This window comes from Rhodoferax aquaticus, from assembly GCF_006974105.1.
Lineage (GTDB): Bacteria > Pseudomonadota > Gammaproteobacteria > Burkholderiales > Burkholderiaceae_C > Allorhodoferax > Allorhodoferax aquaticus_A.
The window spans coordinates 905,661-962,146 of sequence record NZ_CP036282.1 but is presented as its reverse complement, the minus strand read 5'-3'; the positions used below and the strand labels follow the sequence as shown (position 1 = coordinate 962,146).

Annotated in this window: 52 protein-coding genes, 1 other RNA gene and 1 riboswitch (2 of these 54 cut by a window edge); of the genes, 28 read left to right on the top strand and 25 right to left on the bottom strand. The window is 59.7% G+C overall.

Going from position 1 to position 56,486, the window contains the following annotated elements:
• Positions 1–102 carry the final stretch of an outer membrane beta-barrel protein gene (locus tag EXZ61_RS04555; protein WP_168224700.1) on the top strand. The gene continues 486 nt to the left of window position 1, outside the view, so 102 of the gene's 588 nt are visible here — the last part of the coding sequence; the start codon falls outside the window, past its left edge; it ends in the stop codon at positions 100–102.
• A gap of 38 nt (positions 103–140) precedes the next feature.
• Here the strand turns inward: EXZ61_RS04555 and EXZ61_RS04550 are convergent, their stop codons facing one another.
• Both EXZ61_RS04550 and rnpB read right to left on the bottom strand, forming a co-directional pair.
• Positions 141–569, bottom strand: a complete 429-nt coding sequence (locus tag EXZ61_RS04550) for a CBS domain-containing protein (protein WP_142809449.1) — start codon at positions 567–569, stop codon at positions 141–143.
• Between the two features lie 49 nt (positions 570–618).
• An RNA gene (rnpB, locus tag EXZ61_RS04545) (RNase P RNA component class A) lies at positions 619–1,056 on the bottom strand.
• 96 nt (positions 1,057–1,152) lie between these two features.
• On the opposite strand from rnpB, the gene cysK reads away from it, so the two are divergent.
• From cysK to EXZ61_RS04530, 3 genes are all read left to right on the top strand, one after another.
• Positions 1,153–2,070 (top strand): cysteine synthase A, encoded by a 918-nt coding sequence (gene cysK / locus EXZ61_RS04540; RefSeq protein ID WP_142809447.1) that lies wholly within the window; start codon positions 1,153–1,155, stop codon positions 2,068–2,070.
• A gap of 127 nt (positions 2,071–2,197) precedes the next feature.
• The gene (locus tag EXZ61_RS04535) at positions 2,198–2,542 is read left to right on the top strand and encodes a hypothetical protein (protein WP_142809445.1); all 345 of its coding nucleotides are present in this window, start codon (positions 2,198–2,200) and stop codon (positions 2,540–2,542) included.
• An 11-nt stretch (positions 2,543–2,553) separates the two neighbouring features.
• A complete protein-coding gene (locus EXZ61_RS04530; RefSeq protein WP_142809443.1) occupies positions 2,554–4,485 on the top strand; it encodes a S8 family serine peptidase in 1,932 nt (643 codons plus the stop codon).
• Here EXZ61_RS04530 and EXZ61_RS04525 read toward each other — a convergent pair.
• The gene (locus EXZ61_RS04525; RefSeq protein ID WP_168224699.1) at positions 4,414–5,136 is read right to left on the bottom strand and encodes a rhomboid family intramembrane serine protease; all 723 of its coding nucleotides are present in this window, start codon (positions 5,134–5,136) and stop codon (positions 4,414–4,416) included. The two genes, EXZ61_RS04530 and EXZ61_RS04525, sit on opposite strands and share 72 nt — an antisense overlap.
• Positions 5,137–5,190: 54 nt before the next feature.
• Between EXZ61_RS04525 and EXZ61_RS04520 the strand changes: the two genes are divergently transcribed.
• Positions 5,191–6,987 (top strand): NAD(P)/FAD-dependent oxidoreductase, encoded by a 1,797-nt coding sequence (locus tag EXZ61_RS04520; RefSeq protein WP_142809439.1) that lies wholly within the window; start codon positions 5,191–5,193, stop codon positions 6,985–6,987.
• A gap of 14 nt (positions 6,988–7,001) precedes the next feature.
• On the opposite strand, the gene EXZ61_RS04515 is transcribed toward EXZ61_RS04520, so the two are convergent.
• Positions 7,002–7,778 (bottom strand): acetyltransferase domain-containing protein, encoded by a 777-nt coding sequence (locus tag EXZ61_RS04515; protein ID WP_142809437.1) that lies wholly within the window; start codon positions 7,776–7,778, stop codon positions 7,002–7,004.
• Between the two features lie 299 nt (positions 7,779–8,077).
• Between EXZ61_RS04515 and EXZ61_RS04510 the strand changes: the two genes are divergently transcribed.
• From EXZ61_RS04510 to EXZ61_RS04500, 3 genes are read left to right on the top strand one after another with little or no spacing between them, the layout of a single operon-like run.
• Entirely contained in the window at positions 8,078–8,737 is a 660-nt protein-coding gene (locus EXZ61_RS04510) for an ABC transporter ATP-binding protein (RefSeq protein WP_237219156.1), read from the top strand.
• A 10-nt stretch (positions 8,738–8,747) separates the two neighbouring features.
• A complete protein-coding gene (locus EXZ61_RS04505) occupies positions 8,748–11,111 on the top strand; it encodes an ABC transporter permease (protein WP_142809433.1) in 2,364 nt (787 codons plus the stop codon).
• Between the two features lie 42 nt (positions 11,112–11,153).
• Positions 11,154–12,353, top strand: coding sequence for an efflux RND transporter periplasmic adaptor subunit (locus EXZ61_RS04500; RefSeq protein ID WP_142809431.1), 1,200 nt, complete (start codon positions 11,154–11,156; stop codon positions 12,351–12,353).
• Between the two features lie 61 nt (positions 12,354–12,414).
• Here EXZ61_RS04500 and EXZ61_RS22345 read toward each other — a convergent pair whose 3' ends face one another.
• Positions 12,415–12,543 (bottom strand): hypothetical protein, encoded by a 129-nt coding sequence (locus EXZ61_RS22345; protein WP_281063820.1) that lies wholly within the window; start codon positions 12,541–12,543, stop codon positions 12,415–12,417.
• Between the two features lie 901 nt (positions 12,544–13,444).
• Between EXZ61_RS22345 and gspG the strand changes: the two genes are divergently transcribed.
• The 12 genes from gspG to gspF all read left to right on the top strand — a co-directional run bounded on the left by gspG (position 13,445) and on the right by gspF (position 24,630).
• Positions 13,445–13,885, top strand: coding sequence for a type II secretion system major pseudopilin GspG (gene gspG / locus EXZ61_RS04495; protein WP_142809429.1), 441 nt, complete (start codon positions 13,445–13,447; stop codon positions 13,883–13,885).
• Positions 13,860–14,372 (top strand): type II secretion system protein, encoded by a 513-nt coding sequence (locus EXZ61_RS04490; protein ID WP_142814102.1) that lies wholly within the window; start codon positions 13,860–13,862, stop codon positions 14,370–14,372. The genes gspG and EXZ61_RS04490 overlap by 26 nt, the downstream gene beginning before the upstream one ends.
• Entirely contained in the window at positions 14,369–14,731 is a 363-nt protein-coding gene (gene gspI / locus EXZ61_RS04485; protein WP_142809427.1) for a type II secretion system minor pseudopilin GspI, read from the top strand. The genes EXZ61_RS04490 and gspI overlap by 4 nt, the downstream gene beginning before the upstream one ends.
• Entirely contained in the window at positions 14,731–15,456 is a 726-nt protein-coding gene (locus EXZ61_RS04480; RefSeq protein WP_142809425.1) for a PulJ/GspJ family protein, read from the top strand. Before gspI ends, EXZ61_RS04480 begins: the two co-directional genes overlap by 1 nt.
• A complete protein-coding gene (gene gspK, locus EXZ61_RS04475; RefSeq protein ID WP_142809423.1) occupies positions 15,453–16,499 on the top strand; it encodes a type II secretion system minor pseudopilin GspK in 1,047 nt (348 codons plus the stop codon). Before EXZ61_RS04480 ends, gspK begins: the two co-directional genes overlap by 4 nt.
• Complete coding sequence (gene gspN / locus EXZ61_RS04470; RefSeq protein WP_237219088.1) at positions 16,496–17,371, top strand: type II secretion system protein N; 876 nt, start codon at positions 16,496–16,498, stop codon at positions 17,369–17,371. Before gspK ends, gspN begins: the two co-directional genes overlap by 4 nt.
• 17 nt (positions 17,372–17,388) lie before the next feature.
• Entirely contained in the window at positions 17,389–17,865 is a 477-nt protein-coding gene (locus EXZ61_RS04465; RefSeq protein ID WP_142809421.1) for a type II secretion system protein N, read from the top strand.
• 127 nt (positions 17,866–17,992) lie between these two features.
• Positions 17,993–19,339 (top strand): type II secretion system protein GspL, encoded by a 1,347-nt coding sequence (gene gspL, locus EXZ61_RS04460; protein WP_142809419.1) that lies wholly within the window; start codon positions 17,993–17,995, stop codon positions 19,337–19,339.
• Positions 19,336–19,809: a type II secretion system protein GspM gene (gene gspM / locus EXZ61_RS04455; RefSeq protein ID WP_142809417.1), complete on the top strand. Its 474-nt coding sequence runs from the start codon at positions 19,336–19,338 to the stop codon at positions 19,807–19,809. Before gspL ends, gspM begins: the two co-directional genes overlap by 4 nt.
• 43 nt (positions 19,810–19,852) lie before the next feature.
• The gene (gene gspD / locus EXZ61_RS04450; protein WP_142814100.1) at positions 19,853–21,979 is read left to right on the top strand and encodes a type II secretion system secretin GspD; all 2,127 of its coding nucleotides are present in this window, start codon (positions 19,853–19,855) and stop codon (positions 21,977–21,979) included.
• A gap of 3 nt (positions 21,980–21,982) precedes the next feature.
• A complete protein-coding gene (locus EXZ61_RS04445) occupies positions 21,983–23,371 on the top strand; it encodes a GspE/PulE family protein (RefSeq protein ID WP_142809415.1) in 1,389 nt (462 codons plus the stop codon).
• A gap of 26 nt (positions 23,372–23,397) precedes the next feature.
• A complete protein-coding gene (gspF, locus tag EXZ61_RS04440) occupies positions 23,398–24,630 on the top strand; it encodes a type II secretion system inner membrane protein GspF (protein WP_142809413.1) in 1,233 nt (410 codons plus the stop codon).
• A gap of 3 nt (positions 24,631–24,633) precedes the next feature.
• On the opposite strand, the gene EXZ61_RS04435 is transcribed toward gspF, so the two are convergent.
• The 9 genes from EXZ61_RS04435 to EXZ61_RS04395 form a co-directional block, all read right to left on the bottom strand.
• Entirely contained in the window at positions 24,634–25,515 is an 882-nt protein-coding gene (locus tag EXZ61_RS04435; protein WP_142809411.1) for a DMT family transporter, read from the bottom strand.
• Positions 25,516–25,534: 19 nt separating this feature from the next.
• The gene (locus EXZ61_RS04430) at positions 25,535–26,164 is read right to left on the bottom strand and encodes a LysE family transporter (RefSeq protein WP_142809409.1); all 630 of its coding nucleotides are present in this window, start codon (positions 26,162–26,164) and stop codon (positions 25,535–25,537) included.
• A 94-nt stretch (positions 26,165–26,258) separates the two neighbouring features.
• On the bottom strand, positions 26,259–27,569 hold the full coding sequence (locus EXZ61_RS04425) for an ABC transporter ATP-binding protein (protein ID WP_142809407.1): 1,311 nt from the start codon (positions 27,567–27,569) through the stop codon (positions 26,259–26,261).
• Between the two features lie 10 nt (positions 27,570–27,579).
• Positions 27,580–29,310, bottom strand: coding sequence for an ABC transporter permease (locus tag EXZ61_RS04420; RefSeq protein WP_142809405.1), 1,731 nt, complete (start codon positions 29,308–29,310; stop codon positions 27,580–27,582).
• Positions 29,311–29,494: 184 nt separating this feature from the next.
• Positions 29,495–30,370, bottom strand: a complete 876-nt coding sequence (gene htpX, locus EXZ61_RS04415) for a protease HtpX (protein ID WP_142809403.1) — start codon at positions 30,368–30,370, stop codon at positions 29,495–29,497.
• Between the two features lie 123 nt (positions 30,371–30,493).
• Positions 30,494–31,240 (bottom strand): DUF3025 domain-containing protein, encoded by a 747-nt coding sequence (locus EXZ61_RS04410; protein ID WP_237219087.1) that lies wholly within the window; start codon positions 31,238–31,240, stop codon positions 30,494–30,496.
• On the bottom strand, positions 31,225–32,265 hold the full coding sequence (gene pyrC, locus EXZ61_RS04405; RefSeq protein ID WP_142809401.1) for a dihydroorotase: 1,041 nt from the start codon (positions 32,263–32,265) through the stop codon (positions 31,225–31,227). Before pyrC ends, EXZ61_RS04410 begins: the two co-directional genes overlap by 16 nt.
• 77 nt (positions 32,266–32,342) lie before the next feature.
• The gene (locus tag EXZ61_RS04400) at positions 32,343–33,203 is read right to left on the bottom strand and encodes an amino acid ABC transporter substrate-binding protein (RefSeq protein ID WP_237219154.1); all 861 of its coding nucleotides are present in this window, start codon (positions 33,201–33,203) and stop codon (positions 32,343–32,345) included.
• A gap of 167 nt (positions 33,204–33,370) precedes the next feature.
• Positions 33,371–34,363, bottom strand: coding sequence for a LysR substrate-binding domain-containing protein (locus EXZ61_RS04395; protein ID WP_142809396.1), 993 nt, complete (start codon positions 34,361–34,363; stop codon positions 33,371–33,373).
• A gap of 168 nt (positions 34,364–34,531) precedes the next feature.
• On the opposite strand from EXZ61_RS04395, the gene EXZ61_RS04390 reads away from it, so the two are divergent.
• The gene (locus EXZ61_RS04390; protein ID WP_168224698.1) at positions 34,532–36,646 is read left to right on the top strand and encodes a putative bifunctional diguanylate cyclase/phosphodiesterase; all 2,115 of its coding nucleotides are present in this window, start codon (positions 34,532–34,534) and stop codon (positions 36,644–36,646) included.
• On the opposite strand, the gene EXZ61_RS04385 is transcribed toward EXZ61_RS04390, so the two are convergent.
• From EXZ61_RS04385 to exaC, 4 genes are all read right to left on the bottom strand, one after another.
• Complete coding sequence (locus EXZ61_RS04385) at positions 36,643–37,068, bottom strand: carboxymuconolactone decarboxylase family protein (RefSeq protein ID WP_142809392.1); 426 nt, start codon at positions 37,066–37,068, stop codon at positions 36,643–36,645. The genes EXZ61_RS04390 and EXZ61_RS04385 overlap by 4 nt on opposite strands.
• 91 nt (positions 37,069–37,159) lie before the next feature.
• Positions 37,160–37,636, bottom strand: coding sequence for a MerR family transcriptional regulator (locus tag EXZ61_RS04380; RefSeq protein WP_237219086.1), 477 nt, complete (start codon positions 37,634–37,636; stop codon positions 37,160–37,162).
• A 222-nt stretch (positions 37,637–37,858) separates the two neighbouring features.
• The gene (locus EXZ61_RS04375) at positions 37,859–38,242 is read right to left on the bottom strand and encodes a DUF779 domain-containing protein (RefSeq protein ID WP_142809390.1); all 384 of its coding nucleotides are present in this window, start codon (positions 38,240–38,242) and stop codon (positions 37,859–37,861) included.
• Positions 38,243–38,510: 268 nt separating this feature from the next.
• Entirely contained in the window at positions 38,511–40,034 is a 1,524-nt protein-coding gene (gene exaC, locus EXZ61_RS04370; RefSeq protein WP_142809389.1) for an acetaldehyde dehydrogenase ExaC, read from the bottom strand.
• Between the two features lie 292 nt (positions 40,035–40,326).
• Between exaC and EXZ61_RS04365 the strand changes: the two genes are divergently transcribed.
• Both EXZ61_RS04365 and EXZ61_RS04360 read left to right on the top strand, forming a co-directional pair.
• Positions 40,327–42,270: a sigma-54-dependent Fis family transcriptional regulator gene (locus tag EXZ61_RS04365; RefSeq protein WP_142809387.1), complete on the top strand. Its 1,944-nt coding sequence runs from the start codon at positions 40,327–40,329 to the stop codon at positions 42,268–42,270.
• A gap of 157 nt (positions 42,271–42,427) precedes the next feature.
• The gene (locus EXZ61_RS04360; protein WP_142809386.1) at positions 42,428–43,267 is read left to right on the top strand and encodes a serine hydrolase; all 840 of its coding nucleotides are present in this window, start codon (positions 42,428–42,430) and stop codon (positions 43,265–43,267) included.
• Positions 43,268–43,275: 8 nt separating this feature from the next.
• On the opposite strand, the gene EXZ61_RS04355 is transcribed toward EXZ61_RS04360, so the two are convergent.
• Positions 43,276–43,788, bottom strand: coding sequence for a 6,7-dimethyl-8-ribityllumazine synthase (locus EXZ61_RS04355; protein WP_142809385.1), 513 nt, complete (start codon positions 43,786–43,788; stop codon positions 43,276–43,278).
• Positions 43,789–43,876: 88 nt separating this feature from the next.
• Positions 43,877–44,039: riboswitch (FMN riboswitch) on the bottom strand.
• 373 nt (positions 44,040–44,412) lie between these two features.
• On the opposite strand from EXZ61_RS04355, the gene EXZ61_RS04350 reads away from it, so the two are divergent.
• Genes EXZ61_RS04350 through EXZ61_RS04340 form a run of 3 tightly spaced genes read left to right on the top strand, consistent with a single transcriptional unit; the run spans position 44,413 to position 49,214 of the window.
• Positions 44,413–45,501, top strand: a complete 1,089-nt coding sequence (locus EXZ61_RS04350; RefSeq protein WP_168224697.1) for an efflux RND transporter periplasmic adaptor subunit — start codon at positions 44,413–44,415, stop codon at positions 45,499–45,501.
• 29 nt (positions 45,502–45,530) lie between these two features.
• Positions 45,531–48,602 (top strand): efflux RND transporter permease subunit, encoded by a 3,072-nt coding sequence (locus EXZ61_RS04345; RefSeq protein WP_142809380.1) that lies wholly within the window; start codon positions 45,531–45,533, stop codon positions 48,600–48,602.
• Positions 48,603–48,653: 51 nt separating this feature from the next.
• Positions 48,654–49,214, top strand: coding sequence for a cytochrome b (locus EXZ61_RS04340; RefSeq protein ID WP_142809378.1), 561 nt, complete (start codon positions 48,654–48,656; stop codon positions 49,212–49,214).
• Positions 49,215–49,226: 12 nt separating this feature from the next.
• Here the strand turns inward: EXZ61_RS04340 and EXZ61_RS04335 are convergent, their stop codons facing one another.
• From EXZ61_RS04335 to EXZ61_RS04315, 5 genes are all read right to left on the bottom strand, one after another.
• Positions 49,227–49,481, bottom strand: coding sequence for a hypothetical protein (locus EXZ61_RS04335; RefSeq protein WP_237219085.1), 255 nt, complete (start codon positions 49,479–49,481; stop codon positions 49,227–49,229).
• Entirely contained in the window at positions 49,478–50,089 is a 612-nt protein-coding gene (locus EXZ61_RS04330) for a hypothetical protein (protein WP_142809375.1), read from the bottom strand. Before EXZ61_RS04330 ends, EXZ61_RS04335 begins: the two co-directional genes overlap by 4 nt.
• 195 nt (positions 50,090–50,284) lie before the next feature.
• Complete coding sequence (locus tag EXZ61_RS04325; protein WP_201799111.1) at positions 50,285–51,253, bottom strand: AraC family transcriptional regulator; 969 nt, start codon at positions 51,251–51,253, stop codon at positions 50,285–50,287.
• Positions 51,254–51,313: 60 nt separating this feature from the next.
• Entirely contained in the window at positions 51,314–52,558 is a 1,245-nt protein-coding gene (locus EXZ61_RS04320; RefSeq protein WP_142809374.1) for a D-arabinono-1,4-lactone oxidase, read from the bottom strand.
• Between the two features lie 13 nt (positions 52,559–52,571).
• Positions 52,572–53,339 carry an SDR family NAD(P)-dependent oxidoreductase gene (locus EXZ61_RS04315; protein ID WP_142809372.1) on the bottom strand — a complete coding sequence of 256 codons (768 nt, stop codon included), beginning with the start codon at positions 53,337–53,339 and terminating at the stop codon, positions 52,572–52,574.
• A 221-nt stretch (positions 53,340–53,560) separates the two neighbouring features.
• On the opposite strand from EXZ61_RS04315, the gene EXZ61_RS04310 reads away from it, so the two are divergent.
• Both EXZ61_RS04310 and EXZ61_RS04305 read left to right on the top strand, forming a co-directional pair.
• Complete coding sequence (locus EXZ61_RS04310) at positions 53,561–54,397, top strand: alpha/beta fold hydrolase (protein ID WP_142809369.1); 837 nt, start codon at positions 53,561–53,563, stop codon at positions 54,395–54,397.
• 9 nt (positions 54,398–54,406) lie between these two features.
• Positions 54,407–56,059, top strand: a complete 1,653-nt coding sequence (locus EXZ61_RS04305; protein ID WP_142809366.1) for a sensor domain-containing protein — start codon at positions 54,407–54,409, stop codon at positions 56,057–56,059.
• A gap of 16 nt (positions 56,060–56,075) precedes the next feature.
• Here EXZ61_RS04305 and EXZ61_RS04300 read toward each other — a convergent pair whose 3' ends face one another.
• Positions 56,076–56,486, bottom strand: partial view of an ABCB family ABC transporter ATP-binding protein/permease gene (locus EXZ61_RS04300; RefSeq protein ID WP_142809364.1) — the 3' end only. 1,473 nt of this gene lie beyond the right edge of the window; only the last 411 of its 1,884 coding nucleotides appear in the window; its start codon lies off the right edge, out of view — the gene reads right to left on this strand; the stop codon is at positions 56,076–56,078.

Genomic DNA, 56,486 nt, shown 5'->3' with positions numbered 1-56,486 from the left:
GGCGTCTACAACATCACGCCAACCTTGGGCGTACGGGCCGAGTGGGAAAAGCCGTATGACGACGTTAACCTGATATCCGTAGGACTCCAAGCCAAGTTCTAGGCGCCCCCGCGGCGGTGACGCACTGCTCCACAAGACCCTTAGCTCGCAATGTAGCTCTGTAGATGGCTGATCGTGAGTTCATGGTCGGCAATGATGTCGTCCATGATGTCGCGAATGGAGATCATGCCCAAGACCTTGTCTCCTTCCGCAATAGGCAAATGGCGAATTTTTTTCTGGCTCATCAGTGCCATGCAATCGCGGGTCCGAGTTTGTGGCGTTACGGTGATCACATTGGCCGTCATGATGTCTCTGACCTCCGTGTCGCGCGATGACTTGCCTGCCAAGGCAATTTTGCGGGTGTAGTCGCGCTCCGAAAAAACCCCCACCAGACGCCCTTGGTCCATCACCATCATGGCCCCCACGTTGTGATTGGCCAGCTGCTGCAAGGCGTCAAACACGCTGTCGCTGGGGCTCAGGCTCCACACGTTCGCATCGCGTTTTTTCAACAAGTCCAGTATGGGTCGCATAGTGCCTCCTCAAAAAGAGCATCGAAAAACTAACCATAACTCAAAATAAGTGTGAAGCCCACCGATAAGCCGGATTCTGTGCATGAGGGTTTCCCCTCATGTGACCACCATTACTCTTGGCTGCTGGTCACCCAACAGCTCGGTGCTACCTACCCGCACACTCCGGGGGCCCCGTCAACGTGTGCCTACTTGGTATTGCTGCGCGTAGAGATTGCCCGTTTCACCCGACATGGGCAGAGCCCCTGTCGTGCGGCTATGCGCACCCGGTTACCCGGGGCACGGCTTGCGCCGCGCTACACGCATAGAACACCCATGGGTTATCTATGTCGACTCGTCTCTGTTGCTCTAATCCTCACCTTAGGGCCTCCCACTTGCGTGGGAAGTTTGTCAGTGGACAGCCGTTAGCTGCTACGCTGCCCTATGCAGTCCGGACGTTCCTCCAGTGCTTGGTTTCCCAAATTGCACCAGCGGTGGTCTGGCGAGCTTCACGCAGCGATTATCGTGGATAGGGATATCCATATACCAGTTTCTATCCATTAATTCATACAAAATAGGTCGATACCACACCCACTAGGAGCAATCGATGAAAGCTGACAACATTCTGCAAACCATTGGCAACACGCCCCATGTCCGTATCAACCGCTTGTTTGGCAGCACCCACCACGTCTGGGTCAAGTCGGAACGCAGCAACCCCGGTGGTTCGATCAAAGACCGTATTGCACTGGCCATGATTGAAGCGGCCGAAGCCAGCGGGGCACTCAAGCCCGGCGCGACCATCATCGAGCCCACGTCTGGCAATACCGGCGTAGGCTTGGCCATGGTGGCTGCGGTAAAGGGCTACAAACTCATACTCGTGATGCCCGACAGCATGTCCGTGGAACGCCGCCGCCTGATGCTTGCTTACGGAGCTACCTTCGATTTAACACCCCGCGAAAAAGGCATGAAAGGAGCCATTGCCCGCGCCCAAGAACTGGCAGCCAGCACCCCTGGCGCATGGATTCCCCAGCAGTTTGAGAACCCTGCCAACATTGATGTGCATGTGCGCACCACCGCGCAAGAAATCTTGGCCGACTTCCCCAATGGCATCGACGTGCTCATCACCGGCGTAGGCACCGGCGGTCACATCAGTGGCGTGGCGCAAGTGCTCAAAGCCAAGTTCCCCAACCTCAAGGTCTATGCGGTAGAGCCATCCGCATCTCCCGTCATTTCTGGCGGCGCGCCTTCGCCTCACCCCATCCAAGGCATTGGCGCGGGTTTTATTCCCACCAACTTGAAAACCGAGTTGCTCGATGGCGTGATCCAAGTGGATGCAGAACCGGCCCGCGAATTCGCCCGCCGCAGTGCTGCCGAAGAAGGCATCTTGGTCGGCATCTCCAGCGGTGCCACGCTGGCTGCCATTGCGCAAAAACTGCCTGAGATTCCGGCAGGTTCCACGATTTTGGGCTTCAACTACGACACGGGCGAACGCTACCTGTCTATTGAAGGATTCTTGCCAGCCTGAAGGGGCCGCAGCGCCGGGCTGATTTGCTAATAAGCGCGTCACTACGCGCCTAGAGCAGGCAATCCTCGAGGGGCCTCCACAGCTTACAAAAGTTACAATAGGGCCCAACAACGTTGGAGTTTGCCCCGTGCCCCACACCCCAAACCGCCGCAGGCTACTGGGCCTCCTCTTGGGCTTGGCAAGCCTTGTAGCATGTGCACAAAACACCCCCGCGCCCAGTCAACTGCCGGCGCTGCGGGTCATTGTGCAATTCCAACGGGGCGCTGATTTCGACGCCACCACCTTTTTGCGTGCTGTGCGCACAAAAACCAAGGCCACTGCGGATTACATTGACGCAGTCTCGGCCGATACCCATGTCTTTGCTTTTGCCCCACCGCTGGGTAGCACTTATGGGCAACTGCTGCTGCAAATTGGTGAGATACCCAATGTCCTGCGCGTGGAAGCTGATCAAAAGGCGAAGTCGAGCAACTGAACGCCTCCACCGTGCGCGCACCCCTGACCTGGCCGCAATGGAACCCGCTGCTCGCGGCGCTAGGCTTGGCCGTGCTGGCATTGACCCCATGCAATTTGCTGGCAGACCCACAGCAAGACCAGGTAACCGCGCCTCTTGCCCAAGTGCCACAACGCGAAGAGCGATTGCGCAGACTCATCGTCAAATACAAAGATGAGAGTGATGGCAGGCTTCGCCGCAGGGCTTTACCCGATGAGGCCGAACGCGCGACGCGCCTTAGCGCACTGGCCCAAGAACCCGGCAATGGGCACCGAAACGTCCAACTAAGCCACCTCAAAGCCATCAACCGCAACAGCCATGTGCTGGTCAGCAGTACTGCGCTCAGCCGCCATGAGTTGCGTGCACTGGCACACACCCTTGCGCAAGATGCCGCCGTGGAGTACGCCGAAATCGACGAACCGGTGTACCCCACGTTCTTGCCCAACGACAGCAGCTACGTCAGCCGACAATGGAACCTCAAGTCTCCCGCCGCAGAGCTCGCGGGAACCAATATGCCCAATGCTTGGGGCCGCTCGCACAACGGCACAGGCGTCACGGTGGCCGTGCTGGACACGGGCTACCGCCCCCATGCGGAGCTAAACACCAACTTGGTTCCTGGCTATGACTTTGTGTCGGGCGACCTTAGTGGCTCCCCCTTCTTCACGGCCAATGATGGTGATGGCCGAGATACCGATCCGGCTGACCCTGGCGACTGGAACACCAACCCCACCCAATGCACCACGGGCAACTCCAGTTGGCATGGCACGCGCGTGGCTGGCATCATTGGCGCGCAGGGGAATAACAACGCGGGCATTATTGGGGTATCTCACGCAGCCAGGCTCTTGGCGGTTCGGGTGATGGGAGTGTGCGGGGGCTATACCTCCGACATCGCAGCTGGAATCTTATGGGCCATAGGGGTCAACGATGGCAGCTTGCCCGTCAACTCACATCCGGCCAAAGTACTTAACTTGAGCCTAGGCAATCGTGAATCGAATTGCTCTGTCACGTTTCAAAATGCCATTACCGCTGCTTTCAACGCCAACGTTACCGTGGTCGTCGCGGCTGGGAACGAGGCGAGTTATATGGGGGCTCCCGCTAACTGCACAGGAGTCATTGCGGTCAGTGCGCACACGCGGACTGGCGATCTTGCCGATTACTCAAACCTAGGACCCATATCAGGCGCTGGGCCTAACCCCACACTCAGCGCGCCCGGTGGCGGCCTAGGGCTGACCATTGCCGGGGACAACAGCACCATCTATTCAACTTCAAACACCGGCACGACCGTTCCCGGTTCAGAGACCTACATCGGCGGCAAAGGCACCAGCTTCGCTGCCCCCCAAGTGGCAGGGGTGGCCGCCATGATGTACCAGATCAAGCCCTCTATCACGCCCACCGAGGTCAAAACCTACCTCACCAACACGGCGCGCGCCTACCCCAGCGGCACTTACTGCTTTGGTCGCACCACTTGCGGAGCCGGCATGTTGGATGGATTCAAAGCCTTGCAAGCCCTCATGTTGGCGCAAGGCACGCCCAACAACGCCCCGTCCATCAGCCCCATTGGGCCCAAAACCGTGGCGGCGACCGGCAGTTTGAATTTCACCGCCACGGCTACCGACATAGATGGCGACGAAGTGAGCTTTACAGCCACCGGCGTGCCCTCAGGGGCCTCATTCAATGCCGTCACCGGGGTGTTCAGCTGGGGCTATGCATTGCCTGGCAACTACACCGTCAGCATCGCCCCCACAGACGGCGCTACAGCGGGTAGCGCCAGTGTGGTCAATATCAGCGTTACGGGTTCGCTGCCGGTTGCAGCTGCCGCAAGCGGCGGCGGCGGGGCGAGCAATGGGGCCGAGCTAGCCTTGCTGTTCGTATTCAGCCTCTGCGCTGTGGGTTTGCGCAGGCACAGCGCCGCCGCGCTGCACTAGCGCGCGCAGTAAGACCACGCCCAAGGCTGCAGCCGCACCTCCAATCGCGCCGAAGTAATGCGCTGACGCGTACACCGCAACCCCATCTGGCAAACCTAAGGCTGCCACGGCACCACGGTCGCCGCCCACGTGTTGCCACACCAGCTTAAGTGCCAGCGCGGCAAGCATCAGCAGTCCCAGCAAGCCAGGCAGGTATGGGGTTACAGACTGATTGCGCTGCCTCACGCTGTGGAGGCACAGGGCCAGCGCCCCACCCGCCCAATAGCCATGCAAAGCGCCTGACGCGCCAGCGTATACCGCGCACTGCGGGTCCAGCACCACCGCAAAGGCAACCCCCACAAGCCCACCCAGCAGCGCAATCCATTGCATGGGCACCGCGACCCATCCATAGAAAACCACGATCAGCAGCGCAAACCCTAGGCCATTGAACAGCGCATGCATCCAACCAAAATGCACACCCTGCGCAGTCAAGACTTGCCACCAGGCACCGCTGGCAAACGCGGCTCGGTCAAACCGCAACGCAAGCCACAACGCGGGGCTCAGGTCAACAAGACATTGCAGTAACACCAAGGCGACAAGCACCAGAAAGGCTACTGCCCACGGTGGCTCAAGCCAAAGCTTGCCCTTGATGTTCCCCTCCCATTTGCGCATGATGCTGCCCACGCCCCTTAAAATTGCCGCCTGCTTGATAACTACGAGCCTTCTATGCTGCGAATATCTGAACTCAAACTCCCGCTTTCCGCCCTGCCTGTAGACACCCGCCGCGCGGCGGACGCCCCCAGTGAAACGGACGAAGACCGCATCCCTCTGCCCCATCCGGTCGCAGCCATCACGGGCTTGATCACCCAACTGCTAGGTATTGCGGCCTCCGACATTGCAGAGCTGCAGGTATTTAAGCGCAGTTTTGACGCCCGCAAGGCTGAAATCTTGGCCGTCTACATCGTAGACATTGCCGTTCCCCCTGCCGTCGAGGCACGCGTGCTGGAGCAGTTTGCCAAGCACCCCCATGTGCAGGCCACGCCCGACATGGCCTACCGCCATCCCGTGCAGGCGCCTGCCGACGTGGCCCTGCGCCCCGTGGTCGTGGGCTTTGGGCCCTGCGGCATTTTTGCGGCCCTGATGCTGGCGCAAATGGGATTCAAGCCCATCGTGATTGAGCGCGGCACCACAGTGCGCCAGCGCACCAAAGACACCTGGGGTCTGTGGCGCAAAAAAGTGCTCAAACCCGAGAGCAATGTGCAGTTTGGCGAGGGCGGTGCGGGCACCTTCTCAGACGGCAAGCTCTACAGCCAAATCAAAGACCCCCGCTATTTGGGCCGCAAGGTCATGCAAGAGTTTGTCAAAGCAGGGGCACCGGCTGAAATTTTGGTCGAGGCCCACCCGCACATCGGCACCTTCAAGCTCGTCAAAGTGGTGGAGAGCATTCGCGAGCAAATCATTGCGCTGGGCGGTGAAGTGCGCTTTGAACACAAAGTCACCGATGTGTTGATCAACGAGCAAGGTGGCCACAAGCAAGTGCGTGGCCTCCAAGTACTCAACTTGGCCACCGGAGAAAGCACCGAGCTGGCGGCTGACCATGTGGTCATGGCCTTGGGCCACAGCGCACGAGACACCTTTGCCATGCTGTTTGACCGTGGCGTGGCCATGCAGGCCAAGCCATTCTCTGTGGGCTTTCGCATTGAACACCCGCAAAGCGTGATTGACCGCGCCCGCTGGGGCCGCCATGCAGGCCACCCGTCCTTGGGTGCTGCAGACTACAAGCTGGTGCACCACGCAGCCAATGGGCGCAGCGTCTACAGCTTTTGCATGTGCCCCGGCGGCACAGTGGTCGCTGCCACCTCCGAGCCCGAGCGTGTGGTGACCAATGGCATGAGCCAGTACTCGCGCAACGAGCGCAATGCCAACGCAGGCATTGTGGTGGGCATAGACCCACCCGATTACCCCAGCGACCACGACGCCTTCGTCCATGCTTTTGGTGGGGAGGCCGGTGGCCGCTATGCCGCACAAGCCCAGCAACTGCTGGCCCAAGGCAGCGTCCACCCCTTGGCCGGCATTGCCCTGCAGCGCAAGCTCGAATCAGGCGCCTACACCTTGGGTGGAAAAACCTACGAAGCCCCGGGCCAACTGGTGGGCGACTTCTTGGCACAGCGTCCATCCACGGCGTTTGGCGAAGTCTTGCCCTCGTACAAGCCCGGCGTCAAGCTAGGCAGCTTGGCTCCCAGCCTGCCCGAGTACGCCATCACTGCCATACGCGAGGCATTGCCAGCCTTTGGCCGCAAGATCAAAGGTTTTGACATGGCCGACGCCGTGCTCACCGGCGTGGAAACCCGCACCTCGTCACCGCTGAAGATTCCGCGCGGCGAGAACCTGCAGTGCACCAACGTGGCGGGCCTGTACCCCGCTGGCGAAGGTGCCAGCTACGCCGGTGGCATCTTGTCTGCGGGAGTAGACGGCATCAAGGTGGCAGAAGCCATGGCGATCAGCATGGCAACCAACGTGTGAAAACACTGACTTAGCTAGCGCACCACCCACACCCAGCCCATGAGCAAGCCCATGAGTATGGGCTGGTGCACCATGTACCAAGTCAAACTCCATCGGCCCACAAAGCCCAGCAGTTTGGGAGGTTCTAGGGTCTGCAACCGGTCAAACAGCTTGTGCTTGAGGCCCCACTGCGCAGCGGCCACGCCCCACAGCATCACACCCAGCCAAGGGAAAATCGGCACATAGTCTTCGGTCATCGGCTTGTGGCTCACCCAGCCTAGCCAGTACCACCAGCGGCTGTCTAGCCACGCCAAGTCTGGCACCGTGCCATGCAGCCACGGCCCCACCAAACCAGCCGCCATGGCCACAGCGCCCAGTGCCCACAGGGCGCGCCCGGTCGGCGCGAGCAGCCGCGCCAGCACCAGCATCACACACATGGCGTGCAATACGCCAAAGCTGATCCAGCTGTTGGGAAACATCAGCACAGAACCCGCACTCACCAAGGCCGCGCACAGCGCAATCTGCCCCCAGCGCTTGGCAAAGCGCGCCCAGCTTTGCCCCTGTGCCACCGCAATGCCTTGGCCCGCACCCGCGCAAAACAAGAACAGGCTCAAGATGCAGGTGCGCTGCACCGTCCACACCGGGTCTTCGTAAAAGTTCTGCGCCGTGAACCCAAAGTGGTTGAGGTCAAACGAGAAATGAAACACCGTCATCCACAGCACGGCCAGCCCACGCAAGGCGTCCAGCGCCTCAAATCGCGCGGTGTAGGCTGCTGGAGCAGAGTCAGGAAGAACGGAGACTTGAGGCGGCATGGGGGTAGAGGAAATAGCTGTTAATCAATGCGGCAATGGTGGCGACGGCTACGCGCCATTGTGCCTTTGTACCGACAGTGCGCCATCGAACGGACCTAATGCACACCCGTGCGCACACTTCAAGTATCCAGTCACCTTTCTACGGGGGTTCCATGCCGAATGCATTGGCTACGACTCCTGTCGCAGTTACGCCGGTCGCCAGCGCACAGTCAGATAGGCAATCCGAGGCAACAACTGGCACCGACACGTCGGACAGAGCGGTGGTGTTCCAGGCCAAGGGGCTCGCCAAGACGTACGACATGGGCGAGGTCAAGGTCAACGCCTTGATGGACGTAGACCTCACCATCTACAAGGGCGAGTTCATTGTCTTGCTGGGAGCATCAGGCAGTGGCAAATCTACCTTGCTCAACATCTTGGGGGGATTGGACTGCCCCAGCAGCGGCACAGCCCAGTTTGCCGAGCACGACCTGACCCATGCCAGCGACGACGAGCTCACGCTCTACCGGCGCGACCATGTGGGCTTTGTGTTTCAGTTTTACAACCTCATCCCTAGCCTGACCGTGCGTGAAAACGTGGAGCTGGTCACCGACATTGCCAAAGACCCCATGCCTGCCGTAGAGGCACTTGGGCTGGTGGGCTTGGCGGAGCGGGTGGACCACTTTCCTTCGCAGCTCTCGGGTGGCGAGCAACAGCGCGTGGCCATTGCCCGCGCCATTGTGAAAAAGCCTGAGGTGCTGCTGTGCGACGAGCCCACCGGCGCGCTGGACTACCAAACGGGCAAGCTGGTGCTGGAGGTCATTGCCCGCATCAACCGCGAAATGGGCACCACGGCCATCGTGATCACGCACAACGCTGCCATTGCGGGCATGGCAGACCGGGTGCTGTACCTCAGTGGCGGCCGTATTGAAAAAATGGTGCAAAACGACCACAAGGTGGCGCCCTCCGAATTGACATGGTGAGCCCCACGCCATGAAAACTCTGGACCGCAAACTGCTACGCGACCTGCGCCTGATGTGGAGCCAAGCACTCACCATCGCCTTGGTCGTGGCCAGTGGGGTGGGAGGCTTCATCACCAGCTTCAGTGCGTATGACTCACTGTCTTGGTCGCGCGATGTGTACTACGCCGAGTCCCGCTTTGCCGATGTGTTTAGCAGTCTCAAGAGTGCGCCATGGGCGCTTCAAGGTCAGCTTGAAACCATCAACGGCGCTGCCCATGTGCAGGCTGGGTTGGCGCAGGTGGTGCCTATTGCCATCCCCGGCGTGTCGGACCCGATTGCCGGGCAACTCATCGGCTTGGACCCCGGCGCTACGCAGCAGCTCAATGTGGTCTCTTTGCGCAAAGGTCGCATGGTGGCCGCGCACGGCAGCGGGGCCATGGAAGCCCTGGTGTCCGAGGCCTTTGCCGAGGCGCACCAACTCAAGATGGGCGATGAAGTCACCGCGCTCATCAACGGAAAACGAGAGCGCCTGCGCCTGGTGGGCATAGGCTTGTCGCCGGAGTTCATCTTTGCGGGACTGGGTGGTTCGCCTGACCAGCGGGGCTTTGGCATTTTTTGGATTGACCGCCAGGCGTTGGCCACGGCCTACAACATGGAGGGCGCTTTCAACCAAGTCACGGTGCGCTTGAGCCCCGGTGCCAGTGAGGGCGCTGTCATTGACCAGTTGGACCGTCTGCTTGGACCCTACGGCGGCATCAGTGCCCACGGGCGCGACCAGCAGTTGTCGGATGTGATTTTGAACTCGGAGATCAAACAGCAGCGGATGATGGGCACGGTGCTGCCCAGCATTTTCTTGGCAGTGGCGGCGTTTTTACTCAACGTGGTGCTGGGTCGCCAAATCGCCAGCCAGCGCGAGCAAGTGGCTGCCCTCAAGGCGCTGGGGTACAGCAACCGTGCTATTGGCTTGCACTACCTCAAGTTTGTGTTGCTGATCGTGGTGCTGGGCTTGGTCGTCGGTGTGGCGCTGGGGGCCGCGCTGGGGCAAGGCTTTGTGGGTTTGTATGCCAAGACCTTTCGCTTTCCCACCTTGCATTACCGGCTCGCACCAGCGTTGATGCTGATCGCTGCTGGGGTGGCCCTTGCGGCGGCCGTGCTGGCCACGCTCAGTGCCATTCGCGCCACGGTGCTGCTTGCGCCCGCCGAGGCCATGCGCCCGCCGTCGCCCGGCGCCTACAGACCCATGCTGCTAGAGCGCTGGGGCATGAAGGACTGGTTCTCGCCACCGCTGCGCATGATTCTGCGCACCATGGAGCGACACCGCCTGCGCACCTTGCCCACTACGCTCGGGGTCGCCATGGCCATGGCCACGGTCATCACAGGTGCTTTCATGCGTGATGCAGTGGCGGTGCTGATGGACACCCAGTTCCGCCAAGTGCTGCGGGGCGATGTATCCATCAACCTGCGGGAGGCAACAGCCGCCCGCGTTCTGCAATCGGCTGCCCAGTTGCCCTATGTCACAGCCGTGGAGGGTGCCCGCAATGTATCGGTACGTTTGGTCAACGCCAACCACCACCATCGTGGTGCTATCCAAGGCAAGCCAGAAGTCCCGGACTTGTTTCGCATCGTCAACCTGGATAGGCGAGCCTTGGATGCGCCACGCCATGGATTGCTGCTGACCGACCGCCTAGCGGCCAAGTTGCGCGTGAAACCAGGCGACATGGTGCGGGTGGAGGTGCAAGAAGGACGCCGCGAGATCGTCAACCTCCCCGTCACCGGCACGGTGCACGAACTCTTGGGCATGAACGCCTATATGGAACGCCGGGCGTTGAATGCCGTGCTGCATGAGGGCGATATGGTCAACCAAATCATGGTGGCGGTAGAGCGCGGCCACGAGCCGGAGTTGCTCAACCGCTTGAAGGAATTGCCGCAAGTAGGCGTGGCCATCAGCAAGCAGGTGATGGCGCGCAACATCACCGATGTGACGGCCCGCAACATCTTGGTCTTTAGCCTGGTGCTCACGGTGTTTGCCACCGTCATCGCGGTGGGCGTGGTCTACAACAACGCGCGCATTGCACTGGCAGAGCGGGCTTGGGAGCTGGCCAGCTTGCGGGTGCTGGGCTTTACCCGCACCGAGGTGTCTGCCATTTTGCTGGGCGAGCTGGGTATTGAAATCGCACTGGCTTTGCCCTTGGGCATGGGCTTGGGTTACCTGCTGGCGCTGGGCATCGTCACGCTGATTCGCAGTGACGAGTTTTCGTTTCCGTTTGCCATTCAGCCCGCCACCTATGCCTTTGCGGTGGTGTGCGTGGTGGTGGCGGGCGTCATCAGCGCCTTGATCGTGCGCCGCCGCATTGACCAGCTAGACCTGGTGGGCGTGCTCAAAACCCGCGAATGAAGCCACAGCATTTCACAGCCTCACTTTCCACTGAAGACCACCATGAAAAACAAACTGATTTGGGCCGCAGCAGGCCTCGCGTTCTTGGCAGGGCTGGTGTGGGCCTTTTGGCCCAGCCCCATGGAAGTAGAGGTGGCCCGCGTGACCCAAGGCCGTTTTGCGCGTGCGGTGCAAGAAGACGGCAAAACCCGCGTGCGCGAACGCTATGTGGTGTCCACTCACGTAGCAGGCCATTTAGCGCGCATGACGCTGGTGCAGGGCGATAGCGTGCTACCCGGGGCCGCCGTGGCCGTGGTCTCGCCCTTGGCGCCCGCCTTGCTAGATGCCCGCAGCCAAGCCGAGCAGACGGCCCGTGTGGGTGCTGCGCAGGCCGCCTTGGCGCAAGCACGCGCCAGTGTGGTGGCCGCTACCGCCGCGCTGGCCCAAAGCCGTGTAGATGTGTTGCGCAACGCGGCCTTGGTGCGGCAAGGCTTTGTTTCACCGGCCCAAAGTGAAAGCACCCGTTTGGCCGAGCTTTTGCGCTTGAGCGAGTTGGAAGCCGCCCGCCAAGCCGAAACGGCTGCCCTGTTTGCCCTGGAGCAAAGCCGTGCGCCCCTGCGCGACTACGGCACGGCGGGCACGCAAGCCGTTGGCAAAAGTGATTTCACCGTGCGCTCACCGGTGGCGGGCAAGATGCTCAAGGTGCTGGTCCAAAGCGAAGGCGTGGTGCAAGCCGGTACCGGCTTGGTCGAAATTGGAGACCCCGCGCGCTTGGAGGTGGTGGTAGACATCTTGACCGAGGAGGCCGCGCAGGTGGCCACTGGCACGCCGGTACAGCTGCTCAACTGGGGCGGCCCGGGCATGTTGCAAGGCGTGGTGCGCTATGTGGAGCCAGCCGCTTTCACCAAAGTGTCTGCGCTAGGCGTGGAGGAGCAACGGGTCAACGTGATTGCCGACATCACGAGCCCCCAAGATGTGTGGAAGCGCTTGGGCGATGGCTTCAAGGTGGATGTGCGCGTGCTGGTCCAGGTGAAAGACGGGGCTGTCATGGTGCCCGTGAGTGCCTTGTTTCCCATCGGAGCACGGTCCGGCGTGTTGGTGCTGGAGGCAGGCCGTGTGCGCTTGCAAGAGGTCACGGTCCAAGCCCGCAATGGCACACAAGCCTGGGTGCCCGAGGGCTTGGCAGTCAATGCGCAAGTGGTGGTCTACCCCGACATCAAACTGCAAGACGGTGCCAAGGTGAAAGCGCGGCCAGACGGGTGAGCCCCCCTTGGGGATCGCTGGCGAAAGTGCGACACCCAAACCGAGGTCTCGGTCAAAACACTCACTGCGGCGGTGGTTCGGTTTCGCAGCGGGGGATGCTTGGCATCAGCGGCGCGCTGCCACCCAGCGCCGCCAAGCGCTTGGCCGCCTGCTCGTAGAGGGCATCGTCAATGGTGACTGTGGTTCTCATGTAGACGGTTCCTTCATTGATGGAAATTGTCATCAAGAATGGTGCGGACGCAAATGACGGAACTGTGTTCCCTTGGGAATCAAAACTTGGTCTACCCACTTACGAGGGTCGAGCTGCGAACCCAAGGTACTAGGTGACTCCACGCTGTCTTTGGCTGAGAAGCTGGCGGCGAGGAAGTCCCCGTGGGATTGGGTGAGGCGGTCTTTGAAGCGACTTGCATCTATCGCCCCGTTTTTATCCTTTCCACATACGCGATATCTGCGAGCACGGCATTGACACCAGCGTTTTGAATGGCGGCCATTTGGTTTCCCCGTCCGTCAAATTTGTGTGTGCCGCGAGCGCGTCAAACGCGCTCTCATCTACGTGCCCACCTAAGCCTGCCGAGCAGGTAAACCTCCCATTGAGCTGGGGCAACCTTGCTACTACGCCGCCGGGTGTACTGACGTATGGGGGGCCCGGATGGACAAGCGATTCGGTACGCGCGTGGCGGGGTACCAACTCAAGGCCAAGCACAACAGCCCAAGGGCCAGAAATGACAAACCCATCATGCTGCGGCCCTCCATTTGGCATCGTTCATCGCTGGTGGTTTGTTGCAAAAGTAGCCTCTAGCGCCCATGGAATATACGCAGCAAGCTATTCATTTAGAAGCAGATCGAAGTGTTCGGCGGCAAGCAGCGCGGCTGATCTCGCCCCACGCGCAGGTGCCGTCGCTAGAGAGGTCAGCCGTAACTTCTCGCTGCGTTTCGGTACCGATGGTGTTGGTAGCCATGTAGCGGCGTCTCCGTCGCATGAATCACACAGCCCGGCGTAACAGTCAGTGACAAAAGGGTGCCGCTGTAGGCTAGCAACGGGGCGCGCATTATCATTGCCGCTCTCTCACCGTTCAAAGCCTTCAGACACCATGCCACAGCTCCTTCATCGCCCTCTTCGCACGGCCCAACGCGGTTTCACCTTGATTGAACTGGTGGTCGTGGTATCTATCTTGGCCTTGCTGGCCGTTATTGTGGTGCCCACGGTGATGGGCCGTTTGGACGACGCGCGCAAAACAGCGGCCAAGACCGATGTAACCAACCTGATGCAGGCGCTCAAGCTCTACAAGCTCGACAATCAGCGCTACCCCACCCAAGAGCAAGGCCTGCAAGCCTTGGTAGCCGCCCCAACGAACGGCCCTAAGGCCACCAACTGGCGCCCCTACATTGAGAAACTGCCCACCGACCCCTGGAAAAACGCCTACCAATACTTGAACCCCGGCCTCAAGGGTGAGGTCGATGTGCTGTCCTTCGGTGCGGACGGCCAAGCAGGGGGTGAGGGTGACAATGCCGACATTGGTAGCTGGCAGTAAAACACGCCCCTACCGCTCTGGCGCTTGGCGCCGCACCACGCGTGGCTTTACCCTGCTAGAGCTCATGGTGGTGATCACCATCATCGCGTTTGCGACGGCCGCGCTCTCGCTAGCCATGCAAGACTCCCAACACACCATGCTGGCCAAAGAGGCCCAAAGCTTGGCCGCAAGCCTAGAGGCTGCACGCGCCCAAGCCCGCGCACAGGGCCAAGCCGTGCGCTGGCGCATGGTGCCCCAAGGGCTTGTGCGCGAAGGCACGCCCCCAACGCCCAATGCCAGCAAGCCTGAACTGGCCTACACCTGGTCCAGCGCCAGCGTGACAGGAAGCACCGCCCAGGCCCTGCTGCTTGGCCCCGAGCCCATCATTCCGGCGCAAAGCATTCGCCTGTGGAGCCCTGACGCGCCCCAGATTGCGCTGCAAGTCAGCACCGACGGCCTGCGCCCTTTTGTCGTGAGCCCCGCGCCCGGGCTTGCTAACGCGCCATGACACGCACGCGCCTGCAGGGCTTTACCCTGATTGAGGTGCTGGTGGCGCTGGCTATTGTGTCTACCGCCCTGATAGCAGGCATGCATGCAACCGCGTCTTTGCGTCTGAACTCGGAACGCCAAACCGACCGCGTACTGGCCCAGCTCTGCGCTGAAAATACGCTGGCCCAAGTGCGCTTGAGTAAACAATTTCCCGATGTAGGTGACAGCACCAGCAGCTGCGTGCAAGCCGGCCGCACCCTCACGGTGCTGGTGCATGTGCAGCCCACCCCGAATCCCAACTTTCGCAAAGTGCAAGCACAGCTCAGCCTAGAAGACCGCGCCGTGTTGCAACTCAGCACCGTGGTGGGACGCTATTGATGGCACAGCATGCATGCGCTGCCCGCGCGCAACACGGCTTCACCCTGATTGAGCTTTTGGTGGCGCTGTCCATCATGGCGGTGATTGCGGTGGTGGGCTGGCGCGCGCTAGACGGCATGCACATGGGCGTGGGCCACAGCCGCGACTACGGGGACGCCGTGCTCACCGTGGACGCAGGCCTGTCCCAATGGGTGGCCGATCTGGACGCCATGACCGAACTGGCCAACACCACCCCGCTGGACTGGGATGGCCGCACGCTGCGCCTCACCCGGCGCCACAGCGCGGACCCCAGTGCAGGGGCTGTGGTGGTGGCTTGGAGCCTGCGTGAAGTGGCTGGGGTACAGCAGTGGATGCGATGGCAGTCCGCCCCGGTGCAAAGCCGCCTGAACTGGCTGGCCGCGTGGCAAGCAGCGCAGTTATGGGCTGCCACTGGCGCGGTGCCTAGCAGCACACTGCAGAGCAACACCAGCGGCAACAGTACCCAGGCCAGCCAAGCAGCCTTTGCCACCGCGGTGGTGCCCATCAGCGCGTGGCAGCTCACCTACTTTCGAGAAGGGGCTTGGAGCAATGCGCTCTCCAGCCCCGGCACCGACAAAGACGCGCTGGCCGCGGCGGCCATTCCAGAAGGTATACAGCTGATGCTAGAGCTTGCGGCCCCGCACCCCTTGGCCGGTACGCTGACGCGCGCTTGGGTGCGCCCCACATCGCCCCCCCTGCCCCCATGAAGCCGCTCACACCCTTGCGCGCGCGCCAAAAAGGCGCTGCCATTCTGACGGCCATGCTCTTGGTCACGCTGGTGGCCACCTTGAGCGCTACGGCCCTGTGGCAGCAATGGCGCGGCATTGAAATTGAAACCGCCGAGCGCAGCCGGGTGCAAAGTGCGTGGATTCAGCAAGGCGCGCTGGACTGGGCCCGACTGCTACTGCGCGAAGATGTGCGCACCCTAGACCACTTGGGCGAGCCCTGGGCGGTGGGCTTGCAAGAAGCCCGTCTGGCCACATTTTTGGCCAGCCAGTCTGATGCGGTGGTGGGCACGGGCCTTGAAGACGGCCTGACCCAGGCGTTTTTGTCTGGCCGCATCGAAGACCTGCAAGCCCGCCTGAATGTGACCAGTCTGCTGCAGCCCAATGGGCAAGAAGACAAGCCCACGGTGGCCGCTTTTACCCGGCTGTTTGCCAGCCTGCAGTTGCCGCCTGACGAGCTCAGCACCATGGTCCGCCAGTTGAAACTGGCCGTGGGCAGCGAGGCAGACACGCCCGCAGCTTCTGACCCAGGTGGCGGGCAAGGCAGTGCAGCCGCACCCACCAAACCGAAAGTTTCCAATATAGATGGGCCGCTGCTGCCCCGTACGGTGGACCAGTTGGCGTGGTTGGGGCTGTCGCGCACCAGCATAGCGGCGCTGGCACCTTACATCACGGTGCTCAAGGAACGCACGCCTGTGAACCTGAACACGGCCTCAGCGCTGGTACTGGCGGCCAGCATCAAAGACCTACCCTTGTCAGAGGCGCAACGCATGCTGACAGCGCGCGCGCAAGCGCCCTTTCAGACCTTGGAAGACGCGAAACGCGCCATCCCCGCATTGGCTGCCAACCTGCTGGAAGGCCAACACAGCGTCAATACCCGCCATTTTGAAATACACACCCAGTTGCGGCTGGACGCGCTGGTGAGCTTGGAAGATGCCGTGGTGCAACGCAATGCAGCGGGCGAAGTGCGTGTGCTTTGGCGCCAGCGCGGCACCCAACTCTTGAACCAACGCAAGCCCCCATGATGCGCAAACGCCCCTCCGCCGCCGCAAGCCTTGCCAGACTGGCACCTGCACGCACCCGGCCATCTACCCCATCTTCCTCGCGTGCACCGTGGGCGTGGTTGATCTGCGGGCTCCTGCTGGGACTGCTGCTGTGCACGCTGGTGTTTGCGCCCGCACGTTGGCTGGCGGGGGCGGTCAGCGCCATCTCCCAGGACCGCGTGCAACTGCGTGCGCCCCAGGGTACGGTGTGGCAGGGCTCGGCCCAATTGCTGCTGTCAGCAGGTGCCGACAGCGTGACGAGCACCCAGCTCCCCAGCCGCTTGCAGTGGCGCTTGCGCCCCCACGCAGACGGGTTTGCGCTGGACCTGGCTGCAGATTGCTGCTTGTCGGGCACATGGCAGTGGACGATCACCCCCCACCTCGACGGCTTGACTCTGCGCTTGGGCGACCTGAGCCCCAGCGCGCCCCTGCATTGGCCAGCGGCTTTGCTGACCGGCTTGGGTACGCCCTGGAACACCTTGCAGCTGCAAGGCGAAATGCAGGCCACGGTGCAGCAGTTTGCGCTGCAAATGCATGGCAACACCGTCTTGTTTACCGGCCAGTTGCAGCTCGATGCCTTGGATCTATCTACCAGCTTGTCCACCCTCAAGCCCATGGGCAGTTACCGGGTGCAGCTGCTCGGTACGCAGCAAGGGCGCAACACGCCGCCCACCCTGACTTTGAGCACCCTGCAAGGTGAGTTGCAACTCCAGGGCCAAGGAGACTGGAGCCAGGGCCACTTGCGCTTTAATGGCGAGGCCAGCGCCTCTCCCGAGCGGATGGAGGCAATGGGCAATTTGTTAAATATCATTGGACGGCGTGACGGAACGCGCTCTTTGATACAAATCCACTAACCCGCTTTCACGCCACCATGCTAACCACCCCCCAAGCTCCCCCCATTTGGACCGTGCGGTTTTTCACGCTGCTATTGGCCTTGGCGGCAGGTGCCTGCGCAGCCTATTGGTGGCTCAAGTTGCCTGGGGCAGACCTGCAGAGCGCGGGCGCCCCAGCGACTACCCCAGCGGTCATCACCGACGTCGCGGCTGTTGCCAGCGCCTTGGGCTACAGCGCCAAAGCGGCGCCAGTGCCGCCTGAGGCCACGCCGCAAGCCACCTCCAGCCGCTTTACCCTCTTAGGGGTGGTGGCCGACACGCGCAACACCGGGTCTGCACTCATTGCCGTAGACGGGCAAGCAGCCAAGGCGTTTGCCGTGGGAGCATTGGTCGCACCAGGGTGGGCGGTGAAGTCGGTGCAGGGGCGCTCGGCAACATTGGCCGACCCGGACACCCCACAATCGGATGGCTTGGTGCTGCAAATGGCCCCTTTACCCACTGTGACCCTGCCATGACATCGCCAGGCGCGCAACGGCACCCCATGCCTAGACAAGGCGTTTTGCAACAAGGCGTATTTCTAAGTGCAATGCGGGCTGTGCTTCGTACAATGGTTGCTCCTCCACCGGCTGTGGTTTCCCACGCATGAACACCCTTCTGATCACCCTGCCTTTGACCGACGACCCAGATCCCAGCCGTCTGGAGTACGTGTTGTCGGACGATGGTCGCGCGGTGGAGGCACAAGGCAGCGCCAACCTGGATGAGTTGCAAAAGCACAGTGCCCAGGCGCACACGGTCATTGCGATAGTGCCGGGGCGGGCCTTGTCTTGGCACCAAGTGCACATGCCCGCAGGCACCTTGTCCCAGGGCATGTTCCAAGGCCAGCAAGTGCAGCGCCAACGGGCCGTGCTTGAAGGCCTGCTTGAAGACCAGCTGCTGGACGAGCCCGCGCAGATGCACTTTGCCCTGCAACCCCAGCCCCGCGCTGGCCAGCCCGTGTGGGTGGGTGTGTGCCACCGCGCATGGTTGCAAACCAGCTTGGACGCCTTGCGCAAGGCAGGCATGAGCCCGCACCGCGTGGTGCCCGAGTGGTCGCCCGACTTGCCGTATGCGCCGTCGCCTGTGAAGCGGCGTACCGTGTCCAGACTGTGGGTCCGTGGCACACGCTGGGCAGAGACCATGACGTCAGAATTCGCCAGCCAGTCCGCCTTGTGGCTGCTGGGGCCCCAGGATGCGCCCCACTTGGTGTGGGCAGACGCCCATGGCGTGCACCAACTCCCGCTGCCCAGCACGAGCGGCACTGGCCTGCCAGAGCCAGCCGCCAGCCTGTTGCCGGCCCACTTGGCCGCGCATGCGGAACTCATTGCCGAACCCGCAGTCGCCCGTTTGGCGCAGGCACTGTTTGGGCGCGATGCCGAAGTGCAAACCAGCGCGCAGCGCCGCCTCATGGCCCGCCACACCGAATGGGACCTCGCCCAAATGGACCTGGCCCGCCAAAGCCCCTTGTGGAGTCGCGTGCGTGAGACGGCACTCCAGCTGTGGAGCGCGCCACACTGGCGCCCTGCACGCTGGGCGGCTGGGGCCTTAGTCGCTGCCCAATTGGTGGGGCTTAACGTGTACGCCTGGCAAGCACAGGCCCAGTTAAGCACGCAGCGCGCAGCCATCCGCAACACACTCACCAGCACCTTTCCGCAGGTTACCGTGGTGGTGGACCCACTGCTGCAAATGCAACGTGCGGTGGGGGGCTTGCGCCAGGCCAGTGGTACGGCGTCTGAACGTGACCTTGAGACCATGCTCAGCGCATGGGGCGCTGCTGCCACCGCTACGGGTGGTTCTGGCCCTAGCGCCCTCGAATACTTGCCAGGCGAACTGCGCCTGAGCGGAACCGGCCTGGCCCCTGAGGCGCAAGAACGTGTGGCACCGCTGCTGGCCGCACGGAGTCTCAGCCTACGCACAGACGGCGACCTGGTGATCCTGAGCCCGCGACCATGAAACCACAAGACCTTCTCCCCCTCTGGCAGGGCCTGAGCGCCAGGGACCAACGCTTACTCAAAGTGGCGGCAAGCGCCTTGCTTTCGGCGCTGGTGTGGCTATTGGCCGTAGCGCCCGCCCTGAGGACCTTGCAGCAGTTTGAGCCGCAGTACCGAGCGCAAGAGACACAGCTCCAGGCGATGTTGGCCTTGCAAACCCAGGCGCAAAAACTGCAAGGCCAGGTGAGTCTGAGCCCCGCCCAAGCGGCCGTGCGCCTCAAAACGAGCGCACAAGCCGCATTTGGCAGCCAAGCCGAGGTGCGCTTGCAAGACCAAGAAGCCACGATCACACTGCAAGGCGTTGCACCCGAGGTGCTGGCGCAGTGGCTTGCCACTGCGCGCACCGATGCACACGCCCTGCCCACCCAAGCTAAGCTCAGCCGTACCGCCAATGGCTGGTCTGGGACTCTACGCATGGCCCTGCCGTCATAACCCGAGGGCAACGCACGCCATGGCCACCCCACTCTGCACCGATATGCACACCACGCCGTCTTATCGCTTACGCCCTCTAGCGCATGCATTTGCTATTCAATTAATAGCTGCCTGCGCTTTATTTATGGGCGCAAATGCCATTTTTAGCCCTTCAGCACATGCACAAACGGCCTCTGCTGCCGTCAAACGTGGCGAACCCGTCACGCTGAACTTCAACAACGCAGACATTGAGTCCGTGGCGCGCACCATGGCGGCCATTACGGGGCGCAATGTGGTGGTGGACCCCCGCGTGAAGGGCAATATCACCCTCACCACAGACAGCCCGGCCTCACCCGCGCGGGCGTTCAATCTGTTTGTGTCTACCCTGCGCTTGCAAGGCTTTACGGTGGTCAATAGCGAGGGCATTGACAAAGTGGTGCCAGAGGCAGACGCTAAATTGCAAAGCACCGCCGTGGGTGCCATAGACGGCGGCGCACCTGCCACCGCAGGTGGTGCGACCAACCAACTTGCCACCCAAATCATTCGCCTGCAGTACGAGAACGCCAACAACTTGGTGGCCATTTTGCGGCCGCTGATTTCGCCAAATAACACCATTAACGTGAACCCGGGCAATAACGCACTGGTGATTACCGACTACGCCGACAACCTGCGCCGCCTGGCCCGCATCATTGCGGCCTTAGACGTGCCCAATGCCACCGATTTAGAGGTGGTGCCACTCAAAAACACCAGCGCCTCAGACATTGCCCCCTTGTTGCAACGCTTGCTCGACAATGCGGGGGGGCCAGCGGGCGGTGCTGACTCGGGGGCTAAAACCACCGTACTGGCCGAGACGCGCACCAATGCACTGATTCTGCGTGCCCCCAACCAAGCGCGATTGAACTTGGCGCGCTCCCTGATTGAGCGCTTGGACAAAACCCTGCCCGAGAACGCCAACGGCGCAGCCGGCAACATCTACGTGGTGTACCTGAAAAACGCCAACGCAACTCAGCTGGCCACAACCTTGCGTGCGGCCTTAAGTGGCGACGCACGCGCCGCAGGGAGCGCCGCTTCCGCAGGATCCTCCGCTGCGGCAGGTGGGAGCGTCACAGGCGGCGCCCCCACAACGGGCGGCCAAATTCAGGCTGACACCAGCACCAACTCTTTGGTCATCACGGCCACCGAACCGCAGTACCGCCAGATCCGAGCGGTGATTGACAAGCTCGACGCGCGCCGGGCCCAAGTCTATGTGGAGAGCCTGATTGCCGAGGTCAGCTCTGAAAAAGCCGCTGAATTCGGCATTCAGTGGCAAGGCGCATCGGGGAATAAGGGCGACAGTGCCATTGGGCTTTTGGGCACCAACTTTGGCTCGGGCGGCAAAAACATTTTGAACTTAGCCAGCGCTGCAGCAGGCTCTTTGGCACCAGCCCAAGGCTTGAATATTGGCGTGGCCACGCAAACCAATGGCGTGTATGTGCTGGGCCTCTTGGCGCGTTTTATAGAAAGCACGGGCAGCGGCAATGTACTGTCTACCCCCAACTTGCTCACGCTAGACAACGAAGAGGCCAAGATCGTCATCGGCAAAAGCGTGCCCTTTGTAACCGGACAGTTCACCAATACGGGGGGCGGCAACGGCAGTTCGGTCAACCCCTTCCAGACCATTGAGCGCAAAGACGTGGGGCTGACGCTCAAGGTCAAACCGCAGATTAGCGAGAACGGCACCGTGCGCATGTCGATCTACCAAGAGGTGTCCAACATCGACTCGGCCACGGTCAGTTCAGCCAACGGCCCTACCACCAGCAAACGCACCATTGAGTCGAACGTACTGGTGGACGATGGCGCGGTGGTGGTGCTGGGCGGCTTGCTGTCGGACGACTACGCAGGCGGCCAAGACCGCGTGCCCGGCTTGGCGGACATTCCCTTGTTTGGCAACCTGTTCAAGAGCGAAAGCCGAAGCCGCAAAAAGACCAACTTGATGGTGTTTTTGCGCCCCGTGGTCATTCGCGATGCTGCCGCCTCTGACCGGCTGGCGCTGGACCGCTATGAACTTATGCGTGCCAACCAACAAGCGGCCCAACCCGAGCCCAGCCGCGTGCTGCCTGTCAATGACTCCGTCGTCTTGCCGCCTTTGAGCCGTCCCACACCTGCCACGCCTACGGCACCGGCAGGCGTGCCTGCGCCCTTGGCCCAATAAAGCATGTCGTTCCCCCTTCCCTACGCGTTTGCACGCTCCCAGCAGTTGCTGCTGGATGAAGTGGCAGGCACGCGAACCTTGTTTGTGCACGCTGCTACGCCTGCTTCCGCCTTGGGAGAGGTGATGCGCAAGCACAAGCCCCATGTGGTGCAGGTGCTACCGGCCGCGACCCTGGCACAAAACATCAGCGTGGCCTACGCACAAGGCGAGTCCAGCGCGGCCAGCGTGGTGAACGAAGTACAGGGCGAGGCCGACTTGGCCCGCATGATGCAAGAGCTGCCCGCCGTGGAAGACTTGCTCGAAACTGCGGACGATGCGCCCATCATCCGCATGCTCAATGCCTTGCTGACGCAGGCCGCGCGCGATGGGGCCAGTGACATCCATATTGAGCCGTACGAGCGCCAGTCGTGCGTGCGCTTTCGGGTGGACGGCACCTTGCGCGAAGTGGTGCAAGCCCACCGTGCTTTGCATGCCGCCATGATTTCACGCCTGAAAATCATGGCCGATTTGGACATATCAGAGAAACGTTTGCCGCAAGACGGCCGTATCAGCCTGCGCATTGGCACCCGCGCGGTAGACGTGCGGGTGAGCACCTTGCCAAGCGCCCATGGCGAGCGCGCGGTGCTGCGCTTGTTAGACAAGAGCCAAGACCAGCTCAGCTTGGAAGCGGTGGGCATGCAAGGTGCGGTGCTCACAGAATTTGAATCGCTGGTGGCCCAGCCCCATGGCATTTTGTTGGTCACCGGCCCGACGGGCTCGGGCAAAACCACCACGCTGTATGCCGCGCTGCAACGCCTGGACGCAGGCCGCCAAAACATCATGACGGTGGAAGACCCGATTGAATACGAGCTCGCTGGCATTGGCCAAACCCAGGTCAACCCCAAGATTGAACTCACCTTTGCCAAGGCCCTGCGCGCCATCCTGCGCCAAGACCCAGACGTGATCATGATCGGTGAAATCCGCGACTTTGAGACGGCGCAAATCGCGATTCAGGCCTCGCTCACGGGCCACTTGGTGCTCGCCACCTTGCACACCAACGACGCCGCCAGCGCGGTCACGCGGCTGATTGACATGGGCATTGAGCCGTTTTTGCTGAGCTCGTCGCTGCGTGGCGTGTTGGCCCAGCGCTTGGTGCGCAAGCTGTGCACGCACTGCCAAGGCCGTGGCTGCGCCCACTGCGCCCACACCGGCTACAGCGGGCGCACGGGCGTGTTTGAACTGCTGACCTTTGATGCCGACATGGCCGCCCACATCCACAGCAATGCATCAGAAGCCAGTATCCGCGACGCCGCATTGGCCAAGGGCATGGTGCTGATGCGTGACGATGGCGAGCGCCTGTTGGCAGCCGGCATTACCAGCCGTGAAGAACTGCTGCGCGTGGTACGCGACTAGCGCACGCCCCACCTCTCTCGCGCCCTATGCCAGCCTACGCTTACGAAGCCCTCACGCCCGAAGGCAAAACCCGCAAAGGCGTGCTAGACGCCGACTCGGCCAAGGCCGCCCGTGGTCTGTTACGTGCGCAAAAACTAGTGCCTTTGGCGGTGGACGCTTTGGCCGGCGCGCCGGGTGCAACAGGAAGCACGGGCACTGGCGCGAGGGCATGGGGCAAACGCCGTGCTTTTAGCCCCAACCAACTGGCCATCTGGACGCGCCAACTTGCCGGCCTTGTATCTGCAGGCTTGCCGCTAGAGCGTGCACTAACTTCACTCACAGACGAGTCTGAACACCCTGCCCAGCGGGATGTGACGGCCACGCTGCGCGCCGAGGTGAACGCAGGCTCGCCCTTGGCCAAAGCCATGGCCCAGCACCCCCAGGAGTTCTCCCATGTGTTTGTCGCGGTGATTGGTGCTGGCGAACACAGCGGCAGCTTAGGGATGGTGCTAGACCGCTTGGCCGACGACTTGGAAGAGCAACAAAACCTGCGCGCCAAGCTCTTGGGCGCTGCCTTGTACCCGGCCATTGTGTGCGTGGTGGCGCTGGTCATTGTGCTGTTTTTGCTGGCGTTTGTGGTGCCCCAGGTCACGGCCGTGTTTGCACGCTCGCACCAAGCGCTGCCCTTGCTCACACGCATCATGCTGGGCATCAGCGACTTGGTGCGGGGCTATGGCTGGGTGCTGCTAATCGCTATGGTTTCAATAGCTTTAGGCGCACGCTGGGCGCTGGCCAGAGACGCACTTCGCATCAAATACGACGCATTTTTCTTGACACTACCGGTAGTGGGTCGCTTGGCACGTGGATACAACGCAGCACGCTTTGCCAGCACGCTGGCCATGCTAAGTGCCGCAGGTGTGCCGATTTTGAAAGCCCTGCAAGCGGCTGCCGACACCTTGTCCAACCAGGCCATGCGTGACGATGCATTGCAAGCTTTGGTGTTAGTGCGTGAAGGTGCGCCCTTGGCCAGTGCCTTGGGCCACAAGCAACGCTTTCCGCCGCTACTGGGCATGTTTGCCCGCTTAGGCGAACAAACAGGCAAATTGCCTGACATGCTGGAGCGTGCTGCTAAGCAACTGCGCGCAGAGGTGCAGCGGCGTGCCATGGCCTTGGCCACTGTTTTGGAGCCCCTGCTCATTGTGGTGATGGGCTTGGTGGTCATGCTCATTGTGCTGGCCGTGCTCATGCCCATCATCCAGCTCAACGAGCTGGTGAAGTAGCGCCTAAGGCTTGGCCACCACGGGCCGGGTAGCGCCCCACAGACCGGCCAAACACAGTGCAATGCCTGCTGCCGACACCGCAGTGGGACGCCAGCCCTCAAACAGGGCAGATACCACCAAGGCGATCACAGGAATCACCATGCCCATGAGCGCTGCACGGCCCGGGCCCTGGCGCTGCGCCAGTTTGAAATACAGCAAAAACGCAGCGACTGAACCGAAGGCGCTCAAATACACCAGCGACGCCCAGTAGGTCCATCGGGCGTCCACCACAAAGGCAATGCCAGAGGCGGCGGCCACCAGCACCAGCGTGAGTGCGCCGTAGCCCATGCTCCACGCCAGCACCGGCACCAAAGACAGCCCACCCCGGGTGAGGCGCAGCGTCAGCACGTTGCCCACTGTGGCAAAACTAATGGCCATCAAAGCCCAAGCCATGCCCACCCACACGCCGGTGTTGGCCTGCGCCGCAGCAATATCGGGCCAAAAGATCAAGGCAATGCCGAACACGCCCACACCCGAAAAAGCCATGAAGCGTCGGGTCATCGGCTGCCCAAAGAACAGTGCCCCGGCCATGGCATTGCTAAAAATCATGAGCGTAAACACCACGGCCACCAAGCCCGAAGCCAAATGCTGCTCGGAGTGGTAGGTGCTCATGTAGTTAAAGCCATACTGCACCGCCCCCGTCAGCATGAGCCACAGATGCATGCGCGGTGGCACCCGCAGCGACTCACCACGCCAGCGGGCTATAGAAAACAACATGGCGCTTGCCAAACCGAAACGCAGCGCCACGGAATGCAAAACAGACACTTCGCCCAACTGGTAAAGAATGGTGTGCCAAGTGGTGGCCCAGATCAGCGTGGGCACCCAAAACAAAAAACGGTCGGACATACGGCGCGCCAAGACCGGTTCAATCTGCGCGCTTGAAGAGTGCGAGCAAGCCGCCGGCCACCACAAAGAAACTGCCAAACACGCGGTTGAGCAAACGAATGTGGGCAGGCGACTTCAAAGCCCCCAACACCCGCGCAGCCAATGCCGTGTAGCCGGCCATCACGACCAAGTCGGTAAATCCAATCGTTGCGCCAATCACCACGTACTGCATCAGCAGTGGCCTTGAGAGGTCCATGAACTGCGGCACCACGGCCAGCAAAAACACCGTGCCTTTGGGGTTGACGGCATTGATCATCCAGCCCTTGAGCACCATGGAGCGCCAAGTTTGGGTGGGGCCTGGCTCATCTTGCGCCACCATGGGCGTTGCAGGTGCGCGCCACTGGGCAATCCCTAAGTACACCAAGTACGCCACCCCCAACCACTTGACCAGCGCAAACGCCGTGGCGGAAGCGGCAACCAAGGCCCCCAGCCCCACGCCCACCACCAGCACTTGCGTCCAGATACCCAGAATCAAACCCATGGTGGTGATGTAGCCCCGGCGAAAGCCGTGATTGAGCCCTGCGCTCATAGCGGCCACGGCACCTGCGCCCGGCGAAATACTGATGGCCCACGACGCCGCAAAAAACGCCAGCCAAGTTGAAAATTCCATGGTGAATATCCGTCAAGAAGGGGTTGGGGTTGTAACACACCCATCAGGCACATGCGCCACCAGTGGGCGCATGGCGGCTCTCTTGCTCTTGCCCTTATGACGTTGGGGCGTCGTCTACCTCGGGCAGCTGAATCATGCCGGTGTTGTAGTTGTAGCTATAGACCTCGCCATAGCGGCCCCACTCAATGGCGACATTGAGCACGCGCTCGGCCTCTTCGCGGTCCAAGCTGTCGCGCAACATGGCCAAGAAGTGCTCTTCTTTGATCTCGCCAGCAGGCTCTTGTTGCAGGCTATGGTGAATATGCGCTGCCAACGGAATGCGCTTGAGCAACTGCTTGGCAAACAAGGCTTGCCGAGCATCGTTTTCGGCGGCGACATAGCTCTTGCCCAGCTCGGTCACGTTCAAGTCACCACTCTCCAACTCAGCAAACTCCAGCAAGGCCAAGGCCTCTGCCACTGGCAGGAGCTCTTCATCAGTGAGTTCGGTTTCTTCGGCCAGCTGTGGCAAGTCGGCATGTCCGGTGAACGGGTCGTCCATGAGGCGCTCCAGCAAGCCCTCCATCAAGCCGATGTCGGCATCCGGCAAGCGCGCATCCAAGCGCATAGGCTCCACTTCCTCGGATGCTTTGCCACTGCGCAAGCGCCCTGCCGTCATGACGGCATAGATCTCGTCCACCAAAGTGCGCACGCCCTCGCTATCGGCATCACGCGGGCGGGGCAAGTCCACCCGCATCTCGTAGCGCACACGTCCAGGGTCGCTGGCAAATATCAGCACGCGGTCCGCCATCATCACGGCTTCTTGGATGTTGTGCGACACCACCAAAATGGCTTTGGTGGAGATTTGCTGCGCCTCCCACAACTCCAAAATATCGTCACGCAAACGCTCGCCGGTCAGCACATCCAAGGCGGAGAAGGCTTCGTCCATTAACAGCACATCGGGGTCGACTACCAGCGCACGCGCAATGCCCACACGCTGGCGCATGCCACCTGAGAGCTCCCGTGGCAAAGCGCCTTCAAAGCCGGACAAGCCAATCAGGTCAATGACCTTTTCCGCCCGCTTTTCGCGCTCAGCGCGCGGCACACCTTGTGCCTCTAGGCCAATTTCCACGTTTTGCTGCACGGTCAACCATGGAAACAGCGCAAACGACTGAAACACCATGCTGATGCCGCGCGCAGGTCCATACAGGGGTTGCCCCCGGTACAACACATCACCCCGATCTGCGGACACCAAGCCGGCCATGATGCGCAAAAGCGTCGATTTGCCAGAACCCGACTGGCCTAAGAGCGCCACGATCTCGCGCTCACGCAAAGTGAAATCGACGTTGTCCAACACCGTGCGCGGCGCACCGTCGGCTGAGTTGAAGGACTTGCCGACGGCCTTCAGATCCACAATGGTTTGTTTCAATTTTTGCTTCCTAGAAATGCATGCGGTCTTCAGCCATACGGTACAGCCTGCGCCACACAAAGTGGTTGAGCGACATCACGTACACGCACATCACGCCAATACCCAGGGCGATGCGTGGAAAGTCCCCGCCGGCCGTCATTTCTGCGATGTAGCTGCCAATGCCATGCGCTTGCACCGTGGTGTCACCCCAAGTCACATATTCAGACACGATGCTGGCGTTCCACGAGCCGCCACTGGCGGTGATGGCCCCGGTCACAAAGCTGGGGAACACTGCTGGCAACAGATAGCGCCGCCAGCGCAAAGAACCTTTTAAACCCAAGTTCCGCGCAGCAAAGCGCAGCTCTGTGGGAATGGTCGATGCACCTGCAATCACGTTGAACAGCAAGTACCACTGGGTGCCAAAAATCATGAGCGGCGAGAGCCAAATGTCCGGTGTGAGATGGAACTTCACAATCACCACCACAAACACCGGAAACATGAGGTTGGCTGGAAACGCCGCCAAGAACTGCGCAATGGCTTGCACCCGTGCTGCAATGCTGGGGTTCATGCCAATCCAGATACCAACAGGCACCCACACCAAAGCCGCTAAGGCAATCAAGACCATCACACGGATAAAGGTGTAAAAGCCCAGCACAAACACATGCCCAACCTCAGCCCAACCGACCTCGGTGTGGATGAACACAGCCAAACGCCAAGACGCAAAAATGATCAGTGCCGCCAAGATCGCATCCCATATACGCACCATGGTTTGCGAGGGCTCCGCGGTCCTGGCTTTGATGGAGGTGCCGTCATGGTGTTTGCGAAAGAAGGCAAAACTGCGGTTGAGCCCAGCGGCAATCAGGTCGCCTATTGACTGCAAGCGCTCGGTACGGCGCAACCAGGTAAGCAGCCATGAGGTCTGGTTTTGCGCTCCCCCAACTTCTTCAAACCGAAACTTATCGGCCCATGCCAACAACGGGCGAAAGAACAGCTGGTCATAGAGCAACACGCCAATCAACATGGCGCCCACTGCCAAGCCAATGGCGCCCAGGTCTTTGGCCTCGATTGCCATGGCGATGTATGACCCCACACCCGGTAGTTTGATGTTTTGGTTGGACACCGAAATGGCCTCGGACGCCACCACAAAAAACCAACCACCAGACATCGACATCATCATGTTCCACAGCAAGGATGGCATGGCGTAAGGCATGTCCAAACGCCAAAACCGCTGCCAACCGGAGAGCTGGAACACCTTGGATGCCTCCGCCAATTCAGCGGGTACGGTTCTAAAGGACTGGTACAGGCTAAATGCCATGTTCCACGCTTGTGAGGTAAAGATCGCAAAAATAGCCGCGCACTCCACCCCAAACAAGCTGCCGGGGAACAAGGCGATGAACCCTGTCACCGTGATGGAGAGAAAACCCAAAATCGGAATGGACTGCAAAATATCCAACACCGGGACCAAAAACTTCTCAGCCGCAGGGTACTTGGTCGCTAAGACCGCAAACACCACACTAAAGACCAAGGAAGCGCCCATCGCCATAAACATGCGCAGGGTTGTCCTGAGCAAGTAGTACGGCAAGTAGGCAATGTCCAGCGAAATCGGCAACTCCGTGCCAATTTGATAGGGTGTGGCCATTTGGCGAGCGCCAAAACACAGCACCACGATGACCGCCAACACCAAGGGTAGAAGTGCCCAGTCCCAACGGTTGCCACCGGCCTCGACCACCTGCCGAGGAAAGAACGTTTTAGGAGTGAACATGGGCGCAGGGCATGTCAAAAGTCGGAGAGGCGCCGAGTCTACTGCGCGTGGCCCGGCTGCTCTATGACTTTACACAACTTTGCGTTGCGTTGCCCCTATTTGGCGCTCAAAAAAAAGCCCCATGCTCACGAAGCATGGGGCTTTGCAGGAGAACGCGGCACCAAACGAGGCGCGCTATGCCCAATCAACCTTGTGTGTTTTGCAAGGCAGCAATGCGCTCTTCAATCGGTGGATGGGTAGAAAACAGCTGGCCAATGCCGCCGGCAATGCCCATGGCGGCCACACTCTTAGGCAACTCACCGGGCACCATGCCGCCCAAGCGCGCCAAGGCGTTCACCATGGGTTGCTTGCGGCCCATGAGTTGCGCGGCACCGGCGTCAGCGCGGAATTCGCGCTGGCGCGAGAACCAGGCCACGATGATGGCCGCCACAAAGCCCAGCACGATGTCCAGCACAATGGTGGTCACGTAATAGCCAATGCCGGGGCCTGAGCGATTCTCGTTGTTCTTGTTCAAGAAGCTGTCCACGGCGTAACCAATCACCCGGCTCAAGAACACCACAAAGGTGTTCATCACGCCTTGAATCAGCGTCATGGTGACCATGTCGCCATTGGCAATGTGGGCGACCTCATGGCCAATGACGGCTTCAATTTCTTCGCGGGTCATGCCGCGCAACAAACCGGTAGAGACAGCTACCAGGGCAGAGTTTTTGAACGCGCCGGTGGCAAACGCATTGGGCTCGCCCTCAAAAATACCGACTTCAGGCATACCGATGCCGGCTTTGTCTGCAAACTTGCGCACGGTGTCCACAATCCAAGCTTCGTCCGCATTTTGGGGCTGCTGAATAATTTGCACACCCGAGGTCCACTTGGCCATGGGCTTGCTGATCAACAAGGATATGAATGCACCCCCAAAGCCCATGATCAAGGCAAAGCCCAGCAATGCGGTGAGGTTCAGGCCGTTGGCAGTGAGGAACTTGTTGACCCCCAGCAAACTAGCCACCAAGCCCAACACCAGCACGATGGCCAAGTTGGTCATCACGAACAAAATAATACGTTTCATCGGTTTCTCCAAAAACTGGCCCTCGCAAGAGCCACAGTGCCTAATGGTAAAGGCGTTTCAAAGGGTTTCAAGACCGCCAGAGGCTTCGGCCCCGGAAGTTTTATGGACTTTGCAGCACCAGCGCTAAGCCACCGCACGCGGTGCGCGAAACACACTGGGATCGTCGTAGAAAGCGGAGTCCGTGTTGCCACTCCACCAGCCCGGCACACCCAAGACCGGCAGGTGGGCAAACGGCTTGCTGGCCAGTTTCTCTGCGCTAAGGTCAGCCGCCATCCAAGCGTCTACATCTGCTATCAAGTTGGTAGCTGCCTGTGCCCTATACACGTGCGCTGTGATGGGTTTTCTCGGGCAAACCAGCTTTTCCAAGAGCGCATGGCCAAACAGCACCAAGTAGGCCTCTTGCCACAAGTCCCGCTGGGCTACAAACACCCTACGCCAGTCTTTGGCGCACAGGGCATCCCACAAGGCATCTGGCGCCTGCAAGAACGCTGCGTTTTCATCGAACACGGTGAGTCCATCGCGCGCAGGGCCACGTACCGGCTGGATGCCGCTGTGCGCAATTTGTGCCGCTTGCAACTGGTTCAGCCGCGTCTTGGTGGCGGGAAAGCGCATCCAACACAGGCCGTTAAAAAAGTCATGCAAGCCATCGCGCGTAGGCACACAGCCGGTGTCAAAGATGTGCTGTTCATACGCCACGCCGGCTGGCAACTCGGCCTGCGGCACAAAGCGCACGGGCGCATGCGCGGCAGCATTCAGCGCCTGCGCACAACTGGCGCCAGCCTCTACCTGCTGCGCCACGCCTTGGCCCAGCGGTGCCCAGGGCTCCAGCCAAGGCTGGGCCCAGTCAATGGCTTCTAAACCATGCGCCACGTGAGTGCTTCACCGCCAGCCAAAGGCTTGAGCGCTGCGCCTGCATAGGGGTAGCTCTCCGGAGGGGTCCAGCTTTCGCGGCGCAAGGTAATCGTGCCTGGGTTGCGGGGCAGGCCGTAAAAGTCTGCACCATAAAAAGACGCAAAACCTTCAAGCTTGTCCAAAGCGCCGGCGGTGTCAAAGGCGTGGGCGTACAGCTCCATAGCGGCGTGGGCCGTGTAGCAACCTGCGCAACCACTGGCATGCTCTTTCAGATGCGATGCATGGGGAGCGCTGTCGGTGCCCAAGAAGAACTTGGGCGACCCGCTGGTTGCGGCTTTCACCAAGGCTTGGCGGTGGGTTTCGCGTTTGAGCACAGGCAAGCAGTAGTAGTGCGGGCGAATGCCACCGGTAAAGATGGCATTGCGGTTGTACAGCAAATGGTGGGCGGTGAGTGTGGCGGCAGTAAAGGCGTCCGCCTCTTGCACATACTGCGCGGCTTCCAAGGTGGTGATGTGCTCAAACACAATTTTGAGTTCAGGAAAGTCGCGGCGCAGTGGGATGAGCTGCTGGTCGATGAACACGGCTTCGCGGTCAAAAAGGTCGATATCAGGGGAGGTCACCTCGCCGTGCACCAAGAGCAGCATGCCTGCGCGCTGCATGGCTTCTAGAGTCTTGTAGGTCTTGCGAATGTCGGTCACCCCAGCGTCGCTGTTGGTGGTGGCTCCCGCGGGGTACAACTTGGCGGCGACCACACCGGCGTCTTTGGCGCGGGCGATTTCGTCAGCAGGCAAGTTGTCGGTGAGATACAGCGTCATCAAGGGCTCGAACTGCTGGCCGGGCAACACTGCGGCTTGGATGCGCTGGCGGTAGGCCACGGCCGCTGCCGCCGTGGTTACGGGGGGGCGCAGATTGGGCATGATGATGGCCCGGCCGAATTGGGCTGCGGTGTGGGGCACCACAAGGTTTAAGGCATCGCCATCGCGCACATGCAAATGCCAGTCGTCGGGTCGGGTCAGGGTGATGGTGGAGGTGGAGGTGGTCATGCCCTCTATTGTCCCAAAACCGCGCAACCCTTTACACCCTGCTATCGGGCGCTGTCCCTTTTGTGCCTTTGCTGCGACTAAAAAGGGACCACGTCGGTGGGGTATTTCCAGAAGTCTTTGAGCAAATAGCTCACCGGCATGTTGAGTGGTGTGTACTTGGGAGGAATGGGCTTCAAAAACCACTTGTTGTAGATAGGAATGATTTCTTTGCTGACGATGAGGCGGCGCATTTCTTCGTCCACCAGTTTTTTGAACTCGGGGTCGTTTTTGGACAACATGATGGCCAGGGGCTCCGTTGTCAAAAACTTGCCGACTACTTTGAGTTTGCCGGTTTTTGGGCGGTTGGCGGCCAACCCATACAGCAGCACATCGTCCATCACAAAGGCGTCGGCATCGCCTTTCTCGACCATTTCAATGGCTTGGGCATTGTCAGCGGCCTCCACGATATTGATACGCAGCAAGCGCTCACGGTTGGCCTGCTCAGCCGCCTTCAAGGGCGTAGTGCCTTTGGTCGACACCAGCGTTTTGCCTTGCAAGTCTTCGATGCGCTCATACGTGTCACCCGAGCGCACCAAAAGCCGAGCCCCGGTGATGAAGTGGGGAATAGTGAATGCCACGGTTTGGCGACGTTCGGCGTTGTTGGTGGTGGAGCCGCACTCGAGGTCAGCCTTTCCCTTTTCGATGGTGGACAAGCGCTCGTTGGAGGCGACCATCACATACTCCACCTCCATCTTTTTAGCCCCGGTTTTTTGACGCACCACGTCGGCAAGCTTGGCGCACAGGTCCATGGCGTAACCCACGGGGTTCTTGTTGGCATCCAGGTAAGAAAACGGGATGGATACCTCGCGGTGAGCGATGACCAGTTTGCCCCCCGCGGCGATGCGCTCCAGTACGGTTTGCGCTTGCGCTTGGTGCAGCCAAGCGGACAAAACCAACATCGCCGTGAAGGTGGCTCCTCGCGGTGTCCCGGCATGCGTCATGTTCACTCCTTCGGCACAAAAACGTCATTCAACTGTCATTGGCTCCCCCATGCTGCAAGCACGCCAACACGTGGTCAGTCTATGCACATTCGGCATGCCATGCAGGGCCCCACAAGGGCAATGGACTATGGCGGGGTGCTGGACCTGGCTTGCGCCAAGAGGTAATCCCACAGGGCTTTGGCCGTACTTTTGGGGGCGTGGCCAGAAACCGCCACCGCGCGGTGGGACGGCGCCAGAGTCTTGCCTGGCTCCTTAACCGAGGGCCGCTCGCGGTAGGCACGAATGTCCATCGTAAGCGCCATATCGGTCATGCTGGCAGGTGCCGCGCTCACTAGTTTTTTGGCCCTCAGGTCTTTTTTAACGGCGCTGTAAGGCAAGAAGGCAATACCGTGCCCTTCCAGTGCCATGGCTTTCAAGCCCTCGGCCATGTCGGTCTCATACACCCGGTCAAAGTGGATCGGGGTGCTGGATTGTTTGAGAATGAGATCCACCATTTGCCCCAGGTACGCGCCGGGCGCATAGCCCAGGTAGGGCAGGGGCTGCCCAGCTTTACCCGGCAAAGTAAACATGGGGTTGCCGTCGGCATCGGGTTTCACGTAGGGAGCCACCACTTCGTCGCCCAAGCTCACCATTTCATAGCGGTCTGCGTCCAACTGGTAAGGCTGGTGCGGGTGATGGTAGGCAATCAGCAGATCGCAGCTACCCTCCACTAAACGCAGCACGGCGTCATGCACATTCAGGGCAATGAGCCTGCTTTTAATGGGGCCAAAAGCTTCGCGCAGGCCAGACACCCAGGCCGGAAAAAAAGTGAATGCCAGCGTGTGGGGCACGGCAAACTCAATCACGTCTTGGCCAGCCGCCGTGTGGCCGCGCATCATGGCACGGGTGCTTTGCAAGGCTTGCAGCACCTCCAAGGACTGGTCGTACAGGGTTTGCCCGGCGGGAGTGAGACGGGTGGGGTAGGAGCTGCGGTCCACCAAGTCAGTACCTGCCCAGGCCTCCAGTGACTGGATGCGGCGGGAAAACGCGGGCTGCGTCACATGCCGAAGCTGGGCGGAACGGCTGAAACTGCGGGTCTCCGCCAAACTCACAAAATCTTCTAACCATTTGGTATCCATTTCTAGATTATGAATCCAGCCGAGTCAGTAGGGAATTTGCATTAACAAATGTAACAAAGGCCGTTTACACTGAATGTAGCTTCACAAGCACCTGCCTTGAGCAGACACGAGGGACAAACATTCATGGGTGGGCTTCATGTTTTTCGCCTAACTCGCTACTTTTCAGTAATGTCTCTGTTGCTGGTTGTGGTGGCAGGCAGTGTTTTGGCGTTCTTTGCGCGGCACAGTGCCACCGCCCATTTGAGCACCATCGCACAAGCCCACAACGAAGCCATCAGCCAAGTCTTTCTCAACCAGCTGTGGCCCCATTTTTCTGAGTTTGTGCTGCAGGAGAAGGCACGCACCCCCAAGCAAATGCGCGACGAGGCCCAAGAGCGCGCCTTGCCCGAGAGGGTGCGCACGATGATGCGCAACTCCAACATCGTCAAGATCAAGCTGTACAACCAACGTGGCTTCACCGTTTTTTCGTCAGATCCCAACCAAGTGGGGGAAGACAGACGCGAAAACCCCGGATTCCAAGGTGCCATGTCCGGCAAATCAGTCAGCACGCTCACCCACAGAAACGAGATCTACAGCTTTGAAGGCACCCGCCCCGACGTAGATTTGTTGTCCAGTTACATCCCCATCCGCGACGGAGAGTCCGTGGTGGGCGTGATGGAGGTGTACCAAGACGTGTCGCCCTTTATGGCCCAGGTGGACAGACGCCTTTTCCAAGTCGGCGGCTTGGCCCTGCTCTTGTTTGCTGTGATGTATTTGATCCAGCTGGCTGTGGTGCGGGCAGCGCAAAAGGTGCTGGTTCGGCACTCGGCTGAACTGGAGCGTGCGAACAATGCACTCGACGCACGGGTGGCGGCGCGCACCGAAGAACTTGACAAGGCCAACCGCAAGTTGCAAGCCGAAATCCACGAACGCCAAACCGCCGAGCAAAAGCTGGACCATTTGGCCTACCACGACCCTCTCACAGGCTTGCCCAACCGCCTGATGTTTGCCGAACATTTGGGGCGCAGTATCGGCAAAGCAGAGCGCAGCAATGCGCGGCTCGCGGTCTTGTTCATTGACTTGGACCGCTTCAAGGAAGTCAATGACACCTTAGGCCATGCAGTAGGCGATGAACTGCTGGTTCAGGTCACCGAACGTCTGCGCGGCCAGTTGCGCAATGAGGACCTTTTGGCCCGATTGGGGGGAGACGAGTTTGTATGCATCTTGGAGCAGCTGGAGGGTCCCCAAGATGCCAGCAGAGTCGCTGACAAACTCATACGCCACCTGGGCGAGTCCTTTCATCTGCACCTCCATGAAATACGGATCTCCGCGAGTATTGGCATCAGCCTGTACCCAGCCGATGGGATGGACACCAACAACCTGCTACGCGCTGCGGACACGGCGATGTACCAGGCCAAAAAACTAGGGCGCAATGGCTACCATTTTTACGCCCCGGAGATGACCCAGTTCGCGTTAGACCGTGTGCTCTTGGAGCGGCTGCTCCACGAGGCTGTGGTGAACCATGGCCTCAAGCTCAACTACCAAATCAAGATGTCAGTCGGTAGCGTCATTCGCCCATGTGGTGCAGAGGCCTTGGCGCGCTGGAGTAGCGCGCAACTGGGGGTGGTTGCCCCTACCAAGTTCATTCCCGTGGCGGAAGAAACCGGCATCATTGTCGACCTCGGGGAATGGGTGCTGCGCACCGCTTGCCACCAACTGATGGCATGGCGCACTATGGGGGCACAAGTGCCCAGCATCTCGGTCAACGTGTCCGTACGCCAGCTAGAGCGGCCTGACTTTGTGGCCGTCGTGCAATCGGCCTTGGCCGAGTCCGGCTTACCCGCCGATGGCTTGGAGCTGGAGATTACTGAGTCCGTCATCATGCGAGTAGGCAACGCCATCGCCGTGCTGCAGGCCTTGCACAACATGGGCGTGCGCTTGTCAGTAGACGACTTTGGCACGGGTTACTCCTCCCTTGCCTACCTCAAGTTGCTGCCGATCCAAACCCTCAAGATAGACCGCTCATTTGTTGCTGGCATTGGGGAGAATGCGGGCGACGAGTCCATCATCCAAGCGGTGATTGGTCTTGCCAAAAACCTCGGCTTGACCACCGTCGCTGAAGGGGTAGAAACACCGGCACAAATCGCATTCTTAAGGCAAGCAGGGGCCGGCGAATTGCAAGGTTTCTTTTACGGCGAGCCCCTCAACGCGGACGGTTTTTTGGCCCATTGGCGGCATGCGCAAGCGCAGGCCGATGCGCAGTCAGCAGTACCCGATCACCTATCCGACTTAGGCGTGGGCTAAGGCGTTTGCGCGACTGGGGGTGCGTCCCGCTGGGCAAACACCTCTTGCGCGGCAAACAGTCCGTTGAGTGCAGCCGGGAACCCCGCATACACGGCCATTTGCATCATGATTTCCACCACCTCTTGTCGGCTGCAACCCACGTTCAAAGCCCCATGCACATGCACCTTGAGCTGAGGGGCCGCATTGCCCAATGCCGTGAGTGCGGCCACCGTAGCAATCTCGCGCGATTTCAGGTCTAGCTCTGGGCGTGTGTAAATGTCGCCAAACGGAAATTCAATCAAATAGCGCGCAAAGTCGGGGGCGATAGGCGCCAAGGCGTCAATGACACGCTGCCCGGCATCACCGTCGATCTCGCGCAGCTTGGCCAGGCCACGGGTGTAGCGCGCGCTGTCTTCCGATGCGGGGCTGTGGGTTGGAGCCATTGCGGCTGCAAAAGAAATAGAAGCTGTGGAATGCATGGAGTTTTCTCAATCAAGGTGGATGGAATGTGACACCAGCCCCCCTCTCCGTTTGCTATGCCTTCGCCGACTTTCTGGTCGGTTTTTCTGTCCGTTTTGGAACACTTGGCGCTTGCTGCAGCATAGCTTGGTAAATGGTTACTTTGTCATCCAAAGCAGCCATGTTGTCTTGCAGTTCTTGCAGCTTTCGGACCAAGGTCTCTCGGTGCTCAAGCAGCATGTCCAGGCGCGGCGCCACAGTGCCATCGCCCTGAGCCCGCAGCTGGGCGTAACGTTTGATCTCGGCCAAAGGCATGCCGGTTGCTTTGAGACGCATCACAAACGCCAACCAACGCACATCAGCATCCAAGTAACGCCTGTGCCCATTGGTGGCCCGTGGCGTGGGACTCAGCACACCCGCCTTCTCGTAAAAACGCAAGGTGTAGGTGCTGAGCCCTGCGCGCTCAGCGAGTTCGCTGATCGTCAGGGTGGATGCATCTGTCCTATCGGTGGATGGGATTGATGGGGTGCAGGGAATGGAAGTAGGTGTCACAGGGCGCGATCGTAAAAGTTAGAGATAACTCTAAGTCAAGCGCTATTTTGCTGGCACCAGGGTCGCAGGTAGGCTGCGCGATACAGTCAGAACCTCAACAGAACACCGGCCGCAAACGAGCCAAGCCTTGACAATGCACCGATGTAGCGCCGCCCTCAAGCACTACAAAAACAATAGCTACTTCCGCTTATTTCACGAGCGCTAGTGCCACTTTTCCTCAATCTACTTGTCAGCGGCCTGCTGGTCTTGCGCATCCAGTTCGGCCATTTCTTCTGGCGTAAACACGCGCGAGCGGGTGTGAAAGGCCTTGCCCTCGGGCCCTTCCAGCGAGAAAGTGCCGCCGTGGCCTTCGATGACGTCGATGATCAGTTGGGTGTGGCGCCAGTATTCGTACTGTGCTTTGCCAATGTAAAACGGGCTGCCGCCAATGTCGCCTAGGTACACGTCGCCCGCACCCATGGTGATCTCGCCGGGAAGGTAGCAGTTGGCGGCGCTGTTGTCGCAGCAGCCACCGCTTTGGTGGAACATGAGCTCAGGGCCGTGTTTGGTTTTGAGGAAGGCCACCAGCTCTAGGGCGGCGGGGGTGGCTACTACTTTGTCGACCATGCTTTGTCTCCTGCTTGTTTTCACAGTGTTGGTGCTCGCAGCTTCGAGGGCAGTGCGGGCGGCCACCTCATGCTGGGGTACCAGAAATCGGCGTCCGCCCGCACTGCCCTCGAAGCAGGATCGTTGGCGCTTTACATCTATTTCGACCGCCAGAAGCCAAGCGGCTACCCCAAGGGTGACCACCGATTTCTGGTGCTCCAGTATGAGGTGGGCGCCCTTGGGGTAGCCGCTTGGCGACCTCTCAGGACAGACGTGACTCCAATGTGCTTTAGAAGAAGCCCAGCTTGTTCTCAGAGTAAGAGACCAGCAAGTTCTTAGTCTGCTGGTAGTGGTCCAGCATCATCTTGTGGGTTTCGCGGCCGATGCCTGATTCCTTGTAACCACCGAAGGCTGCGTGGGCTGGGTAGGCGTGGTAGCAGTTGGTCCAGACGCGGCCAGCCTTGATGGCGCGGCCCATGCGGTAGGCCACATTGCCGTTGCGGCTCCACACCCCAGCGCCCAAACCATACAGCGTGTCATTGGCAATGGCCAAGGCTTCCGCTTCGTCCTTGAAGGTGGTAACAGCCAGCACGGGGCCGAAGATTTCTTCTTGGAAAATGCGCATCTTGTTGTGGCCCTTGAACAGCGTGGGCTGCACGTAGTAGCCGCCTTCGAGGTCGCCACCCAAGTGAGCTTGGCCACCGCCTATGAGCACTTCGGCGCCTTCCTGCTTGCCCAAGTCAAGGTAGGACAAAATTTTGGTGAGCTGCTCTTTGGAGGCTTGGGCACCCATCATGCTGTCGGTGTCTAGCGGGTTCATGTGCTTGATGGCGGCTACGCGCTTCAAGACGCGTTCCATGAACTTGTCGTAAATGCTTTCGTGGATCAAGGCACGGCTAGGGCAGGTGCACACCTCACCTTGGTTGAACGCAAACAAGACCAAGCCTTCAACCGCCTTGTCCAAAAACGCGTCGTCTTTGTCCATCACATCGGCAAAGAAGATGTTGGGGCTCTTGCCGCCGAGTTCCAGCGTGGCAGGAATCAAGTTGTTGGCCGCGGCTTGGGCAATCACACGGCCTGTGGTGGTAGAGCCGGTGAAGGCGATCTTGGCGATGCGCTTGGAGGTTGCCAAGGGCATGCCGGCTTCACGGCCATAGCCGTTCACGATATTGAGCACGCCGGGTGGCAACAGGTCGGCAATCAGTTCAGCCAAGATCAGGATGGAGATGGGGGTGCTTTCTGCCGGCTTGAGCACCACACAGTTGCCTGCACCAATGGCTGGGGCCAGCTTCCACGCCGCCATGAGGATGGGGAAGTTCCACGGGATGATCTGGCCGACCACGCCCAAGGGCTCTTGAATGTGGTACGCCACCGTGTTGTCGTCGATGTTGGAGAGTGCGCCTTCTTGCGCACGCACACAGCCTGCAAAGTAGCGGAAGTGGTCCACAGTGAGCGGGATGTCGGCGTTCAGGGTTTCGCGGATGGCTTTGCCGTTGTCCACGGTTTCGGCGTAGGCCAAGAGTTCCAGGTTTTGCTCGATGCGGTCTGCAATCTTGAGCAAGATGTTGGAGCGCGTGGCGGCGTCGGTCTTGCCCCACGCGTCAGACGCTGCGTGGGCGGCGTCTAGCGCCAACTCAATGTCAGCAGCGGTGGATCGCGCCGCTTGGGTGTAGGGCTTGCCTGAGATGGGGGTGATGACTTCAAAGTACTCGCCCTTGACCGGGGGCACAAACTTGCCGCCAATAAAGTTGTCGTACTTGGACTTGTAGGTGATTTTGGCGCCAGCGGTGCCGGGGGCTGCATAGATGGTCATGTCGCGTGTCCTCGTTATAAATTGCGTGTTGTGTTTGCCAAAAGGCAAGCTCATCTATCAAGACACGTGCCAGCCCTAGGTCGCAGCCAAGCAAGCGCTAAGTGCTTGATTTATAAGAAAACTGGCACCACACGCAGCCGCCAAAGCCAGGCCACCCTGCGCCAAAACACCACAAGTGTCACAAAACGGTACAGTTGGACAGCTACAGGCCCTTGGGCCATTGCTTTGTGTGGCAATGCGTTTCTATACTCGGCAAAAAACGGGGCCCTAAGGTCCCACTGAGGAGACAAGCATGCGAACCCCATCTGCTGCCTTGGCCTTGCGCCAAGCGCGGCTGCATTTGCTAGAGCACGGCCAGTGCTTGCCCGGTGCCATTGACGAGCGACTGGCACGCTCGTGGCGGCGCAGCATGGCGGCGGGCTTGCAGCCCACCACGCGCATGGGCACCTGCGATAACGCCAGCGGCGGCAGACTGCGCCAGATCCTGGCCAGCAACCATGAGCTCTTGGCCCACTCCCGCCCGGTGATGGAATACCTGTTTGAGCAAGTGCGCCACAGCCAAAGCGTGGTGGTGCTGGCTGACCAGCGCGGCACTTTGATGCACACCCTGGGCGACCCCAACTTTGTAGGGCGTGCTGAGCGCGTGGCCTTGGCCTGCGGCGCGTCCTGGCATGAAGAGCACCGTGGCACCAATGCCATTGGCACCGCGCTAGCCGAAGGCAGCGGCGTGGAGATTCACGGAGCCGAGCACTTTTTAGAGCGCAATGGTTTTCTCACCTGCGCGGCAGCCCCCATCATGTCGGCCACCGGAACGCTCATGGGCATTTTGGATATTTCGGGCGACCAGCGCAGCGGCCACCCCCACACGCTGGGCTTGGTGAGCACAGCGGCGCGCATGATTGAAAACCGGCTCTTGGTGGCTAGTCACCGGCGCAGCCTGCGCCTGCATTTGCACAGCCGCCCTGAGGGCATTGGCTCGGTGGCCGAAGGCATTGTGGTGCTGTCTGGCGACGGCTGGATTGTGGGTGCCAACCGGCAGGCTTTGAGCATGCTGCACCTTGGTCCCCAAGATATGGGGGCGACCCTGCTGGAGCGTGCCCTGGATGTGCGCTTGGACGATCTCTTGGCGCGGCAAAAGCGCCGCCCCCAACTGGCCGTGCAAGTCCATGCCACCGACGGTACGGCCCTGTTTGTGCAGTTGTACATGGACGCGGGCGTGCAGTCCGTGGTGGCCTCGGATAGCGCACCCCAACGCGTAGACGCCAGCCACCGCCCTGCCGCAGCGGATGCCCTCGCCAAACTAGACACTGGCGACCTGCGTTGGCGCAGTGCGGCCGACAAAGCGCGTCGGGTCGTGGACAAGCCCATTGCGCTGCTTATCCAAGGCGAATCCGGCGTGGGCAAGGAGTTGTTTGCCCGCGCCACGCACGACAGCGGAGCACGGCGTGCCGGGCCCTTTGTGGCCATCAACTGCGCGGCTCTGCCTGAGCATTTGATTGAAGCCGAGCTGTTTGGCTATGCCCCCGGTGCATTCACCGGCGCCAAACGCGAAGGCAGCAAAGGCCGCCTGCGCGAGGCCCATGGCGGCACCTTGTTTTTGGACGAGATTGGCGACATGCCTTTGGCCCTGCAAACCCGCTTGCTGCGCGTGCTACAAGAGCGCAGCGTGACGCCCGTGGGTGCCGGCACGCCTGTGCCAGTGGACTTCGCGCTGGTGTGCGCCACGCACTGCAAGCTGCGCGAGGCCGTGGACGCGGGCCAGTTTCGCAGCGATTTGTACTACCGCATTAACGGCCTGACCCTCATCTTGCCTGCCCTACGGGAACGCACGGACTTTCAGACACTTACCGAGCGCCTCCTTAGCACCTTGGCACCTGAGCGCCCGCTGCATGTGGTACCCGCGCTGCTGGCGCGTTTGAGTCAACACCCTTGGCCAGGCAATCTGCGGCAATACGCCAGTGTGCTGCGCACCTCCATGGCCATGTTGGACGCGCATGAAGACGCGATTGACTGGCAGCATTTGCCCGATGATGTGACACAAGACCTGCAGGAACCGCTGCCCAGTGTTGCTTCGGCTCCCGAACCCACACAAGCCGCTTACGAGCCACAAAACCTGCAGGCACTGTCGCAACTGGCCATTCGGCAGACCTTGCAAAACTGCCGTGGCAATGTGTCGCAAGCGGCGCGCAGCTTAGGCATCAGCCGACAAACCTTGTACCGGAAAATGAATGCGTGAACAAAGGGTTAACCCTTGGTTTTGTGCACCACAGACCAAAATGCTACGCATTTCATAGCTACACACGCACAAGATACAGACTACGCCGCGGTTTTTGTCCGTAGAATGACAGGCGCCATAGCCCCCCCCTCTTTGTTTCAAAGGCCAGTACACGCTTATGCATATTCATAACGCATTGCTCAAGGGACTGTTTTCGTTGTGGATCTTGGCCAGCGCCTTGGTCGCGTCGGCAACTGCCGAACTCAAGCTCAACGCACAACATGCGATTGCAATCAACAATGAAACTGGGCAAGTGTTGGTTGAGAAAAATGCCGATGCGGCCGTTCCCATAGCGTCTTTGACCAAGTTGATGACGGCCATGGTGGTGCTAGATAGCAAAGCCCCTATGGGCGAGAAGATCAACATCGTCGAAGACGACATCTACACCTTCAAATACAGCAGCTCGCGCGTACGGGTAGGCACCACGCTTGAAAGGGCTGAGTTGCTGCGGCTTGCCCTGATGTCTTCAGACAACCGCGCGGCAGCGGCCTTGGCCCGCACCTACCCAGGAGGAATGCCCGCCTTTCTAGCCGCTGTACGCAAGAAAATGATCACGCTTGGCATGACACACTCGGTCATTGAAGAGCCCACTGGCTTGTCACCGAACAATATGTCCACCGCGCAAGACTTGGCCAAGATGGCGGCCGCTGCCGCCAAATACCCCGAGATACGTGACATCACCACGAACAAGACTGAGCTGTTCACGCTCAATGGTCGCCCCCTGACCTTCCACAACACCAACCGTTTGGTAGGTGCGACAGGCTGGGAGGTACTGATGTCCAAAACCGGCTTCACCAACGAAGCCGGGCACTGCTTGATCATGCGCATTAAAGAAGCAGGCCAAAGCGCCACCTTGGTGCTGCTCAACACACGGGCGATTACCTCTTCCGTGCTCGACGCGGGCAAGATTCGCCAGCTGTTGAGCCAGTCAAGCCAAGCTGCGGCTCACCCGCGCTAGGCTGCGCGCTACGCGGAGATTAGCTTTTCCACGTTGCGCAAACTGTGGACTGTTTGCACGCATGCCTGAGCGGCTTCCGCACCTTTTGTCAAAAAGTGCTGGGTGAAGAACTTCACATGCTCTTGGTGCTCATGAAAGTTCAGCGGCGTCAACACCACCGAGAACACGGGTACTTCGGTATCAAGCTGGACCCGCATGAGGCCACTGATCACGGCCTCCGTCACAAACTCATGGCGGTAAATGCCCCCGTTCACCACAAACCCGCACGCCACGATGGCGTCAAACTGGCCTGACTTGGCGAGCTTTTGGGCATGCAGCGGAATCTCAAAAGCGCCAGGCACTTTGAAACACGTCACCGCCTCGACGGGGGAACCTAAACGCGCAATCTCCGCCAAGAAAGAAGTGCGCCCCTGGTCCACGATGTCCTCGTGCCAGCTGGATTGAATAAAGGCCACCCGCACAGGTTTACCATTTGGAGCATAGGCCCCGGTGTTGGGGATGGAATTGGAGGAATGAGTCATGGAACACTACAAAACAAAGGATGACCAAACCTCAAGGCGCGCAATGCGGCAGCTGCCCCTCGCGCGCAAGCGCAAACGGCAGACTTCACCGCGATCTCTTTCATCCGGACTATGACCGTCGGCCTCGGAATCACACCGAGTCTGCTGACCCCCGCTGAGCGCCATGCCAGCGGGGCGCTCGCGGGCTTGTGGGCTTGTTGCCAAGCCCCATTACCGCCGGTGGGGAGTTTCACCCCGCCCTGAGAACGCTTGCCTCAGCGAGTTGCCGAGGCATGCGTATTCTAGAGCTGCCGTGTTGGAGCACACTGCCTCTGAACTTCACACAACTTTACGCAAGCTTCGTCGCGAGTTTTCTATAACACGTCAAACTCGCACCACTGCCACGGTTCAGCCTTCTAGGTGTCGCTGCTGGGCCCACCCAAGCAATAGGGTTTTTTGTACTCACCGAATACTATGCAGAGCCTCCAGTCCTTCATCAAAAGCACCCCCACATTTGTTGCTGCCAGCATACTGTTGCTTTTGGCCGCTTGTGGCGCCAAAACCGAGGGTGCAGCGCCAAGCACGGAAGCATCAAGCAAAGCGGCCGCAGTAGGCCAAGCGACACCCGCCCCCAGTGGACCGCGTGTGACAGTAAGCTTGGAAAAAGCCCAAAAACGCGACATGGCCGTGGTGCTCAAAGCCACAGGCACCGTGACGTCCTTAGCCAGTGTGGACGTGCGCGCACAGGTCAGCAGCACAATTAGCAAAGTACACATCCGTGAAGGCCAGTTCGTCAAAGCCGGCGAACTGCTGTTTACCTTGGACGACCGCTCCGACGAAGCCAACGTTGCCAAGGCGCGCGCGCAACTGGCCAAAGACATGGCCTCGCTGGCGGATGCACGCCGCCAGTTCGCGCGAGCGCTACAACTTTTCGCCCAAAACTTCATCTCCCAAGGCGCCTTAGACACCAGCCAGGCCCAGGTAGACGCCCAAGCAGCCGCAGTGGCTGCGGACCAAGCGGCGATTGATGTGGCGCGCGTGGCGCTGTCTTACTCACGCGTAGTAGCCAAAACGGCAGGGCGTGCGGGTGCCATTACTGTGGCGGCAGGCAGCGCGGTGCAAGCCAATGTCACATCACTGGTCACCATCACCCAACTAGACCCCATTGCCGTGGCTTATAGCCTGCCCCAGCGCAATCTGCCCGATGCCTTAGCTGCCTTGAAGGACGGCGGGGCGCCGGTCTCGGCCACTTTGGCCAACGCAGGCGGCAAGTTCAATGGGCGCTTGACATTTGTGGACAACGCAGTGGACGCCAGCTCGGGAGCGGTCAAAGTCAAAGCCACCTTTGCTAACAAAGAAGGTCTCTTGTGGCCTGGTGCTTTCTTGGAAGTCACCCAAACCGTGGGGACCTTAAAAGATGCGGTGGTCATACCCCAAGCCGCTGTGATTCAAACGGCACGCGGCACCATTGTGTACGTCGACGAAGACGGCAAGGCCGCACTCAAACCCGTGAAAGTCGAGTTTTCGCAAGGTGGTGACGCTGCGGTCACTGGCATCAAGGCGGGCGACATGGTGGTGATGGACGGCAAGCAGAACCTCAAGCCAGGCGCGTCCATTGCAGATCGGAAAAAAGGTGGTGACGGCGCGGGTGGCGAGGGCTTAGGAGACAAAGGTGGCAAGGGCCAAGACAAGTCTGCCGATAAACCTGCCGACAAAATCCAAGATAAGCCATAAGACGGGGCTAGCGCCAAAGCAACTACATCATGAAACTGTCTGAACTCTTTATTCGCCGTCCGGTGATGACGGTGCTGCTGAACTTGGCGATTGTCGCAGCGGGGGTGATCGGATACCGCAGCATCCCAGTATCGGCCCTACCCAGCTACGACACGCCAGTGATCAACGTGTCTGCCGCGCTGTCTGGGGCCAGCCCAGAGACCATGGCGAGCTCCGTGGCACTGCCACTGGAGAAGCAATTTCAAACAGTGCCAGGGCTCAAAACCATCAGCTCCAACAGCACGCAAGGCAACACCAACTTAACGCTGGAGTTTGTCGAAGGCCGCAACATTGATGCAGCGGCAGTCGATGTGCAGGCTGCGCTGTTGCGGGCCCAGCGCCGTTTGCCACAAGACATCACGGAGCCACCGTCCTACCGCAAGGTGAACCCGGCTGACGCGCCTGTGCTCTTGATTGCCATGACATCGCCCTCACTGGCCTTGTCCGACTTGCAAGACTTTGCTGAGCATTTGATCTCACCCACCCTGTCCACCATAGACGGTATTGCGCAGGTCAGCATTTTCGGCTCCAAGCGCTTTGCGGTGCGGGTGCGGGTGCAACCGGAGGCCTTGGCCGTGCGCAATATTGGCCTAGACGAGTTGTCTGCCGCCTTGCGTGCTGCCAATGTCAACACGCCCGTAGGCACCTTGGAGGGACCGCTCCAAACGCTCACGCTCCAAGCTAACCGCCAACTCAAAAACGCGGCTGACTTTTCTGAACTGATCGTGAGCAACAAAGGTGGCACGCCCGTGCGCCTAAGGGACATTGCCACCGTTGAGGACAGCATAGAAACCTTCAAGTCGTGGGCAACACTCAACGGCGAGAACTCCATCACGGTTGCTGTGCAACGCCAACCTGGCGCCAATACCGTCAAAGTGGTGGACGCTGTGCGCGAAGCGCTGCCGCGCCTGCAAGCCCAGTTGCCACAGTCCGTCACCCTCACACCTGTGAATGACCGCTCTGTGTCGGTGCGAGAGGCTTTGCACGACGTCACGCTCACGCTGTTGGGCACCATTGCGCTGGTGGTCTTGGTGATCTTTCTGTTCTTGCGCCGTTTTGTAGCCACCGTGATCCCCTCGCTCTCGCTACCTGTGTCACTCATGGGTGCGGTGGCCTTGCTCTGGGGCTTCTCATACAGCTTGGACAACATCTCCTTGCTGGGCCTCACGTTGGCGGTGGGCTTGGTGGTGGACGATGCCATCGTGGTTCTAGAAAACATCATTCGGCATGTTGAAAATGGTGAACAACCCTTCTCTGCTGCGCTCAAAGGTGCTCGCGAAGTGGGCTTTACCATTTTGGCGATTTCCACATCGCTCATCGCAGTGTTTATTCCCATCTTCTTCATGCCGGGCGTCATTGGGCTGTTGTTCCATGAATTCGCCGTGGTGGTGGGCTTGTCCATTGTGGTGTCAGCGTTTGTATCGCTCACGCTGGTGCCCATGTTGGCGAGCAAGTTCTTGAGCGATGAAGAACACAAAAAACCGCCGGGCGCTTTGGTGCGTGGCTTTGAGCATGCCTTTGACGCATTGCTGCGCGGCTATACCCGTGCATTGGATGCAGCACTGGCGCGCCGTAAGCTGGTCTTGCTGCTGGCCTTAGCCACCTTTGCAGCCACAGCTTGGTTGTTCACCATCATCCCTAAGGGTTTCTTCCCGCAAGAGGACATTGGACAGATTCAGGTGACTACGGAAGCGGCGGAAGACATTTCTTTTCCTGAAATGGTGCGATTGCAGGAGCGCGCGGCAGCCATCATCCGCAAAGACCCCAATGTAAAAACCGTCAGCTCATTCAACGGTGATTCCAATAGCGGGCGTATGTTTGTGTCGCTCAAAGACCGCAGTGAACGCGACGATGTGAAAAATGTCGTGGAAGGCTTGCGCAAGAAACTGCGGGGAGTGGCGGGCATTAACGTGTTTATGCGCCCTGTGCAAAACTTGCAGTTGGGTGGACGCCAAAGTAAGGCGCAGTACCAATACATCCTGCAAAGTATCAAGGCAGACGAGCTGGGCACTTGGGCGTCCAAGCTGCAAGAAAAGCTGCGTGCAGACCCCATTTTCAAAGACGTGACCAGTGATGCGCAATTCCGCAGGTTGCAAGCCCAACTCAATATCGACCGGGACCGGGCCAACACCTTGGGTGTGTCGGTAGACGCTATTCGCACTGCGCTGTTTAACGCCTTCGGTGAACGGCAGGTGTCCACCATTTACCTGCCGACCGATAGCTACCAGGTCATCATGGAAGTAGCACCTGAGGCCAAGTCAGACGAGTCCGCCATCAACAACATCTATGTGCGTTCGTCCACAGGCGCTCTGGTGCCACTATCGAGCTTTACCACCGTGGAACGCAAGGTCGGCCCCACGTCGATCAACCATGTGGGCCAACTGCAGGCCGTAACCGTTTCATTCAATCTCGCACCCGGTGCCGCCTTGGGCGAAGCGACCGCGAAGATCGATGCGGCACGAGAAGCCATCCAAATGCCCCCTTCCATCATCAGCAGCTACGGGGGCGATGCGGCGGTGTTTAAAGACTCGCAAGGCAGCCAAGCCATACTGATCGTGGCAGCGCTCTTGGTTATCTACGTGCTCTTGGGTGTGCTGTATGAAAGCTACATCCACCCCATCACCATTTTGGCGGGCTTGCCCTCTGCGGCGGTGGGTGCCTTGGCCACCTTGATGCTGTTTGGCCAAGACCTGACCTTGATTGCCACCATCGGCATCGTGTTGCTCATCGGCATTGTGAAAAAGAACGCCATCATGATGATCGACTTCGCTTTGGACGTTCAGCGCCACCAAGGCATGTCACCGTTTGACGCGATTCGCCAAGCCTGCATCATGCGCTTTCGCCCCATCATGATGACGACCATGGCAGCTTTGGTAGGTGCGTTGCCGATTGCCCTAGGCTTGGGCGCTGGCGCAGAACTGCGCCAGCCTTTGGGCTTGGCGGTCGTGGGCGGTCTGGTTTTTTCACAAGCCATTACGCTGTTCATCACCCCAGTGATTTACCTCGCGCTCGACCGCTTTAGCGGCACAGGCCCGGTACTCACGCCTGAGGTGCAAACCTAAAACGATAAACGGCACTACGCCATTCCATCCAATCAGCATAAGGAAATATCCATGCACACCAACAACCCTTCGCGGTACAGCAGTTTCGGCCAAGCCTTGCATTGGCTCATGGCAGCCTTGGTGCTGGCCGCGTTTGTATATGGCCCGGGCGGCAGCGAATTACGCGTCTACCTGCCCAAGCGTGACTTTGAGCGGCAACTCCACGAAACGCTGGGCTTGTGCGTATTTGCGCTGCTGCTCCTGCGCATCGTTTGGCGAGCCTTCTCCCCCCCGATCCCAGCCCAAGCCATGCCAAGGTGGATGCACAGGTCGTCCCGAGTCGTACAAATCGGGCTGTATGTTTTGCTAATGGCAGTACCCACGACCGCCATCCTAGGTGCTTGGCTGGAAGGCCATCCACTGACTCTTCTGGGTGGCGTGCAAGTCGCACCCTGGCTGTCAGAGCAACACAGCCTAGGCAGCGCGATTGCTGAGATTCACACCTGGTTGGGTGACGCTATCTTGTGGCTGGCAGGTGCCCACGCAGCGGCAGGTCTTTACCACCACTGGATTCGCAAAGACGGCGTACTCAGCAGCATGCTGCCCCTTTGGTTAACTCAGCGCAGCCAGTAAGGCCACAGTGCGCTACTGGGAGAACGTGTTCAGCACGGTGCGAATGCGGGCGATTGTCTCTGGCATGGGGGCATGGGGGGACACCTCCAAACCTAAGTTGCGGGCAATGTCGTTCACGCGTCCCGCGTTGAGTGGCATGCCTCCAGCGTCGATGGCGGCAATCAGGTCTAGTGCGCGCTGGTGGTCAGTGGGTGCATAGGCAGGTGCACCACGCAAACCACAAAACACCATGAGCCGGTGCCAGATTCGGTACAAGATTTGCTTCACGGACGTTTGCCGGCCAGCAAGGCCACGTACGCTTGCCGGGTTGCTGGCGATACAGACGCCACCAACTGTGCATAGGGAGTTTTATGCCTGGCCACCATGCGGGCGCTTGCGATGGTCTTGGAGCGACAAAACCAGTGGCAGGTGTGCTGCATCAAAAACAACTCAGCGGTCAACCTGAACGCTTTGTCTTTTTGCGCCAGCGTCGTGTCCTGGGCTACGGCTTCAATGCCACGCGCATGCAACAAAAGCGCCTCTCGCATGTCAAAGGTGGCTCCGGCCAATAGTTTGGTGGCGTAGGGCAAGGCGATGCTTAGCGCACTGACCCGAGAAGCTTCTTCAGGCACCTTGGCAAACTCATGGGCAAAGGCGTTGAACTGCTCGCACAAAGTGTGCTCTGCAGAGCTCAACATGCCCCACACCTGGGCCTGCCGCTCAGCATTGGACTCCCCCAGTGCGCGCATATAGCCGTCGATCACGGTCTCCATGAGCTTCTCAATGTGGAACTTGCCCAAGTAGCTGCCTAACAAAGCAATGCGAACGCTTTGGTCGCGCTTGTTCAAGACAAAAAAAGCGAGGCCCACGAGGGACAGCAAAAACAATAAATTCATGGGGAAACCAGAGTGCGAAAGAAGGTGGCCCAAGTGTAGTGGGACTAGGTGCTAGCCCCCTAAGCGCAGCCCACCAGCGTTGACCAGCCAGGCGACTTGCAAGCGCCCGCCATTTGCTATCAACTCAATAGCTGCCTGCGCTTATTTCATGGGCGTAGCAGCCATATTTGCCCCTATTTCCTGGCGGAGCACCGACTAAAGAGGCCGCACCGGCAGGCAAATCTGGCAGTTAAATATGCCGGTCTTCGGGTCGTAACCGGCATCGGGTGGGTAGTACTCAAAGCAAGGCCGGGCGTCGCACTGCATGCCGCTGGCTGGCAACCAGTTGCGCAGCAGCTCCGTCCACGCCAAGCCAATTTGCGGCACGGTGCCCACAAACTCACCCACCGCATAGCGGCCACCTGGCAAGGTCTTGAGGTTGGCAGGGCTCTTGGCGACAAAACCTTCGGGGACTTCAATGCATGCGTCATAGCGGCATTGGGCTGGCGCGGTCACACCGGGGTCGTCCAGGCCAATGCCATAGCAGCCTGCCTGCTCCAGACCATGGGCCCGGCGCCAGGGAAACACCACTTCATTCCAGAAAGCATTGACGCCTGCTCCGTAGGGCCCTGAGTAGCGCAGGTAAGCCACGCGGGTTTCAGGCAGGGTGGTAAGTTGCATATCCATTTGGTACTCCAAGTTGTTGAAGCCTTGATGGTCTTGCAAGCCTAGCGTTTGCGCCTGATCCAGATTGCGCAGGTCCTGATCTATCTTGCTATCACTGTGACGCAAACGTGTAGCCACCAAGTCTTGCGCCCAACGCTGCGGTGTCTCATTGCGCCATGCCGTGGGGCTCAAACCAAAGCGCTGTTTAAACGCCCGAGAAAACGCCTCGCCTGAGCCAAAGCCCACACGCAGCGCAAGCTCCAACACGCTGGCTTGCTGGTTATTGGCCAATTGAACGGCAGCAAGCTCCAAGCGTCTACGCCGCATGTAGTCGCCCAAAGTTTCGCCCACCCACGCGGCAAACACACGGTGGAAATGAAAGGCAGAGAAATGCGCCACATCCGCCAAGGTGGCCAAGTCCAAGGCGGTATCAATGTGCTGGTCAATGTAGTCCAGCACCTTGTTCATGCGCTGGCCATAGGCCACGGCGTGGGATTCTGAGAGGGGAACAGGCTTCATAGGCGGGGCAGTGTAGCTGCCTCCGAGCGATGAAAGACCATGCCCTCACATGGGGTTCACCTACCCCAACAGCATCCGCACATGCTCATTCAAGAAGCGCCCTTGCGGGTCCAACCTGCGACGTAAGGCGCGAAAGTCCTGGGCACGGGGGTACAGCGTGGTGACGTCATCCGTGTCCAAAAAGTGCATCTTGCCCCAGTGGGGGCGGGAGCCGTAGCGGCGCAGAATGGCGTCCACATCGCGCAAATAGTCCCAGTAGTCCACGCCCGGTTGACCGGATACCGACAGGGTAATGCTGTCTTGGTGGTGGAAGGGGCTGAGCCACGCGGGGTCTCCCGCGGTGAAGCGGTATTCAATGGGGAAGATGCAGTGAGTGTGCTTGGTGAGCATGAGCTCACGCACCGCGCGCACGGCTTCTTTGCCGTGTTGTACGGGCACGGCGTATTCCAACTCGTGAAAGTTGGGTACGTACTCGATGGGGTAAATCTCGGACGAGTAGGCGATTTTTTCAAACGGCGTGTCTAGGTACGGCCGCTCGGTGATGTCGATCACTTTCATCTCGCACACATCGGCCGTTTTTGTGGTCGAGGTGCGGGGTGCGTCCGCCGTGTCTGCCAAGCAGTACAAGTGGCGGCTTTGCGGTGTGGGGCACCAAAAGAACCCAAAGTGCCGGTGGGTGGCGGCCAGTTCGTCATGGCGGGCCATGCAGGTTTCAAAGTCGTCGCGCCACACATGTTCGTGCAGGTGGTAGGCATCGCGTACCTGCAAGGTGAGTTCGGAGATCACACCCAGGGTGCCCACCGACACTTGCGCTGCATGCAGCAAGTCTGTGTCGCGCCCATCCACCTCAAGTACGCTGCCGTCGGCTTGCACCAAGCGCAGGCCCGCAATCGCCGTGGCCAAGCAGCCCAAGGTGCTGCCCGTTCCATGGGTGCCTGTGGTGAAGGCGCCAGCGACGGCCTGCGAATCAATATCACCTTGGTTCACCAGCGAGAAGCCATGGGCTTGGAGTGCTATCGCTAGGTCATGAATGCGCGTGCCCGCCGCTACGGTGACTTGCTTTTTGGCGTCATCGAAGTGCTTGACGCCTTGCATGCCCGCCAAGGACAACAGCAAGCCGCCAGTGCCCACCACCGGCGTAAAGCTGTGGCCTGAGCCTGCTACACGCACATTCAAATCGCGCGCGTTGGCTTCGGCCACCATGGCGCACAGTTGAGACTCTTCTGTGGGTGCTGCTTTGTAGCGTGCAATGCACGATTGGTTGCCCACCCAGTTGCGCCACAGGCCGCCTTTGTCGAATTCCATAGTGCCTCCTGAATTAGACAGCCGTAAAGCCGTTGTCCACAAACAAGTGCGTGCCGTTGACAAAGCTGGCCTCGTCACTCACCAAGAACAAGGCAGCACTGGCCACCTCTTCGGGCAGGCACATGCGCCCTTGGGCTGCGCGAATGGCAGCCTCTGACACGTCTACGCCATAGCGAGTCAGAGCCTCTACCTCGCGGATGCCGTGGGGGGTTTGGATGAAGCCGGGGCACACCGCGTTGCAGCGGATGTTGCGGTCTCTGAACTCCACCGCAATGGCGCGGGCAAACATGTGCACCGCACCTTTGGTGAGGTTGTACAACACCTCCATGGGCGTAGCCGCCACTGCGGAGATCGACGAGGTGCACACTATGCGCCCACCCCCTGCCGCAATCATGCCGGGCAGCACGGCCTGCGTCATCAAGAACATGGAGCGCACGTTCACGTCCAGCAGGCTGTCGTAGTCTTGGTCCGTAGTTTCTAAAAAGGGTTTCACGACAATGGTGCCAGCGTGGTTAAACAGCACAGTGGGCGCGCCAAAGGTGCGCGTGGCATGGTCCACCGCCGCTTGCACCTGGGTGCGTTGCGACACATCGGCATGGGCAAAAGTGACCTCCAAGCCCTGGCCGCGCAACTCGGCAGCCAATGCCTCACCCAAATCAGCCTGCCGGTCGACTACCGTCACGCGCGCGCCCTCTTGAGCGAACATGCGCACGGCTGCGGCACCGCAACCCGAGGCCCCCCCAGAGATCAAGGCGCTGTGGCCTTGGAGACGTTGTGACATAGGCGGGCACTCCTTAAGTGGGTAGATGGATGGGCAATATCGCTCACCAATCTAGCCCAAAGCGAGCCGCCCCACTACCCGAAACGTGCGTCACAGTTGTACATATTCGACGCAAAACGCGTTATAAGCACGGCCTGGAAGCTTTTTCCTTTACCAAAGTCTAGATACACGTTGTACATTGGCGCTGCAACCAAATGGTTGAGCCATTACGAGAGCGAGCCATGCCCCTTGCCAGTGCATCCCTTAGCATCAACGTCCGCAACAACGTCAAAGTTATTGGCAATGCGGGTCCCACCATGGTTTACGCGCACGGTTTTGGCTGCAACCAAAACATGTGGGACCGCATTACGCCAGCATTCGCCGATACACACCGGCAAGTCTTGTTTGACTATGTGGGCAGTGGCAAGTCTGCGCTATCGGCGTTTGATGCCACGCGGTATGCCAGCCTGCAAGGTTACGCACAGGACCTGATTGAAGTGTGCGACGCCTTAGCCTTGCCCCAAGGCGTCACCTTGGTTTGCCATTCCGTGAGCTGCAGCATCGGCATACTGGCCTCCATTGCTCGGCCAGAGCTGTTTGCCCGCATGATTCTGATTGGACCCAACCCTTGTTTTCTTAATGACCCACCTCACTACGCGGGTGGGTTTGAGAAGTCTGACCTAGAAGGGCTGCTGGACCTGATGGATCAGAACTACCTAGGCTGGGCCAATTACCTTGCGCCCGTGGTGTCAGCGCAAGAAGCGAGTAGTCCCGTCACAGCCGAGCTGTCTGACAGTTTTTGCTCCACCGACCCTGTGGTCGCCAAAGTGTTTGCAAGCGCTACTTTTTTTTCCGACAACCGCACCGACCTCGACCGCGTGACCGTTCCTACGCTGATCTTGCAGCACCGCGACGACGCACTGGCTCCACTGACTGTTGGAAACTATGTGCACGAGCACCTGCAGGGCAGCACCTTGCGAGTACTGGATGTAGCAGGACACTGCGGCCATATGAGTCACCCATCATTAGTCATCCATGAAATGCAGAGCTTTCTTAGCCAAGACCTGCCTCAGGTCTGATGGGCAAGCGTGATTGAGACTCTCGACTTATTGCCCAACCCCGTCATCGTCACCAATGGCGACGGCATCGTGCAAGAAGTCAACGCAGCCATGCTGACGTGGGTGGGCGGACAGGCAGCCCACTGGCGCAATCAATCGATGAATGCCTTGCTGCCAGTCGCAAGTCGTGTTTTTTTGCAAACGCATGTTTGGCCTTTGCTTTTGCGCGAAGGCCACGTCAACGAAATACGCCTCCAAATCAAGAACACAGACGGCAAAGCTGTGTCAGCGTTTACCAACTGCAAAAAGAGCCCAACAGCTCAAGGGGACTTGTTCTACTGGGTGTTCTTTGTCGCTGCAGAACGCAGCCGCTTTGAGGACGCGTTGCTCCAAGCGCGCCGCAGGGCGGAGGACGTTTTAAAAGACCTTACCCAGCAAGAGCGATTCATACGCACGGTGACAGATGCCTTGCCCAGCTTGATTGGTTACTGGGACCGTGACTTGCGCTGCCGCTTTGCAAACAAAACCTACCAAGACTGGTTCGCAAAATCACAGGAGCAAATGCAGGGCATCCATATTCGAGACCTGCTGGGCGACACCATCTATACCCTGAATGCGCCCATGATTGAGGCAGCGCTGAACGGAGAAGCCTGTGAGTTTGAGCGGGAGATCCAACGGCCCGACGGCACCAAGGCAAACACCCTAGCGAACTACATTCCAGACACTGACGCACAAGGACGTGTGAATGGATTTTTCGCGTTGGTCTCCAATGTCACCAAAATCAGGGAAGGCGAACAAGCCTCTCGGCTGATTGCCAGTGTGTTTAACAACATCAACGAAGGACTCATGATTACCGACGCGCAGGGTGCCATCTTGATGGTCAATGCCGCGTTCACCCATATCACAGGGATTGACATGGCAGAAGCCGTCGCACGCTCATCCAGCATTCTCAAGTCTGGCCGCCATGACGACACGTTTTACGAGGACATGTGGCGCGCTGCAAGAGATGCTGGCAAATGGCAAGGCGAGGTTTGGAGCCAGCGCCAAGACGGCAGCGTTTTTTTAATGGCCTTGTCCATCTCGGCCATGCGCGACGAGCGGGGCCAAATCAGCCGCTACGTCTCGGTGTTCAGCGATGCCACGGCCCGCTGGAATAAGGACCAAGTTGTTGAGCGCATGGCATTGCACGACAGCCTGACCCAATTGCCCAACCGAAACCTGCTGATGGAGCGGCTGGGGCAGCTCACCAGCATCGCAAGCCGGTCACCACGCAACATCGCCCTGCTGTTTTTGGACTTGGATGGATTCAAGGCCGTGAACGACACCTGGGGCCACGACGCGGGGGACCGTGTACTCACGACAGTGGCAGGTCGACTCTTGGCGAAGCTAAGACTCACGGACACAGTGGCCCGACTAGGCGGCGATGAGTTTATCGTGCTCTTGGATGAGGCCAACCTCATGGAGAACGTGGCCCTCATCGGGCAACAGCTGATTGACAGTATCAATCAGCCCATCGACATCGGCGGGACCGTGGCGCACGTGGGCACCTCCATGGGCATTGCCTTGTACCCACACAATGGTCTAACCCCTCAGGAACTACTTAAAGCGGCAGACGACGCCATGTATGCGGCAAAAGCCGCGGGCAAAAATACTCTGAGGTTCGCCATACCTACCAAGGCATAGGCGTGAACGCCACGCCCTAGTCTGCGCTTTGTTGCAGCGCCCACATCTGCGCATAGCGGCCATTTTTGGCCAGCAGGGCCGCATGGGTTCCGCGCTCGATGATGTGGCCGGCGTCCATCACCAGAATTTCGTGGGCGTCGACCACGGTGGACAGTCGGTGGGCAATGACTAACGTAGTCTTATTCTGGGCCACGTTTTGCAACTCCGCCTGAATGGCACGCTCGTTGGCGCTGTCTAGCGCGCTGGTGGCTTCGTCAAAAATCAAGATGGGGGGATTCTTGAGCAAGGTGCGGGCAATCGCCACGCGTTGCTTCTCGCCACCAGACAACTTGAGTCCGCGCTCACCCACCATCGTGTCGTAACCTTTAGGAGCCGAACTGATGAAGCCATGAATGCGCGCAGCTTGCGCCGCCGCTTCGACCTCGGC

What these genes read in the sequence shown, in the direction of transcription:
- EXZ61_RS04340 (WP_142809378.1), top strand. Translation starts at nt 48,654, where the DNA reads ATGCACACCAACAACCCTTCGCGGTACAGCAGTTTCGGCCAAGCCTTG.
- EXZ61_RS04520 (WP_142809439.1), top strand. Translation starts at nt 5,191, where the DNA reads ATGCTGCGAATATCTGAACTCAAACTCCCGCTTTCCGCCCTGCCTGTA.
- htpX (WP_142809403.1), bottom strand. Translation starts at nt 30,370, where the DNA reads ATGAAACGTATTATTTTGTTCGTGATGACCAACTTGGCCATCGTGCTG.
- EXZ61_RS04430 (WP_142809409.1), bottom strand. Translation starts at nt 26,164, where the DNA reads ATGGAATTTTCAACTTGGCTGGCGTTTTTTGCGGCGTCGTGGGCCATC.
- EXZ61_RS04395 (WP_142809396.1), bottom strand. Translation starts at nt 34,363, where the DNA reads ATGGATACCAAATGGTTAGAAGATTTTGTGAGTTTGGCGGAGACCCGC.
- exaC (WP_142809389.1), bottom strand. Translation starts at nt 40,034, where the DNA reads ATGACCATCTATGCAGCCCCCGGCACCGCTGGCGCCAAAATCACCTAC.
- gspI (WP_142809427.1), top strand. Translation starts at nt 14,369, where the DNA reads ATGACACGCACGCGCCTGCAGGGCTTTACCCTGATTGAGGTGCTGGTG.
- EXZ61_RS22345 (WP_281063820.1), bottom strand. Translation starts at nt 12,543, where the DNA reads ATGAGAACCACAGTCACCATTGACGATGCCCTCTACGAGCAGGCGGCC.
- EXZ61_RS04400 (WP_237219154.1), bottom strand. Translation starts at nt 33,203, where the DNA reads ATGTTGGTTTTGTCCGCTTGGCTGCACCAAGCGCAAGCGCAAACCGTA.
- gspN (WP_237219088.1), top strand. Translation starts at nt 16,496, where the DNA reads ATGATGCGCAAACGCCCCTCCGCCGCCGCAAGCCTTGCCAGACTGGCA.
- EXZ61_RS04315 (WP_142809372.1), bottom strand. Translation starts at nt 53,339, where the DNA reads ATGTCACAACGTCTCCAAGGCCACAGCGCCTTGATCTCTGGGGGGGCC.
- EXZ61_RS04375 (WP_142809390.1), bottom strand. Translation starts at nt 38,242, where the DNA reads ATGGTCGACAAAGTAGTAGCCACCCCCGCCGCCCTAGAGCTGGTGGCC.
- EXZ61_RS04480 (WP_142809425.1), top strand. Translation starts at nt 14,731, where the DNA reads ATGGCACAGCATGCATGCGCTGCCCGCGCGCAACACGGCTTCACCCTG.
- EXZ61_RS04385 (WP_142809392.1), bottom strand. Translation starts at nt 37,068, where the DNA reads ATGGCTCCAACCCACAGCCCCGCATCGGAAGACAGCGCGCGCTACACC.
- cysK (WP_142809447.1), top strand. Translation starts at nt 1,153, where the DNA reads ATGAAAGCTGACAACATTCTGCAAACCATTGGCAACACGCCCCATGTC.
- EXZ61_RS04500 (WP_142809431.1), top strand. Translation starts at nt 11,154, where the DNA reads ATGAAAAACAAACTGATTTGGGCCGCAGCAGGCCTCGCGTTCTTGGCA.
- gspF (WP_142809413.1), top strand. Translation starts at nt 23,398, where the DNA reads ATGCCAGCCTACGCTTACGAAGCCCTCACGCCCGAAGGCAAAACCCGC.
- EXZ61_RS04330 (WP_142809375.1), bottom strand. Translation starts at nt 50,089, where the DNA reads ATGAATTTATTGTTTTTGCTGTCCCTCGTGGGCCTCGCTTTTTTTGTC.
- EXZ61_RS04360 (WP_142809386.1), top strand. Translation starts at nt 42,428, where the DNA reads ATGCATATTCATAACGCATTGCTCAAGGGACTGTTTTCGTTGTGGATC.
- EXZ61_RS04505 (WP_142809433.1), top strand. Translation starts at nt 8,748, where the DNA reads ATGAAAACTCTGGACCGCAAACTGCTACGCGACCTGCGCCTGATGTGG.
- gspK (WP_142809423.1), top strand. Translation starts at nt 15,453, where the DNA reads ATGAAGCCGCTCACACCCTTGCGCGCGCGCCAAAAAGGCGCTGCCATT.
- EXZ61_RS04345 (WP_142809380.1), top strand. Translation starts at nt 45,531, where the DNA reads ATGAAACTGTCTGAACTCTTTATTCGCCGTCCGGTGATGACGGTGCTG.
- EXZ61_RS04310 (WP_142809369.1), top strand. Translation starts at nt 53,561, where the DNA reads ATGCCCCTTGCCAGTGCATCCCTTAGCATCAACGTCCGCAACAACGTC.
- gspL (WP_142809419.1), top strand. Translation starts at nt 17,993, where the DNA reads ATGAACACCCTTCTGATCACCCTGCCTTTGACCGACGACCCAGATCCC.
- EXZ61_RS04325 (WP_201799111.1), bottom strand. Translation starts at nt 51,253, where the DNA reads ATGAAGCCTGTTCCCCTCTCAGAATCCCACGCCGTGGCCTATGGCCAG.
- EXZ61_RS04465 (WP_142809421.1), top strand. Translation starts at nt 17,389, where the DNA reads ATGCTAACCACCCCCCAAGCTCCCCCCATTTGGACCGTGCGGTTTTTC.
- EXZ61_RS04435 (WP_142809411.1), bottom strand. Translation starts at nt 25,515, where the DNA reads ATGTCCGACCGTTTTTTGTTTTGGGTGCCCACGCTGATCTGGGCCACC.
- EXZ61_RS04365 (WP_142809387.1), top strand. Translation starts at nt 40,327, where the DNA reads ATGCGAACCCCATCTGCTGCCTTGGCCTTGCGCCAAGCGCGGCTGCAT.
- gspG (WP_142809429.1), top strand. Translation starts at nt 13,445, where the DNA reads ATGCCACAGCTCCTTCATCGCCCTCTTCGCACGGCCCAACGCGGTTTC.
- EXZ61_RS04550 (WP_142809449.1), bottom strand. Translation starts at nt 569, where the DNA reads ATGCGACCCATACTGGACTTGTTGAAAAAACGCGATGCGAACGTGTGG.
- EXZ61_RS04490 (WP_142814102.1), top strand. Translation starts at nt 13,860, where the DNA reads ATGCCGACATTGGTAGCTGGCAGTAAAACACGCCCCTACCGCTCTGGC.
- EXZ61_RS04420 (WP_142809405.1), bottom strand. Translation starts at nt 29,310, where the DNA reads ATGTTCACTCCTAAAACGTTCTTTCCTCGGCAGGTGGTCGAGGCCGGT.
- gspD (WP_142814100.1), top strand. Translation starts at nt 19,853, where the DNA reads ATGCACACCACGCCGTCTTATCGCTTACGCCCTCTAGCGCATGCATTT.
- gspM (WP_142809417.1), top strand. Translation starts at nt 19,336, where the DNA reads ATGAAACCACAAGACCTTCTCCCCCTCTGGCAGGGCCTGAGCGCCAGG.
- EXZ61_RS04525 (WP_168224699.1), bottom strand. Translation starts at nt 5,136, where the DNA reads ATGCGCAAATGGGAGGGGAACATCAAGGGCAAGCTTTGGCTTGAGCCA.
- EXZ61_RS04515 (WP_142809437.1), bottom strand. Translation starts at nt 7,778, where the DNA reads ATGCCGCCTCAAGTCTCCGTTCTTCCTGACTCTGCTCCAGCAGCCTAC.
- EXZ61_RS04355 (WP_142809385.1), bottom strand. Translation starts at nt 43,788, where the DNA reads ATGACTCATTCCTCCAATTCCATCCCCAACACCGGGGCCTATGCTCCA.
- EXZ61_RS04510 (WP_237219156.1), top strand. Translation starts at nt 8,078, where the DNA reads ATGGGCGAGGTCAAGGTCAACGCCTTGATGGACGTAGACCTCACCATC.
- pyrC (WP_142809401.1), bottom strand. Translation starts at nt 32,265, where the DNA reads ATGACCACCTCCACCTCCACCATCACCCTGACCCGACCCGACGACTGG.
- EXZ61_RS04445 (WP_142809415.1), top strand. Translation starts at nt 21,983, where the DNA reads ATGTCGTTCCCCCTTCCCTACGCGTTTGCACGCTCCCAGCAGTTGCTG.
- EXZ61_RS04320 (WP_142809374.1), bottom strand. Translation starts at nt 52,558, where the DNA reads ATGGAATTCGACAAAGGCGGCCTGTGGCGCAACTGGGTGGGCAACCAA.
- EXZ61_RS04390 (WP_168224698.1), top strand. Translation starts at nt 34,532, where the DNA reads ATGTCTCTGTTGCTGGTTGTGGTGGCAGGCAGTGTTTTGGCGTTCTTT.